The following is a 53,076-nucleotide window of genomic DNA, read 5'->3' on the forward strand; positions in this document are numbered from 1 at the left end:
TGGGCCCGTTTGTCGCGGGCAGCCCGGCCACCGAGTTGGTCTCGGAGGTGCCGGGTGTGGTCGGGGTGCCGCTGATCACCTGCGAGCACCCCGCGACCAGCGCGGTGCACGTGATCACGGCGGTGGTCATGCCGATGATGCCGCCGCGCCGCCGGTTTCCTGCCGATACCGCTACCACTGTTTCCCATCCGTCCGTCGCCGCTGTCGCGTTCCCCGAACGCGTGCCTGGGAGAGCCTATCGGGTGAGGGGAGGCGCAACTGCCGATCGTCGGATTTGCCGGAGCGCGACCGGGTGTCCGCCTGTGCGGTGACCGGGCTAGCCGGTCGCGCTCGGTGCGGCCAGGTTGAGAACGCCCGACGGAACGATCACGGAACTGGAGGCAGATCGATGCGACGTCTGTTCACCGCCGCCCTGCTTGGCGGCCTGGCCCTGCTCGGTGCGGCCAACGCGCACGCGCAGCAGGTCGTCACCGACCAGGAGTGCTACGACGGCGGAGGCGGGGTGGCGGTCGATCTCGCGACCCACATCGCCAAGTGCCACGGCGGCTTCTACGACGGGGCGGTGGTCGACCTCGACGGCTGAGGTCACCCGCAGGACTGCTCGCCGCCGAGCGCCCCGGCGCGGAACGCGGCGATCCGCTCGAACGCCGGTTGGGCGTCGAGCGGCGGATCACCAGCGGTGAGCAGGTACTCCACCGCTTCGTCGAGATCGCCCGGCGAAAGCGACGCGCTGCGGGTGTAGGCGCCGGTCAGGCAGGCCGCGCTGGTGGGCAGCCGCAGCGCGTCGCGGGCGGCTTCGGCGTGGCGCGCGGCGAGCAGGGTGACGACGGCCTGGTCGCCGATGTCGTGGTCGAGGGCGTCGAGCGCGTTCCGGTCGGTGGGCGGGGCCGGAGGCGTCCACCGGCCGCCGCGCCGGGTCACCAGATCGGCGAAGTACGCCTCGATGCTCCTGTCGCCCAACAGCTCGTACACCGGGCGGTTCGGCTCCTCCGGCGCAGCCGCCTCCAGGTCCGGCAGCTGCGTGCACCGGCCCGGCCCCTCGCGATAGCCGTCCTGGAAGGCCCCGACGCGGTCGAACGCGGTCCCGTGCGGGTCCGTCGGCTGGTCGGCGCTGATCGGATCGCGGAAGACGATGAGTGCCCGCATCGCTCCGTCGAGTGCTTCCGGTTCGAAGCGCAGGTGTTCGGACCGGCCGTCGGTGACCCACCGCAGGAACGCGCCCGCGTAGCAGTCGGCCCCAGCCTCCAGGCGGGACTGGTCGTCGGACTCGATGCGGGCCCGCTGCTGCACCGCGTGGCCGAGTTCGTGCGCCAGCACCACGGCGACCGCGGCGTCCCCGTACTTCTCGCGGAGCACCGGCAGCAGCGCGGCGCGGTCCCACGCCACCGCGTCGACGGTCGCGCAGTAATAGGCGTTGCCCTCGACGTCCTTGACATCACCGGAGCACGGCGGCGGCTTGGCCCGCTGGTCGTTGGTGTCGACGGAGAAGAAGCCGCCGTCCAGCGGGCGCCAGGGGCGGCCGAAGGTCTTGGGGAACGCCGACTCCCAGTAGGACTGAGCGTCGGTCACCACCGCGGCGGCGAGGCGGTCGGAGTCGCCCCGGTCGGTGCCGTGCACGAAGGCCGGATCCACGCCCGGCGGCGGCGCGCAGGCGGCCAGGACCGCGAGCGCCGCGGTCAGCATCATGAGCACCGCGGTCGGGGAAGCCAGGTGTCGCCGCACGTCCCCAGCCTCGCATCGCGGGGCGATGTGATCGCGACGGCATCGCCGCACGCCCCGCCGCCTCGCGAGATATGGTCCGCTCCCATGCGAGCCGTCCACCGCTTCACCGTCCGCGCCCACCTCCCGGAGGCGTTGTCCGCGCTGGGCACCCTGGCCACCAACCTCCGCTGGACGTGGCATCCGCCGACGCAGGACCTGTTCGCGTCGGTCGACCCGGAGGTGTGGGCGGCGGTCGGCGGCGACCCGCTGCGGCTGCTGGCCGAGGTCCCGGCCGGGCGGTTGAGCAGGCTCGCAAAGGACGAGGACTTCCTGGCCCGCACCCGCGCGGTCGACGACGACCTGCGCCGCTACCTGACGGTGCCGCGCTGGTACCAGCAGCGGCAGGACGAGGGCGGGCTGCTGCCCGCCTCGGTGGCGTACTTCTCGATGGAGTTCGGGGTCACCGAGGCGCTGCCGAACTACTCGGGCGGTCTGGGCGTGCTCGCGGGCGACCACCTGAAGTCGGCCTCCGACCTCGGGGTGCCGATGATCGGCGTCGGCCTGCTGTACCGGTCCGGCTACTTCCGGCAGGCGCTGTCGAGCGAGGGCTGGCAGGTGGAGCACTACCCGGTGCTCGACCCGCGCGGCCTGCCGCTGGAGATGCTGACCGAGCCGTCCGGCGAGCCGCTGCTGGTCCGGGTCGGGATGCCCGCGGGCCGCACGCTGCGCGCGCGGATCTGGAAAGCGCAGGTCGGCCGGGTACCGCTGCTGCTGCTCGACACGGACCTGCCGGACAACGACGACGACCTGCGCGGCACCACCGACCGCCTGTACGGAGGCGACGCCGACCACCGCATCCGCCAGGAGATCCTGGCCGGGGTCGGCGGCATGCGCGCGGTCCGCGCCTACTGCGCGCTGACCGGGCACCCGCAGCCGGAGGTGTTCCACACCAACGAAGGCCACGCCGGGTTCCTCGGGCTGGAGCGCATCCGCGAGCTGCACCAGGACCACGGGCTGCAGTTCGACGAGGCGGTGGTCGCGGTCCGCGCGGGCACGGTGTTCACCACCCACACCCCGGTGCCCGCCGGTATCGACCGGTTCCCGGTGGACCTGGTGCGCCACTACTTCGGGGAAGGAACGGCCCGCGACCTGGTGCCAGGGGTGCCGACCAACCGGGTCCTCGCGCTGGGGGCCGAGGACAACCCCGGCATGTTCAACATGGCGCACATGGGACTGCGGCTGGCGCAGCGCGCCAACGGCGTCTCGGAGCTGCACGGCGGGGTCAGCCGGAAGATGTTCCGCGGCCTGTGGCCGGGGTTCGGCACCGAGGAGATCCCGATCGGCTCGGTCACCAACGGCGTGCACGGCCCGACCTGGTCGGCCCGCGAACTGGGCAAGCTGCTCGGCGAGTCCGAAATGGACAGCGGTGCCGGGCTGCGCGGGATGGAGCCGGTCAGCGACTCGCTGCTGTGGGAGCTGCGCTGCTCGCTGCGGCAGCGGCTGGTCGACGAGGTCCGCCGCCGCCTGCGCCACGCCTGGCGGCAGCGCGGCGCCTCGGACCTGGAACTGGGCTGGTGCGACTCGGTCTTCGACCCCGACGTGCTCACGATCGGTTTCGCCCGCCGCGTCCCCACCTACAAGCGGGTGACGCTGATGCTGCGCGACACCGAGCGGCTGCGCGCCCTGCTGCTCGACGCGGAACGCCCGGTGCAGGTCGTGGTCGCGGGCAAGTCCCACCCGGCCGACGAGGGCGGGAAGGTGATGATCCAGAAGATCGTCCAGTTCGCCGACCAGGCCGACGTGCGCCACCGCATCGTCTTCCTGCCGGACTACGACATGTCGCTGGCCCGGTACCTGGTGTCGGGCTGCGACGTGTGGCTGAACAACCCGGTCCGCCCGCTGGAGGCGTGCGGCACGTCGGGCATGAAGGCAGCGCTCAACGGCGGCCTGAACCTGTCGGTCCGCGACGGCTGGTGGGACGAGATGTTCGACGGCCACAACGGCTGGGCGATCCCGAACGCGGACGGGGTCACCGACCCGAACCGGCGCGACGACCTGGAGGCCGCGGCGCTGTACGAGCTGATCTCCACGCAGGTCGCGCCGACGTTCTACGAGCGCAACACAGATGGTGTCCCGGGCAAGTGGATGTCGATGGTCCGCCACACCCTCGCGACGCTCGGCCCGCGCGTGCAGTCCTCGCGCATGGTCCGCGAGTACGTCGACCACCACTACGCGCCCGCGGCCCGCTCGGCCAAGGCGGTGGCGACCGCGGACTACCAGGGGGCGAAGGAGATCGCCGACTACCGGGCGCGGCTGTCCGCGGCCTGGACCTGGGTGAAGATCAGCGACACCGAGATGTCGGTCCAGGGCGGGGGGACTCCGCTGCTGGGCGGGCAGGTCGTGGTCCGCGCGCAGGTGGACCTGGCCGGGCTCGATCCGTCCGATGTGGACGTCGAGGTGGTGGTGGGCCGGGTCGACGACTCCGACGTGCTGCACGACTTCGTCCGCGAGTCGATGCACCCGACCGAGGCGGGCGGCTACGAGGCGACCGTGACGCTGCCGCACGCCGGACCGGCCGGGTACACCGTCCGCGTGCTGCCCAAGCACCCGCTGCTGTCCGGCCCGGCGGAGCTGGGCAAGGTCGTGCTCGCGACTTCCTGAGGCTTCGCGGGCGGGGCGGTCGTCGCGGCTGCGGGAGCGGTCGCGGGTGCGTCGGTCGCGGGTGTCTCAGCGGTCGCGGGTGCGTCAGTGGTCGCTGGTGTGGCGGTCCCGGGTGCCTCAGCGGTCGCGGGTGCGGCGGAAGTGGCCGTTTAGCAACTCGATCTTGGGTTGTTTCACGCGAAACTTTGTCACGCCCGGTGGGCGTGCGGACGCGGCTTCGGTGTCGTGCGGTGCGGCTTTGATCATCCACGTTTGCAGGCTGACCGATACGCCCCCGAAGGCCAGCCCTCACAACAGCAGCAGGGTGATCCCGCCGATGGCCGAGCCGCCGAGCAGCGGGAACAGCGCGAGCACGGCGCCGAGGCCGAGGCTGATGCCAAGCACCGTGCGGCGCACGTCGCGTCCGGCGCAGGTCCCGGCGGCGAAGTTGCCGACGATCCCGGCGAGCCCGTAGCCCAGCAGCAGAACACCGGTCAGTCCAGTGTGGACACTCGAAAGGTGCTGGAGCACAGGGCTGACGAAGGTGTAGGCGGCGAAGTGGCCCGTGACGAGGAGGAAGGTGGCGACCGCGCCGGCCACCACCGCGCCGTGGCGCAGCTGCCGGGCGAGTTGGCGGGGGCGGACGGGTTCGCCGGCGGGCAGTGCGGGCAACAGCACCACCAGGGCGACCAGGACCCGCGCCGCCAGCAGAACGGTGAAGTCCGGGGTCAGCACGGAGACCAGGCTGGCCAGCGTCATCAGCGCCATCAGGCTCACCAGGAGGACGCGCCGATCAAGCTTGCCGACGGCGACCGGGATCACCGGCGCGGCGATCGCGGCGACGATGCCCGGCACGGTCACCAGCAGTCCGGTCCTGCCCGCCGAGGTCCCCAGCTGTTCGCTGATCGGGGTCAGCAGGCCGACCGGCAGTTGTTCGGCGGTCACCATGGAGAAGATCCCGACCGCCACCGCGACAACGCCGAACCAGCCCTTCCGCGACGTACTTCCCGCGGCGGTGATTGGCGGGTACGACTACAACGCGGCGTTCTGCCCGCGCTACACACACGCGGCTGAGCGTCGTACGCACGGTCATCCCCGAGTCGCCGGTGCGGATCGAGTACCACCTCAGCGACAAGGGCCGTGACCTGGAGCGAGCGGTTCGTGCGCTCAACGACTGGGCCGACCACTGGCTCGCCGCCGACCCCAGCAAGACGTAGTTGCGAGCGCCCGGGATCGGCCGGGCACGCGAGGGCCCGGGGTTTGGCCACGCAAGGCGCCCGGGTTTGGCCACACGAGCGCCCGGTTTCGGTTCAGGCGATCTGGAGGCGCTCCCGGGTTTCGCGGACGCGCGGCCACCAGGCCGCGTTCTCCTCGGCCCGGGCGAGGGCTTCACGCGCCGCCGCGTTGTCGTGCAGCGCCATTCGCGCGCGGGCGAGCGTCGCGAAGCAGTCCGCGCGGGCCAGCGGCGAGGTGTTGTGGTCGGCACCGACCGCAGCCAGTCGCGCGGCTTCGTCCGCGTCGCCTTCGACCAGGGCGAGCAGCCCGCGCGTGCCACTGAGGTCGAAGGGCGGGAAGCCCAGCTTGATCGCGTCGTCGAGCGCCTTCTTCGCCAGCGGCATGAGGTCGTCGGACGGCAGCTGGCCGGCCTCGACCGCCGCGAACCCCAGTCCCGCCATGCCCGCAAGCGTGTAGGACATCTCGCGCTGCGGGATGTCGGCCGACGAGATGTGCTGGAGCAGCATCATCACCGCCTGCGCGTACTCGCCCCGGGCCTCGTGCATCGACACCTGGCAGGAGACGGCAGCGTTGAGCTCCGGGTGCTCGCCGACCAGCTCGTCGGTGTGCGCCTGCGCGCGGTCGAGATCGCCGTCGCGCAGCGCCTCGTACGCGCGAGCCGCCATCGGACCGGCGCAGAACTCGGTGCGCCGGGGCTCCGGCATCCGCGGCAGCCCGAACAGCAGCCAGCCTGTCGACGTCGCCAGCGGCACGCGCCTCGGCCACAGCTTGTAGAGCATGGTGGCGGTCGCCGCGAGCGCGAACCCGCGACCGAACGGGCCGCCGGCCAGCAGCCACGACGCGGTCACCACCGCGACCCCGGTGAGCGCGGACGTCAGACCGGCCAGCCAGCAGCGCAGGATGACCGGTTTGCGCCACGGCCCGATCTCCGAGCCGATCGTCACCGGCAGCGCGCGAAGCGTGAAGGTGACGCGGCCGATGGTCCACGAACCCAGCGCCCGCATCGCCCCGAGGACGATGTGCCGCACCCGCAGCCCGAAGACCGCGGAGCCGAGCAGCAGCCCGAGCTGGGTCGCCATCGGCAGCAGCACGACCCCGGCCAGAGCGCCCAGCGCCCCGAGTCCGATGCCACCGGCACCGGTGCCCAGGACGGCCTCCACGGCACCGACGACGAGCAACCCCGCGAGGGCGATCACCATCCACGGCCGGACGAACTGACGCAGCTTTCGCACGAGACGGAACCTAGAGGATCGTGCGGTGCGGCGACGGTCGTTCCGACCAGGTGTGACACAACCTTTCGCCGGGGCCGCGCGGTGCGCGCGGCGAGGTGAAGGGTGTGCGGGTGGTACGCGCGCTGGTTCAGCCGAGGGCATCCTCGGGCGGCCCGGGACGTGGCGAGGGCAGCCGGGGGCGCGGCGGCGGTCGGCCGTGGACGCCGCGGGGGTCGGCTGAGGACGCCCGTAACGGTCAGCCGAGATCGCCGCGAAGCCAGCCGAGAACGCCGCCGGGTCAGCCGAGGGCGCCGCGGCGGGCGGCGTCGAGGAAACGCCGCCACTGGGCAGTGCTGAACACCAGGACCGGACCTTCCGGCTGCTTGGAGTCGCGCACCGCCGTCATGGTCGCGGCGAAGCTCACCTCCACGCAGTTTCCGCTGCTGCCGGTGTTGCTCCGGCTGCTCTTGCGCCAGCGGGTTCGGGAGAGATCCACGGACACGGTCCACCCACCTTCTCTCGATCACATGGCATCCATCACCTGCCTGACAACAACCACCGGCTCCACATGGGAGAGCGCGGTGGAACGCAGGTGCGCGAATCTCACCGTACAGTCGCGCCCCTCCGTTTCCTTGGCGGAACGAATAGCTCCGAGGGCGTGTCCAGTCGGATCTCGCAGCCGTTCGTGGCGGCGTGAACGCATCGCGACCTGGTTGTCGATCCATCCGGGACTTCGGCCGGCGTGCGAATCCTCAAAAAGGCAACGGGCGTACGCTTCGGCCTGAAGCACGGAACCGCTTTCCTCGCTCATCGTTGACTCCCTCGTGCTGTTGATCGGTCGGGACTGTCCACGTGGGACTCCAAAACCACATGGGACTCCGGAAACCACGTGGGACTCCGAAAAGCCCCTTGATCACTGCATCGGCCGCAGCCCGAGCCAACTGAACAGCAGTTCGAGGGAATTATTCGATCGGGTGACATGCCGAAAGAACCCCGCTGCCGGCGAAAGCAGCGGGGTTCTCGTGCGGAGTCACGCCGCGACGGCCGTCTCCACCGGCAGTCCGGCGGCCTTCCAGGCCCGGAAACCGCCGATCAGGTCGGTCGCGCGGGTCAGGCCGAGCTCGCGGGCCTGGGCCGCGGCCAGGCTCGACGCGTAGCCCTCGTTGCAGACGATGACCACCGGCTGGTGCGGCCGGATCCCGGCCAGCCGGTGCTGCCCGGACGGGTCGAGCCGCCATTCCAGGACGATCCGCTCGACCGTCAGCGCGCCCGGGATGGCGCCCTCGGCGAGGCGGTTCGACTCCGGGCGGATGTCGATGATCAGGCCGCCTTCCCGTTGCAGCTCGGCGGCCTGCTCCGGGTCGACGCGCTCGAACTTCGCGCGGGACTCGGCCAGCAGGTGCTCGATGCCGAACGGGCCGGTCGTGGGTGAGCTCATCGGGCCTCCTCTGGGCCTTGCGAGGGGACGGGCGGCGCGGCCCGTCAGACCTCTTCGTCGTGGGCGGAGAACCGCTGCGGCGGGATCGGCGGCACGTCCGAGAGGTCCGTGTAGTGGCGCACCGGCAGCAGCGGCGGCGAGTACGCGTGCACGCTCGCCGCGTTCAGCGAACTGACGTTGCGGACCTGGTGGGCGCGCCCGCTGCCGAAACCGATCGCCGAACCCATCTCATGCTGCCGCGTGCGGACCGGTCCCGCCGGATACCGGTAGTCCTCGCGCAGTTCCCCGAACAGCACCGAGAACGAGCCCGACGCGCCGCCGTGGTCGTGCGGCTTGGTGCCCTGGCCCGGGGCCCAGGAAAGCAGCCACAGCTCGACCCCCGAGGTCAGGCCGAGGCGGGCCCACCAGCGCTCGTCGTCGTTGATCTCGACCACGTCGAGCAGCAGGCCGGTCAGCTCCGAGCTGACCAGGGAGGTCAGGTCGCGCAGCTGCTTCGGAGTCCACAGGGGACGGTCGGGGTGGATCAGGTCGCGCAGCAGCCGCACGTCGAGGCGGCTGTGCAGCTCGACCTCGCCCGGAGCCGGCAGCGGCTCGGTGGGCGTGTACTGCGAAATCGGCGCAGAAGTCATGGGCGTCTCCAGAGTTCGTGTCAGACCAGGGGAATCGACGCGACACGAACGACCCACCGGGACGCGGTGGGTGAGTGTGCGAGGGATTCGTTGTGCCGCGCGTGGAGGACCCGGGAACGGGTCAGCGAGAAGGGCGCGTCAACGACACGCGGTGGTGACGACCCTCAGCAGGTCGACCACGCGATCACGTGTGAGCAACGAATCGGACACGCGTCGATCCTGGCACGGGCCGCGGCCGGGTGGCCAGCGCCGATCCGCTCGTCCCGGCATCTGGGCGCGGCTGCGACCGAGATCACCCGGGCGGGCGAAACCCCGACGCCGGGCCCGGGCGTCGAGACGGAAGAATGGCCGCTGGAGGGGCCCGCCCGCGCAACCCGCGGCGGTCCGCATCGACGACAGCGCGAATCGACGGCAGTGCGAGCCGCACGGCTGGGAGGTAGACGTGGACGACCTGGTCATCCGGTTGGATGGCGTCGGTGTCAGGCGGGGGAGCACCACGCTGGTGTCCGACGTGAACTGGTCGGTCGAACTCGATGAGCGGTGGGTCGTGCTCGGCCCGAACGGGGCCGGGAAGACGACCCTGCTCCGGCTGGCGGGCGCCGAACTGCACCCGACCACGGGCGACGTCGACGTGCTCGGGGAGCGGATGGGCCGCACCAACGTGTTCGAGCTGCGTCCGCGGATCGGGCTGTGCTCGGCGGCCCTGGCCGCGCGGGTGCCGGGCGAGGAGCGGGTGCGCGACGTCGTGGTCAGCGCGGGCTGGTCGGTGATCGGCCGCTGGCGCGAGGAGTACGACGAGATGGACACCGACCGCGCCGACGAGCTGCTGGACCTGCTCGGGATGGCCGATCTCGCCGACCGCGAGTTCGGCACGCTGTCGGAGGGCGAGCGCAAGCGGACGCTCATCGCCCGCGCCCTGATGACCGACCCCGAGCTGCTGCTGCTCGACGAGCCCGCGGCGGGCCTGGACCTGGGCGGCCGGGAGGACCTGGTGGCCCGCCTCTCGGCGCTGGCGATGGACCCGGACGCTCCGGCGTCGGTGCTGGTCACGCACCACGTCGAGGAGATCCCGCCGGGCTTCACCCACGGGCTGCTGCTCCGCGACGGCGCGGTGGTCGCGCAGGGCCTGCTGGACGACGTGCTGACCGAGGACAACCTGTCGAAGACCTTCGACCAGGACCTCGAACTCACCCGCAACGGCGACCGCTTCTTCGCGCGCAGGCGCTGAACGCCAGCCGCCGCCGCTGAGATGCAGAACACGGGCGTTTCGGTTGGCGCGACCCTGACGGTTCGGCCGGCCTCGCGATAACCTGCCGCGCAAGCGGCATTTCGACGAGGAGGTTGCGGCGTGGGCGAGTTCGTCAGGCTTGAGGTGGAAGGCGCGATCGGCACGATCCGGCTGGACCGGCCGCCGATGAACGCGCTGAACCGGCAGATCGAGCGGGAACTGCACGACGTCGCGATCGAGGCCACCCAGCGCGCCGACGTCCGCGCCGTGATCGTCTACGGCGGCGAGAAGGTCTTCGCCGCCGGGGCCGACATCAAGGAGATGGCCGAGATGTCCTACGGGGACATGGCGGCCAAGGAGGAGCACGGGCTGTCCGCCGCGATGAGCGCGGTCGCGGCGATCCCGAAACCGACGGTCGCCGCGCTCACCGGCTACGCGCTCGGCGGCGGCTTCGAGCTGGCGCTGACCTGCGACCGCCGGATCGCGGGCGACAACGTCAAGGTCGGCCAGCCCGAGATCCTGCTCGGCGTGATCCCCGGCGCGGGCGGCACGCAGCGGCTGGCCCGCCTGATCGGCCCGAGCAAGGCCAAGGACGTCGTCTACTCCGGACGGTTCGTCGACGCCCAGGAGGCGCTGGCGCTGGGCATGGTCGACGAGGTCGTCGCGCCCGACGACGTCTACGCCGCGGCGCTGCGCTGGGCCGAGCAGTTCGCCAACGGTCCCGCCCGCGCGCTGGCCGCGGCCAAGGCCGCCATCGACGGCGGTCTGGACGTCGACCTGGACAGCGGCCTGAAGCTGGAGACCCACCTGTTCGCAGGCACCTTCGCCACCGAGGACCAGAAGATCGGGATGCGCTCGTTCATCGAGAACGGCCCCGGCAAGGCCGAGTTCACCGGCAAGTAGTCCACCCGAACCGACAGGAACCATCGTGACCCGTGACCCGGCCCCCAACCCGCACGCGACCGAAGAGCAGGTGCAGGCGGCGTACCAGGACCCCAAGCTCGCCAACGTCCTCTACCACGACTGGGAAGCCGACACCTACGACGAGAAGTGGTCCATCTCCTACGACCAGCGCTGCATCGACTACGCGGTGGACCGGTTCCGGGTCGCGACCGGTGGCACCGGCCCGTACCCGACCGCCCTGGAGCTGGGCTGCGGGACCGGGTTCTTCCTGCTGAACCTGATGCAGGGCGGGGTGATCGAGCGCGGTTCGGTCACCGACCTGTCGCCGGGCATGGTCGAGGTCGCCAAGCGCAACGCGAAGTCGCTGGGCCTGGACGTCGACGGCCGGGTCAGCGACGCCGAGCGGATCCCCTACGACGACAACAGCTTCGACATCGTGGTGGGGCACGCGGTGCTGCACCACATCCCGGACGTCCCGGCCGCGATGCGCGAGGTGCTGCGGGTGCTCAAGCCGGGCGGGCGGTTCGTCTTCGCCGGTGACCCGACCCGCGTCGGCGACCTCTACGCGCGCAAGCTCGGGCAGCTGACCTGGTGGCTGACCACCAACGTCACCAAGCTCAGCCCGCTGTCGGCGTGGCGGCGCCCGCAGGAGGAGCTCGACGAGTCCTCGCGGGCCGCGGCGCTGGAGGCGGTCGTCGACCTGCACACCTTCGACCCGGCGAAGCTGGAGGGCATGGCGCTTGGCGCGGGCGCGGTCGACGTGCGCGCGGTGACCGAGGAGTTCTCCGCCGCGCTGTTCGGCTGGCCGGTGCGGACTTTCGAGGCCGCGGTGCCCAGGGAAAAGCTCGGTTTCGGCTGGGGCATGTTCGCCTACCGCACCTGGCAGCGGCTGGCGAAGTTCGACCAGGACGTGCTGTCGAAGGTGCTGCCGCGTGACCTGTTCTACAACGTGCTGGTCACGGGCTCGAAGCCGGCGGACCCGGAGCGCCTGTAGTTGGGGTACGCCTTCGACCTCGACGACGTCGGCTTCCTGCGGTCGGCCGAGGGCGGTGCGGCGGTGGCCGAGCTCTCGCGGCTGCCGCTGACCGCGTCGTCGCGGCTGGCCGACGTCGCCGCCGCGCGCAGGCTCGTCGGCGAGCGCTTCGCCGCGGCGGCGCTGGAAACCGCCGTGCTGCGGCGCAAGGCGGAGTCCAAGCTGGACGATCCGTCGGGGTGGCTGTTCACCGCCGACGCGCTCCAGCAGGCGACCGCGAGCGCGGTGGGCCGCCACCGCGCGGGCAGGCTGGCCGGGCGGGACGTGCACGACGTGACCTGCTCGATCGGCGCGGACCTGCACGAGATCGCGCGGGTCGCCGGGCGTTGCGTCGGCTCGGACCTCGACCCGGTGCGGCTCGCGATGGCGCAGCACAACCTCGGTGGCCGCGTGGGCCTGGTGCGCGCGGACGCGCTGCGGCCGGTGACCAGGGACGCGGTGGTCGTGGCCGACCCGGCGCGCCGGGACGACAGCGGCAGGCGCCGCTGGAACCCGGCCGACCTGGTGCCGCGGCTGGATCTGCTGCTCGACGTCTACGCGGGCCGGGACCTGGTGGTCAAGTGCGCTCCCGGGCTGGACTTCGACCTGGTGCCCGAGGACGCCGAGGTCGAGGTCGTGTCGCTGGCCGGGCAGGTGCGGGAGGCGTCGCTGTGGCTCGGCGGGCTCGCCGGTGCGGTGCGGCGGCGGGCGACCGTGCTGAGCAGGCAGGAGACGATCACCGACGCCGACCCGGACGACTGCCCGGTCCGCGAGGTCGGGCGGTGGATCGTCGACCCGGACGGGGCGGTGGTGCGCGCCGGGCTGGTGCGGCACTACGCCGCGCGGCACGGCCTCGGGCAGCTCGACCACCGCATCGCGTACCTGACCGGAGACGAGCCGCCGTCCGGGATCCGCGCGTTCCAGGTGGTCGATCACGGCCACTACAGCGAGAAAGCCCTGCGTGCGCTGCTTCGCGAGCACGAGGTCGGGCGGCTGGAGATCCTGGTGCGCGGCATGGACGTCGATCCCGACGCGCTGCGCAAGCGGCTCAAGCCGAAGGGCGGGCAGGAGGCGACGGTCGTGCTGACCCGCATCGGGGACGCGCCGACGATGATCCTCACCCGGGCCGTGCGGACCTGACTTCCCAGTATTGTCCCGTCGTTGCCGGACCGCGGGAGGACGCCTCATGACTGCACCACGGATCAGCACGTTGATGTGGCCGATGGAATCCTGGCCCGGAGCGGGGAAGGCGTGGCAGCGGGCCGAGGAACTCGGATTCGACACCGCCTGGGTTTTCGACCACGTCTCGTGGCGCGGCATCACGCCCTGGCACGACGGGTACGCCACGCTCACCGCCGCGGCGGTCGTGACCTCCCGCATCCGGCTCGGGACCCTGGTCACGTCGCCCAATTTCCGGCATCCGGTGCCCACCGCGACCGCGGTCAGGACCATCGACGACATCAGCGGCGGGCGACTGACCCTGGGCATCGGGGCCGGCAGCCCGCGTTCGGACGCCGGGGTTCTCGGAGGCCCCGAGTGGTCGCCGCGCGAGCGCGCCGACCGGTTCGCGGAGTGGACCGACTTGCTGGACCGGTTGTTGCGCGGCCCCGAGACGACCTACGAGGGCACCTATTACTCGGCGCGGGAGATGGTCACCTCTCCCGGTTGCGTGCAGAAGCCGAGGGTTCCGTTCGGGATCGCGGCCACCGGGCGGCGCGGGACAAGGCTCGCCGCCAGGCACGGGGCCATGTGGATCACTGTCGGCGGCGACGAGCAGACCGTCCGGAAGCAGCTCGGGCTCCTCGACGAGGCATGCGCGGCGGAGGGCCGTGATCCGGCTGGCATCAGGCGCATGCTGTTTCCCAGGGTCGGCGACGAGCCGTGGCGCGAATCGGTGGAGTCCTTCCGGGACCTGGCAGGCCGCTACGCGGAAATGGGGATCACCGACGTGACGTTGCACTGGCCGCGTCCGGACAGCGAGTGGGACATGGACATGGCGGTGTTCGAGGCCATCGCGGCCGAGCAACCCTGACCGCCGAGGGCCGCGCGGCACTGCATAGGCTTCGGCGCCATGTGGACATGGCTGCGCGCGTGGATGCGTCCTGATCCGCGTCAGGCCAGGTTCCTGACCGCGGACACGCTGCGCTGGGTGCTGCGCAACCGCGCGTTCACGCCCTGGTACCTGCTCCGCTACTGGCGGTTGCTGAAGCTGCGGGTGACGCAGCCGCACATCGTGCTGCGCGGGATGGTGTTCCTGGGGCGCGACGTCGAGGTCACCTGCCGGCCCGGGTTCGGCCGGATGGAGATCGGCCGCTGGACCCACATCGGCGACGGCACCGCGCTGCGCTGCCACGAGGGTTCGGTGCGGATCGGGGACAAGGTCGTCTTCGGCCAGGACAACACCGTGAACTGCTGGCTCGACGTCGAGATCGGCGCGTCGACGCTGGTCGCCGACTGGATCTACCTCTGCGACTTCGACCACGTCACCACCGACGTCGGCACGCCGATCAAGGACCAGGGCATCGTCAAGACGCCGGTCCGGATCGGGCCGGACTGCTGGCTGGGGGCGAAGGTGACGGTGCTGCGCGGGACCCGCGTCGGGCGCGGTTCGGTGCTCGGGGCCAACGCGGTGGTGCGCGGGGAGATCCCGGACTACTCGATCGCCGTCGGGTCGCCCGCGCGCGTCGTCCGGCGCCGGGTGTGAGGACCGCGAAAACCGGAGGCGACCACCGCCGCGCGTTACCTATCCTGGACGGAGTATGGGCACGTCACCTGTGAGTTCACCCCTCGCCGACCTGCGCTCCCGGTTGCCGGAGCTGATGCTGCACGACCAGCGCAGGCTGCGCAGGCGCATCGAGGGCGCCCGCAAGATCCGGGACGCGGGCGCGCTGGAGTCGGTGGTCGCCGAGATCGGCTCCGAGGTCGCGGCAGCCGAGCAGCGGATCGAGCGGCGCAGGGCCGCCGTGCCGGAGATCGGCTACCCCGAGCAGCTGCCGGTCAGCCAGCGGCGGGACGACCTGCTGGCCGCGATCCGGGACAACCAGGTCGTGATCGTGGCTGGCGAGACCGGTTCGGGCAAGACGACCCAGATCCCCAAGATGTGCCTCGAACTCGGGCGCGGCGTGCAGGGCATGATCGGCCACACCCAGCCGCGCAGGCTCGCCGCCCGGACGGTGGCCGAGCGGGTCGCCGAGGAGCTGGGCACCGAGCTCGGCGAGGCCATCGGCTACCAGGTCCGGTTCACCGAGCGGGCCGGGCAGGACACGCTGGTCAAGCTGATGACCGACGGCATCCTGCTGGCCGAGATCCAGCAGGACCGGCTGCTGCGCCGCTACGACACGCTGATCATCGACGAGGCCCACGAGCGCAGCCTCAACATCGACTTCATCCTCGGCTACCTCAAGCAGCTGCTGCCGCGCCGCCCCGACCTGAAGGTGATCATCACCTCGGCCACGATCGACCCGGAGCGGTTCTCCCGGCACTTCGACGACGCCCCGGTGGTCGAGGTCTCCGGCCGCACCTACCCGGTCGAGGTCCGGTACCGGCCGCTGGTCGACGACTCCGGGGAGGAGGACGTCGAGCGCGACCAGGTCCAGGCGATCTGCGACGCGGTGGACGAGCTCTCCGCCGAAGGTCCCGGGGACATCCTGGTGTTCCTCAGCGGCGAGCGGGAGATCCGCGACACCGCCGAGGCGTTGCAGGCGCAGAACCTGCGCAACACCGAGATCCTCCCGCTGTACGCGCGGCTTTCCGCCGCCGAGCAGCACCGCGCGTTCCAACCGCACGCGGGCAGGCGGATCGTGCTCGCCACGAACGTCGCCGAGACGTCGCTGACGGTGCCGGGCATCAAGTACGTGATCGACCCGGGCACCGCGCGCATCTCCCGCTACAGCTTCCGCACCAAGGTGCAGCGGCTGCCGATCGAGCCGGTGTCGCAGGCGTCGGCGAACCAGCGCAAGGGCCGCTGCGGCCGGGTGTCGGAGGGCATCTGCGTCCGGCTGTACTCCGAGCAGGACTTCGAGGCGCGGCCGGAGTTCACCGATCCGGAGATCCTGCGCACCAACCTCGCGTCGGTCATCCTGCAGATGATCTCGCTGGGGCTGGGCGACATCGAGTCGTTCCCGTTCGTCGAACCGCCGGACCGCAGGCAGGTCACCGACGGCGTCAACCTGCTGCACGAGCTCGGCGCGATCGACCCGGCGCAGAAGGACGTGCACAAGCGGCTGACCCACACCGGCCGCCGGATCGCGCAGCTGCCGATCGATCCGCGGCTGGCGCGGATGGTGCTGGAGGCCGAGCGCAACGGCTGCGTGCGGGAGACGCTGGTGATCGCCTCCGCGCTGTCCATCCAGGACCCGCGCGAGCGGCCGAGCGACCAGCAGCAGGCGGCGGGGGACAAGCACGCGCGGTTCACCGACAAGGAATCGGACTTCCTGTCCTACCTGAACCTGTGGCGCTACCTGCGCGAGCAGCAGAAGGAGCTGTCCGGCAACCAGTTCCGCAAGCTGTGCAAGGCGGAGTTCCTCAACTACCTGCGGGTCCGCGAGTGGCAGGACCTCTACGCGCAGCTGCGGCAGCTGACCAGGCAGATGGACATCACGCTCAACAGCAACGACGCGGATCCGGTGCGGATCCACCAGTCGCTGCTTTCCGGCCTGCTCTCGCACATCGGCCTCAAGGACACCGAGAAGCAGAACCGCGGCGGCGAGTACCTGGGCGCGCGCAACGCGAAGTTCGCGGTGTTCCCCGGATCGGCGCTGTTCAAGAAGCCGCCGCGGTGGGTGATGGCCGCCGAGCTGGTGGAGACTTCGCGGCTGTGGGCCAGGATCGCGGCCAAGGTCGAGCCGGACTGGATCGAGAAGCTGGCCCAGCACCTGGTCAAGCGCAACTACAGCGAACCGCACTGGGAGAAGGACCGGGCCGCGGTGGTGGCCATGGAGCGGGTCACGCTCTACGGGGTTCCGCTGGTGGCGGGGCGCAAGGTCCAGTACGGGCGGATCGAGCCGGAGCTGTGCCGGGAGCTGTTCATCCGGCACGCGCTGGTCGAGGGCGACTGGGACACCCGGCACGAGTTCTTCCACGCCAACCGCGCGCTGCTGGACGAGGTCGAGGACCTCGAACAGCGGGCGCGGCGGCGCGACATCCTGGTCGACGACGAGACGCTGTTCGACTTCTACGACAAGCGGGTCGGCGCCGAGGTCGTGTCCGGGCGGCACTTCGACTCCTGGTGGAAGAAGGTGCGCCGGGAGCAGCCGGACCTGCTCAACTTCGAGAAGTCGATGCTGATCAACCAGGACTCGGCGGCGGTCAGCGACACCGACTACCCCGACACCTGGCAGCAGGGCGGCCACCGGCTGCCGCTGACCTACCAGTTCGAGCCGGGCGCCGACGCCGACGGCGTCACCGCGCACATCCCGCTGGCGGTGCTCAACCAGATCACCCCGGAGGGCTTCGACCGCCAGATCCCCGGTCTGCGCGAGGAACTGGTGACGGCCCTGATCAAGTCGCTGCCGAAGTCGTTGCGGCGCAACTTCGTCCCGGTGCCCGACCACGCGCGGGCGGCGCTGGCGCGGATGAGCGCGGACGGCGACCTGCTGGAGGCGCTGGGCGCGGAACTGCGCCGGATGACCGGGGTCACCGTGCCGCGCGAGTCGTGGGACCTCGACTCGGTTCCGGACCACCTGAAGATGACGTTCCGGGTGGTGGACGGCAAGGGCCGCAAGCTGGCCGAGTCCAAGGACCTGGAGTCGCTGAAGCAGCGCCTGAAACCCAAGCTGCGGGCGGAGATCTCCAGGGCCGCCGACGACGTCGAGAAGCGCGGCCTGCGCAGCTGGGACTTCGGGAAGCTGCCGCGGACCTTCGAGAAGCAGCGCTCCGGCCACGCGGTCAAGGCGTACCCGGCGCTGGTCGACGAGGGCGACAGCGTGGCCGTGCGCATGTTCGACACCGAGCGGGAGCAGCGCGAGGCGCTGTGGCGCGGCACCCGCCGGTTGCTGCTGCTGAACCTGCCGTCACCGCTGAAGTCCCTCCAGCGCGGCATGACCGGAACGACCCGGCTGGTCTTCGGCGCCAGCCCGCACGGCGACGTCGCCGGGGTGCTGGAGGACTGCCTGAGCTGCGCGGTGGACAAGCTGATCGCCGACCACGGCGGGCCGGTGTGGGAGGAGTCCGCCTTCGCCGCGCTGGAGGCGAAGGTGCGCTCGCAGCTGGGCAGCGCGACCGCCGACACGGTGGCCAAGGTCGAGCGGGTGCTCGCGGCGGCGCAGCAGGTCGACGCGCTGCTGGCGGACCGGGCGCGGACGATCCCGGCCGAGGCGATGGCCGACATCAAGGAACAGCTCTCCGGGCTGCTCTACCCGGGTTTCGTCACCGACACCGGCTGGTCGCGGCTGCCGGACCTCACCCGCTACCTGCGGGCGGTCGAGCAGCGGGTGGACAAGCTCCAGTTCCACCCGCAGCGCGACCGCGACTGGATGTACCAGGTCGACGAGGTGCAGGAGCGGTACCGCGACCTGGTGGACGCGGTGCCGGAGTCCCGCCCGGTGCCCGAGGATCTGCAACGGGTCGGCTGGATGATCGAGGAGCTGCGGGTGAGCCTGTTCGCGCAGACCCTCGGCACCCCGCACCCGGTTTCGGTCAAGCGCATCAACCGCGCCATGGACAAGCTCGGTCAGCCGTAGTCCAGGGCGGCGGAAAGCCGTTGCGGGGCAAGGGAAAGCGGGTCTGCGGGTGCCTACTCGCCCCGGCCGAGGACGTTGCCGGTGGCGATCTTCGGCCGCGCCAGCGGCGGGTGCTCGCCGCACTCCGCAGCGGCGTAGACGGCAGCGGTGTCGGAAGCGATGCGCTCCCAGTTGAAGTCACTGCCCAGGCGCGCCCGTGCGGCTTCGGCGCGCTGCGCCGCCGCCCGCGGGTCGCGCAGCACCGCGTCGACGGCGTCGGCGAGCCCTTCGACGTCCCCTGGCGCGAAGGCGAGACCGGTCCGTCCATCGTGGACGATCTCGCCGAGGCCGCCCGCGGTGGAGGCGACCAGCGGAGCGCCCGCCGCCGCGGCTTCCAGCGCGACGATGCCGAACGGCTCGTACCTGCTGGGCAGCACCACGGCGTCGGCGGTCGACAGCAACGATTGCAGCTCCGGGTCGGGCAGGTGGCCGACGAAGCGGGCCACGTCGGACACGCCGTGCTCGGCGGCCTGCTCGACCAGCCAGTCCTGGTGGGTGCCGCAGCCCGCGATGGCCACCGTCGTGCCGGGGTGGCGCTCGCGGATGCGCGGCAGCGCGGCCAGCAGGTCCTGGACGCCCTTCTCCCACTCCAGCCTGCCGAAGTACAGCAGCAGCGGTGCGCCGCCGCTGCCGCGAGCGGCGGCGCCGGTGGCCCGCGCCTGCCAGGTGTCCGCCTCGATCCCGTTGTGCAGCACGGTGATCGACTCCGGTTCGACCTCGAAGAGCTCGGCCGCTTCGGCGCGCATCGCGGCCGAGCAGGTGATCAGCGCGTCCGCCCGGTTGGCCAGCCACCATTCCACCGAGTGGATCTGCTGGCTGTGGGTGTGCGAGAGCCAGCCGCTGTGCCTGCCCGCCTCGGTCGCGTGGATGGTCGCCACCAGCGGCACCTCGGCGGCTTCGGCCAGCGCGATCGCGGGGTGGGTGACCAGCCAGTCGTGGGCGTGCACGACGTCGGGGCGCCAGTCGCGCAGCAGCCGGTGCCCGGCGCGGGCCATGGCGTGGCCCATCGCCAGCGTCCAGGCGACCAGGTCGCGCTCGAAGGTCAGGTGCGGCGGGTCCTCGGCGACGCGGACCAGCCGGACGCCGTCGACGACGGTGTCGCTGGCCGGGTGCGTCTCCGGATCGGTTCCGGCGGGCTGGCGGCACAGCACGACCACCTCGTGGCCCTGCCCGGCCAGCGTGCGGGCCAGCGCGTGGACGTGGCGGCCGAGCCCGCCGACCACCACCGGCGGGTATTCCCAGGACAGCATCAACACGCGCATAGGAGGCGAATCCTTCCAACGGCTCCGGTCGAGGTTACCGCCCGGTACGTTTTCGACGGGGGACGGGCTCGTGCTGGTCAGCGGTTCAGCAGGCGCGCGTCGAGGTGTCCGAAGGCGGCGTCGCGCTCCCGGAGCCCGGCCGCCAGCTCCTCGGCCTCGGCCGAACGGCCCGACTCCAGCAGGTCCAGCATGCGGTGCGCGCGCGAGCCGTGCTCGTGCGCGCGGTCCCGCGCGTACCCGGCGCCGGCGTCGTGGCTGATCATGAAAGCCCAGTCGCTGGCCAGCGCCAGCAGCGTCTCGCGCAGCAGTTGGTCGCGGGTCCGGTCCCGCCCCGGTCCCGCGGGCGGGCCCAGCCGCAGCACCCGCTCCTGGAGCCGTTCGTTGGCGGCGGCGATGTCGGCGACCGCCTCGCCCGACCACACCCGCCAGTCGCCGCCGACGCCCCAGGAGGTGACCGGCAGCTCGACCGGGTCGCCGAGGTGCCCGGCGTCGAGCGCGCCGCGCAGCGTCGTCACCCGGATCCCGGCCTCGGGCAGCGCGCGCAGCACCCGCTCCAGCCACACCGGACCCTCGAACCACCAGTGCCCGAACAGTTCGGTGTCGAAGGCCGCCACGACCAGGCCGGGACGGCCGTCGCGGCCGCGGTGCCCGTCGAGCCGCCGCCGCACGGCCGCGACGAAGTCCTCGACGTGCTCGTCGACAGCGGCCATCGCGGGCTCGGCCAGGTAGGGCTGCTTGTCCTCGGGCGCGACGTCCTTGCCGGTGATCCGGGACGGTTTCAGCCCCACCGCGTGGTCGAAGGTGTGGAAGTCCCGGTACGCGGGGTGCGAGGGGTAGCCGTGGTCGGACCAGACCCGGTCGCTGATCGTGACGTCGCGCCCGAAGCAGACGGCCTCGCCGACGGGGTGCGCCGTCGAGACGTCGTCGAGCGCGCTTCCGTCGACCAGGAACCGGCGCACGCCGGTCGCCGCGTAGGTGTCGGCCACGCCCGGCCCGTACGCGCACTCCGGCGCCCAGATGCCTTCGGGGCGGGTGCCGAACCGCAGCTTCGCGTCGGACAGCCCGACCTCCAGCGCGAAGGCGCGCAACCTCGGGTCGAGCAGCGGCTGGAACGGGTGGGTCGCGGGGCCGCCGATCAGCTCGACCACGCCGGAGTCGATCAGCGGGCGCAGGACCGGCGAACCGCCGTGCAGCCAGCGCTGCTCGAAGTCGTCGAGACCGCGTGCCGCGGCGCGGAACTCCGCGGTCGACAGGTCGCTTCCGCGCCAGCGCGCGGCGGCCTGCTCGGCGCGCAGCCGCCAGTTGCCGAGCCAGTGGTGGAACCCGCGCAGGCAGCGCGGATCGTCCAGCTGTGCGGCGAGAACCGGGGTGAGGCCGAGGGTGAGCACGTCGCGACGCCCCTCGTCGGCCAGTCGTTCCAGCACCCGCACCAGCGGCAGGTACGAGCCGGCCCACGCCTGGTACAGCCACTCCTCGCCGACCGGCCACCGGCCGTGCCCGGCCAGCCAGGGCAGGTGGCTGTGCAGCACCAGCGCGAAGCTGCCGACCGGCTCGTTCACGTGGCGGGGGAGACGGTCACGCCGAGCGCACCCGGCCCGGCGTGGGCGCCCAGGATCGCGCTGGTCTCCTCCAGCGTGACCCGCCGCGCCTGCGGGAGCTCGCCGCGCAGCTGCTCCAGGACCCGGCCCGCGCGGTCGGCGAACTGGAAGTGCTCGACGCCGACGTCGACCGGTCCGCCGCCCGCGCGCTTGACCGCGTAGCCGACCGCCTTCTTCAGCGCGCGGTCGGCGCCGATCGCCTTGCTGTTCTGGTCGATCACGCCGTCCCGCAGCTCCAGCACCGGTTTGATCGACAGCGTCTGCCCGAGCCACGCCTGCGCGCGCCCGATCCGGCCCCCGCGCTGGAGGTATTCGAGGGTGTCGACGTAGAGCAGCTGGGTCGTGGTGCGCAGGCGGCGGTCGAGCACGCCCATCACGCCCTGCACGGTCGCGCCCGCCCTGGCGGCCTCGGCGGCGGCCATCACCGGGTAGCCGAGGCCGAGCCCGACCAGGCGGGAATCGACCACGTAGACCGGGATTCCGATCTCCTCGGCGGCCTTGCGGGCCGAGGCGCAGGTCCGGGACAGGCCCTCGGAGATGTGGATGGAGATGATCGCCTCCGCGCCGGAGGCGGCGGCGTCCATGTAGTTCCAGAAGAAGGCGGGCGCCGGCGGTTCCGCGGTCGCGACCGGTACGCCGTCGCGCATCGCCTGCGCCACTTGGGGATGCGGTACCCGGCGCTCGTCGTTGTACTCCTCGCCGACCTTGAGCTCCAGCTGGACGATCGCGATGCCCAGCCGGTCGGCGACGTCGAGCGGGATCGAGGCGGTCGAGTCCGTCACGATGGCGACGCGTTGGCTCATGCGGTCAGGCTACTCACCCGTATTTCCCATGTGGACCGGTGCGTCGGTTCCGGTTCCGGGATCGGTGGCAGTGAGTACTGTCACGCGCATGCCCTGGTTGCACTTGGGCTACCGACCGGTAACATCGTGGGTGGTTGGAGTCACTGTGCTATCGGCACGACGACGTGGCAAGGTCAACCATCCGGTGCAATCGCCGGAACCGGAACATTTTGGGAACACACGAGCCGTCAGTCCGCAGGAGGTCGAAGAGGACCCATGAACATCGTCGTCCTGGTCAAGCAGGTGCCCGACACGTGGTCCGAGCGCAAGCTCACCGACTCGGACCACACTCTCGACCGCGAGTCGGCGGACGCTGTGCTGGATGAGATCAATGAGCGTGCCGTCGAGGAAGCCTTGCTGGTCAAGGAGGCCCAGGGCGGCGAGGTGACGGTCGTGGCCATGGGCCCGGACCGCGCCACGGATGCGATTCGCAAGGCGCTGTCGATGGGTGCGGACAAGGCGATCCACCTGTCCGACGAGGCGCTGCACGGTTCGGACGCCCCGGCCACGGCGCGGGCGCTGGCCAAGGTGATCGGCACGATCGACTCGGTCGACCTGGTGATCGCGGGCAACGAGGCGACGGACGGTCGCTCGGGTGCGGTGCCTGCGATGGTGGCCGAGGTGCTGGGCCTGCCGCAGCTGACGTATGCGCGCAAGGTGGAAACCGACGGCTCGACGATCAAGGTGGAGCGCGAGACCGACGCGGGGATCGTGCACGTCGAGGCGAACCTGCCCGCCGTGGTGTCGGTGACCGAGAAGATCAACGAGCCGCGGTACCCGTCGTTCAAGGGCATCATGGCCGCCAAGAAGAAGCCCGTGCAGGTGCTCACCCTGGCCGATGCCGGGATCGACGCCGCCGAGGTCGGTCTGGCCAACGCCGGTTCGCAGGTCACCGAGTCCGCGCCGAAGCCGCCGAAGCAGGCCGGTCAGCGGGTGACCGACGAAGGCGACGGCGGCACGAAGATCGTCGAGTTCCTGGCCGGTCAGAAGCTGGTCTGAGTCCACTGGTTTCGCGAGGAGATTCAAGTCATGTCTGAGGTGTTGGTCCTCGTCGATCACGTGGACGGCGAGGTCAAGAAGGTCACGTTCGAGCTGTTGACCGCGGCGCGCCGGCTGGGCGAGCCGTCGGCGGTGGTCGTCGGCGAGCCGGGCACGGCCGCCAAGCTCACCGACGCGCTGAAGTCCTACGGTGCGGCCAAGGTCTACGCCGCCGAGTCGGCCGAGGCCACCCAGGTTCTGGTCACCCCCGCCGTGGACGTGCTCGCGTCGCTGGTGGGTTCGACCTCGCCGGCGGCGGTGCTGGTACCGGCGTCGGTGGACGGCAAGGAGATCGCCGGGCGGCTCGCGGTGCGGACCGGCTCGGGTCTGCTGTCGGAGGTTGTGGATCTGGACGCCGAGGGTGTGGGCAGCCACTCGCTGTTCGGTGGCACCTACGACGCCAAGGCCAAGGTCGTGGCCGGTACGCCGGTGATCACGGTGCTGCCGGGTGCGGTCGAGGCCGAGCAGGCCGAGGGCGCTGCTGTCGAGCAGGCGGTGGAGGTTCCGGCTCAGGACGCGGCCAAGAGCGCGAAGATCACCGGCCGGGAGCCGGTCGTCGGTGGCGACCGTCCGGAGCTGACCGAGGCGTCCGTGGTCGTCTCCGGTGGCCGTGGTGTCGGCTCGGCGGAGTCGTTCGAGGTCGTCGAGAAGCTGGCCGACAGCCTGGGTGCTGCGGTGGGTGCCTCGCGTGCGGCGGTCGACTCGGGCTACTACCCGCACCAGTTCCAGGTCGGTCAGACCGGTAAGACCGTGTCGCCGCAGCTCTACATCGCCCTGGGCATCTCGGGTGCGATCCAGCACCGGGCGGGTATGCAGACCTCGAAGACGATCGTGGCGGTCAACAAGGACCCCGAGGCCCCGATCTTCGAGATCGCCGACTACGGCGTGGTGGGCGACCTCTTCCAGGTCGCACCCCAGCTGACCGAGGAGATCAGCAAGCGCAAGGGCTGACCGAACTCGACGAAGAAGCCGTGGGTCTCCGGAAGGAGGCTCACGGCTTCTTCGCTTCGTCCCTGCCCTTGCAGGCGAGCTTGTCGGCGCGCTCGTTCTCCGGGTGCCCGGCGTGGCCCTTGACCCACTCCCACTCGATCTGGCCGTGCCTGCGGCACTCCTCGTCGAGCCGCTGCCACAGCTCGGCGTTCTTCACCGGCTGCTTGGCCGAGGTCACCCAGCCGTTGCGCTTCCAGCCGTGCATCCACTTCGTGATGCCGTTGAGCACGTAGGTGCTGTCCGTGTGGATGCGCACCAGCGGGACCGGGCGGGTCAGCGCGGCAAGACCCTCGATGACCGCGGTCAGCTCCATCTTGTTGTTGGTCGTGGCCGGATCGCTGCCGTGCAGCTCCCGCTCGTGCGCTCCGTAGCGCAGCACCGCGCCCCAGCCGCCGGGGCCGGGGTTGCCGCTGCACGCGCCGTCGGTGAAGAGGTCGACCGGAGTCTGCTGCATGCCGGAAAATCTACTGCGTCGCTTCCGGCGGTTCTGCGAGGCTGGCGCGGTGCGAATCCTGTTCACCGCAGCCCCGGGTTACGGGCTGATGCTTCCGGTCGTGCCGCTGCTCTGGGCCGCGCGCGCCGCCGGTCACGAGATCCTGCTCGCCACCTCGTCGGAGATGAACGAGGCGGGCGCCCGCGCCGGGCTGCCGGTCTACGACGTGTTCCCGGACCGCGACGTCTGGCAGGACCTGATGCGCGGGGTCGTCGGCGGCGACGAGGAAGAGCTGTCCGAGGAGTACCGCAGGGCCGCCGGGGCGGGCAATCCGTTCGGGCTGTTCACCCTGACCATGACGGAGGGGACGATCCGCGCGGGCCGGGACTTCGGCGCGGACCTGGTCGTCCACACCTCGGACCACGCGGCGGGACGGCTTGCGGCCCGTGCGCTCGGGGTTCCCGCGCTGGAGGTCGGCAACCGCGTGTCCTGGTCGCTGCGGGACGCGGAGTTCCTGGAGAGCCACAACACCTTCGACGGCGGGATCGAGACCGCGCTGCAGGACAAGCTCGGCATCCCGGAGGGCAATCCCGAGATCGTCGCCCGCATCGACCCCCGCGCGCCGAGCATGGGCGGTCTCAAGGACGACGAGCCGGACTCCAGGGACGGGGTTCCGTGGTGGTCGATGCGGTACGTGCCGTTCAACGGCGGCTCGGTGGTGCCGGAATGGGCGCTGCGCAAGCCGGAGCGGCCGAGGGTCTGCGTGACGCTCGGGACGGTCGTGCCGATCGTCGCGGGCACCAGCAGCCTGTCGGTGGTGGTCGAGGCGCTGGGCGGGATGGACGTCGAGGTCGTGCTCGCGGCGGGGAAGACGGACCTGAGCGATCTGGGAGAGCTGCCGGAGAACGTGCGTTCGGCCGGGTTCCTGCCGCTGTCGTCGTTCCTGCCGAGCTGCTCGCTGATCGTGCACCACGGTGGTTCCGGCACGACCGCCGCGCCGTTGCACTACGGCGTTCCGCAGCTGGTGCTGCCCGCATTCGCGGACAACCCGATGTCGGCGCAGCGGGTGGTGGACCGGGGCGTGGGACTCTCGCACGATCCGTCCACTGTGGATGTAGCGATGGTCAGGGAGTCGGTGCGCAGGCTGCTCGACGAGCCGGCTTTCACTTCCGCGGCACGGGATGTCGCCGCGGAGATGGCGACCCAGCCGAGCCCTTCGGCCGTCGTCGCCCGGGTGGAGGCCGCGTTGTGACCGCGGCCCGGGTTGCCGAACAGGTGCTGTCCGGGCGCGGCCTGGACTTCGCCGCGGCGGCGCGGGCCGACGGGTGGACCAACGAGACCTGGTTCTGCGGTGACCTCGTCGTCCGGGTGGCGCGGCAGCCGGGGCAGGCGGACCTCGTCCGGGAGGCGGCGCTCGCGGCGCTGTTCCCGCCGGAGGTCGGCTACCCGGAGGTCGTCGACGCCGGGGTGCTCGACGGCCACGAGTGGGTCCTCAGCCGCCGGATTCCCGCGCGGAACCTCGAAGACGTCTGGCCGGAGCTGGACGACCGGCAGCGCGCGTCCGCCGTCGAGCAGGTGTGGGCGAGGGCGGAGCACGTCCACCGGCTCGACATCGCTGCCGTCGCGCCGCACGCGCGGGCGCGGTCGCCGTTCTTCTCCGAGTCCGCAGGCGAAGTGAAGGCCGCGTTGGTGCGGCTCGGCGCGGCCGGGCTGCTCACCGAGCGGCAGCAGCGCGAGCTGGGTGCGGTGATGGACCGGTTCTGGGCGGCGTTGCCCGGCGCGCCGCGGGTGCTCAACCACGGCGATCTGGGCATGTGCAACGTGCTTTGGGACGACGGGCGGGTGGTGTCGATCTTCGACTTCGAGTTCGGCGTTGTCGCGCCTGTCGAGGTCGACCTGAACGAGCTTCTCAAGTTCTGCACCGGGGAATCGCGTGCGCGGCGAGCGGCGTTGGACATCGCGCGGTCCGCGCTTTCCGGTGGGGTTGATGTGCTTCTGGGGTACTCGGTGATGTTGGAGCTTTGGCTTTGCGAGCGGGATCCTTCCGAGCCCGAGCCGCATCGGTTGTTGACCGCGCTCGCCGAGGGGCGCGGTGGGCACCTCGGGGCACTGCTGGAGGGCTAGTGCTCTTGGTATTTCGGTGGCCTGGAGTGTCCAAGGGCTGAAATCGTGGGCGGATGGTTCACAACGTTGCACTGGTCCTCGGTGGTGGTGGGGCTGCCGGACAGGCGTGGCAGATCGGTGTCATCGCCGGTCTGGCCGAACCTGGTCCCGATCTGACAGAGGCCGCCGATCTGGTGATCGGCACCTCGTCCGGTTCCACCACGGCGGCGTACGTGCGCAGCGGTGTACCAGCGGCCGGACTGCTGGCCTCGGTGCTGTCCGAGCCTGCTCAACCGGTCGGACGGCCCCCGGAACGGCCGCCGTCCCTGTCGATGGCCGAGGTGTTCGAGCGGATGCGGGCCATCGGCGCCGCCGCCACCTCGGCAGCCGATCTGCGACGTGCCATGGGCGCGTTCGGGTTGGAGAGCGACTCCGTGCTCGGACCTGAGGCGGCGCGACAGCGGCGCGCAGTGGTCGCTGCCAGGTTGCCCCGCGCTGAATGGCCGGACCGGCCGATGATCGTGGTGGCCGTCAACGCGCATACCGGCGAGTTGGCCGCGTTCGACCGCGATTCCGGCGTCGACCTGGTGGACGCGGTCACCGCGAGCACCGCGCTGCCCGGTGGGGCTCCCACACACAGCATCAACGGCACTCACTACATCAACGGCGGCGTGCGCTCCGCCGAGAACGCCGACCTCGCCTCCGGCTATGCGAACGTCGTGGTGCTCTCGCCGTTCGGCGGGCGGAGCGGCACGCTGCCGGAAGGTCAGTTCGAGGGTCTGCGCAGGGAACCGGAATGGGGCACGGACCTGGCAAGCCAGGTCGAGGCCCTGCGCGAGCGGGGAAGCCGCGTCGAGGTGATCACCCCGGACGCCGGTTCCCTGGCCGCGATGGGCACGAACCAGATGGATCCGGCAACCCGCATCCCCGCCGCCCGCGCCGGTTTCGCCCAAGGCAAGCAGGAAGCGCCCCGCGTGACGTTCCTCTGACGACTGCCCGCGCCGTCCGCTGCGAGGAGCCTGACCTTCCGGTCCGCGCCTACCGCGAAGCGGCGGGGTCGTCCACGGCCAGCCGCACCGCCAGTCCCGCGTACACCGCGGCCGAGAGGCGGTCCAGCCAGCGGCGCACGCGGCGGCGGCTGATCAGCGCGTCCGACAGGCGTCCCGAGGCGAAGCCCGCGACTCCGTCCACGGTGAGGCCGATGGCGATGAACACCGCGCCCAGCACCAGGAACTGCAGCGGGACCGGCAGGGCCGCGCCGTGGTCGACGAACTGCGGGAAGAACGCCAGGAAGAACAGGATGACCTTCGGGTTCGCCAGGTTGGTCAGCACCGCCATCCCGAAGACCCGGCGCAGCGAGCGGACCGGTGCCCGCCGGGCGGTCGCCGGGCTCGGTGCGCGGAGCGCGTCGATCGCCAGGTAGATCAGGAACAGGATTCCGAAGATCCGGACGACCTCCAGCGTGACCGGGGCGGCCTGGAGCAGGGCGCTCAGCCCGAGCGCCGCGGCCAGCGTGTGCACCGCGATGCCGGTCGACATCCCCACCGCCGCGACGAGCCCGGCTCGGGCACCCGACGCCATGCCGTTGGCCATGATGAACAGCATGTCCGGCCCCGGAACGATGCTGATGACCGTCACGGCCCCGGCGAACGCGACCAGCAGTGCGATGTCCATCCAACGCCTCCCCGTTGCGGCTGCTCCGCTCGGACAACCCCGCCGCGCGCACCGGAATTCCGCGAAACACCTGGCATTAACCGAAAGTTCCTGCTTCGTGTCACCCTCCGGCCTTCTGGACGTTCGCCGCACGGGGATACACAAGGCAGCATGTCCGAGTCGCAGCTGCTTGTCAGCACCGCGCCCACGGGGACGTCGGAGTCCAGCGATGTCGCCCACTACTCCCTGCTCGTGGCCAGGGACACCGACGAAGTGCGCGCCGCGCAGCGCCTGCGCTACCAGGTGTTCGCCGAGGAGATGGGCGCCACCGTCACCGGTGATCGTCCCGGCGTCGACAGCGACGCGTTCGACGACTACTGCGATCACCTCATCGTCCGCGACGACCGCACCGGCGAGATCGTCGGCACCTACCGGATGCTCCCGCCCGAGCGGGCCAAGGCCGCGGGCAAGCTCTACTCCGAGACCGAGTTCGACCTGTCCGCCCTGACCTCGCTGCGCCCGGCGCTGGTGGAGACCGGCCGCTCCTGCGTCCACCGGGACCACCGCAGCGGCGCCGTGGTCAGCCTGGTGTGGGCCGGCATCGCCCGGTACATGCTGCTGTACGGGCACTCCTGGCTGGCAGGCTGCGCGTCGGTGTCGCTGGAGGACGGCGGCCCGATGGCCGCGCGGGTGTGGGACACCGTGTCGACCAAGCACTACGCGCCCGAGGAGTACCGGGTGCGCCCCTACCAGCCGTGGAACCCCGAGCCGGTCAAGCGCACCGCGCGCGGACCGCTGCCGCCGCTGCTGAAGGGCTACCTCCGGCTGGGCGCCTGGGTGTGCGGCAGGCCCGCGCACGACCCCGACTTCGGGGTGGCCGACTTCTTCGTCCTGCTCGACCTCAACTGCGTCGACCAGCGCTACCTGCGCTTCTTCCTGGGCGCAGCGGCATGACCCACCCCTGGATGCCGTGGTCGCCGTGCGGTCCGGACTGCCTGCCGCCGCGGCCGGAGCGGGTCGCGCCCTCGCGCGTCGCGCTCCGGCTCGGTTCGGCGTCGTGCGTGCTGGTCGCCGGGATCGGGCTCGCGGCGGTGATCTCGGTGGTCCCCGGCCGGGCCGGGCAGCGGATGATCCGCAAGTGGTTCCGGGCGCTGCTGCGCGCCTTCGGCGTCCGGCTGGTCGTGCACGGCACCCCGCGGACCGGCGGCGGGCTCGTGGTCAGCAACCACGTGTCGTGGCTGGACGTGGTGGCCATGCAGGCGGTGTGCCCGATGCGGCTGCTCGCCAAGACCGAGGTGAAGTCCTGGCCGCTGATCGGCGCGCTGGCAGGCCGGGCGGGCACCCTCTACATCGACCGCGACCGGCTGGCCGGTCTGCCCGCCGCGGTCGGCACCATCGCCGCCGCGCTGCGGGAGGACGCCGTGGTCGGCGCGTTCCCGGAGGGCACCACCTGGTGCGGGTCGGAGTCCGGGCGCTACCGGCCCGCGGTGTTCCAGGCCGCGATCGACGCCGGTGCGCCGGTGCGGCCGATCGCGCTGCGGTTCCGCACCGAGGACGGCGAGGCGACCACCGCCGCGGCTTTCGTCGGCGAGGCAACGCTTTTCGAGTCCGTGCTGGCCGTGGCGCGGCTGCGCGGGCTGGTGGTCGAGCTGTCGCTGCTGCCGGAGCTGGACTCCGCGGCGATCGCCGACCGGCGGGTCCTCGCCCGGCGGGCGCAGGCGGCGGTCGCCTCCGCGACCGCGGGGGCCTCGCCGCAGCGGCACGCCCTGGCGGCCTGAGCTTCCGCCGTTCGGGGCGGGAGCGGAAAACCACTGGACTTCCACCTGGGTTCAGGTAGCAGGCTCGCGGGAGTGAGCACCGAGACGAGAGCCCCCAGCGCCCTTTGGGCGCCGCAGCGGCGGAACTTCACCGTCGGAATGATCCTGGTCGTCACCCTCGCCGCGTTCGAGGCGATGGGGCTCGGCACCGCGTTGCCGACGATCGTCGCCGAACTCCGGGGCGAGGACTACTACTCGTGGCCGTTCACGGTGTTCATGGCCGCGAGCGCGATCGCCACCGTGCTGGCCGGGCAGCTGGCCGACCGGCGCGGCCCGGGACTGCTGTTGCTGCTGGGCCTGCCGTCGTTCGCGCTGGGGCTGGTGATCGCCGGGGTCGCGCCGGACATGCCGACGCTGCTGGTCGCGCGGGTCTTCCAGGGGCTCGGCGGTGGCGCGCAGATCGTCGCCCTGTACGTGATGATCGCCCGCGTCTACCCGGAGCAGGACCGGCCGGCGGCCTTCGGCGCGCTGTCGTCGGCGTGGGTGGTCCCGTCGCTGATCGGGCCCGCGGTCGCCGGGTTCCTCACCGAATACCTGAGCTGGCGCTGGGTTTTCCTCGGCCTGGCCCCGCTGGTGGTGCTCGGGGCGGCACTGCTGGTGCCGACCGTCCGGCGGCACGGAGCCCGGCGGGAGGGAGCCGCGGCGCCAGGCCGGCCCGGCCTTCCACTGGCCGCGGTCGGCGCCTCCGCGGGCGTGGTGGCGCTGACCTGGTCCGCGCAGAACCCGTCGCTGTACTCGCTGTTCCTGGGAGCAGCAGCCCTCGTGGTGCTCGTGATCTCGGTCCGGTTGCTGGTGCCTCCGGGAACTCTGCTGGTCCGGCCGGGAATTCCGGCGATGGTGTTCGCGCGCGGGCTGGCCGCGGGCGCGTTCTTCACCGCGCAGGCGTTCGTCCCGCTGGTGCTGTCGGTCGTGCACCACTACACGCCGTCGATGGCCGGGGTGCCGCTGACCGTCGGCTCGCTGGGCTGGACGGTCGGCGCGCTGTGGCAGAGCAGGCAGCGGGAGCGGCGCAGGGAGCCGATCGTGGCCGCCGGGCTCGCGCTGGTCGGCACCGGCGTGTGCGGGCTGTCGCTGATCGCGCCGGCGTGGGGGCCGCACTGGCTGGTCTTCGTGCTGTGGTTCGTCGCGGGGACCGGCATGGGCATCGGGACCGCGAGCACGTCGGTGCGGGTGCTGGCGCTGTCGCCGGAGCAGGAGCGCGGGTTCAACTCCTCAGCGCTGCAGATCTCGGACATGCTGGGCCAGGCCACCATGGTCGGGCTCGGCGGTGTCGTGGTGACCGCGCTGGCCTCGACCAGCGCTCCCGCGGCGGGCGTGGTCCCGCTCGACCTGCTGCTGGCGGCCCTCGCCGGGCTCGGTGCGCTGCTGGTCCTGCGCTCCGGCCGGGAACAAACGGCCTGACCTGCGCGTTCCGCTTCCGGACCACAGGCTGATCACCGGTCTGCCTGCATTACCCTGGAACGGCGATGACTTACCTTGACCACGCCGCCACCACCCCGATGCGTCCGGGGGCGGTCGCGGTGATGAGCGAGGCGTTGGCCCGGCTGGGCAACGCCTCCTCCCTGCACACCTCGGGACGGCAGGCGCGGCGCGCGGTCGAGGAGTCCCGCGAGGACATCGCCGCCGCCCTCGGCGCCCGGCCGTCCGAAGTCCTGTTCACCGCGGGCGGCACCGAAAGCGACAACCTCGCGGTGAAGGGCATCTACTGGGCCCGCCGCGCGGCCGACCCGGCGCGGCGCCGCATCCTGGCCTCGACGGTCGAGCACCACGCGGTGCTCGACGCCGTCGAATGGCTGGTCGAGCACGACGGCGCGGACGTCACGTGGCTGGAGACCGACGCGGTCGGCCGGGTGCGGCCGGAGGTGCTGGAGGCCGCCCTGGCGGCCACGCCGGACGAGAACGCCCTGGTCACGGTGATGTGGGCGAACAACGAGGTCGGCACGGTCAACCCGATCGCCGAGCTCGCCGCGATCGCCGGGAGCCACGGGGTGCCGATGCACACCGACGCGGTGCAGGCGATCGAGACGCTGCCGGTGTCGTTCGCCGAGTCCGGGGTGTCGGCGCTGACGATGACCGGGCACAAGGTCGGCGGCCCCTACGGCGTCGGCGCGCTGGTGCTTTCCCGCGATGTCGGGTGCACGCCGCTGCTGCACGGCGGCGGGCAGGAGCGCGAGGTGCGCTCCGGAACGCTCGACGTGCCCGGCGTGCTGGGCTTCGCCCGCGCGGTGCGCGAAGCCGTCGACGCCCGCGCCACCCACGCGCCGCAGCTCGCGGCGCTGCGCGACGAGCTGGTCGCCGGGGTGCTCTCGGTGGTGCCGGACGCGGTGCTCAACGGCGACCCGGGCACCGGCGTCGTCGCGGGCGGGCCGTCGCGGCTGCCGGGCAACGCGCACTTCGCGTTCCCCGGCTGCGAGGGCGACAGCCTGCTGATGCTGCTGGACGCCAAGGGGATCGAGTGCTCGACCGGCTCCGCCTGCACCGCGGGCGTGGCCGAACCGAGCCACGTGCTGCTGGCGATGGGGGCGGAACCGGAGACCGCGCGCGGCTCGCTGCGGTTCTCCCTCGGGCACAACTCCACCGCGGCCGACGTCGCGGCGCTGACCGCCGCGATCGGCCCGGTGGTGGACCGGGCGCGCAACGCCGGGATGGCCGGGTTGCGCCGGACTTCGGTGCGGTCGGCCGCGCCGACGGAGGTGTGAGGCGTGCGAGTACTGGCAGCCATGAGCGGCGGGGTCGACTCGGCCGTGGCCGCCGCGCGAGCGGTCGCCGCCGGGCACGACGTGACCGGCGTGCACCTGGCGCTGTCGGCCAAACCCGGCACGCTGCGCACCGGCGCGCGCGGCTGCTGCACGATCGAGGACTCCCACGACGCCCGGCGCGCCGCCGACATCCTGGGAATCCCGTTCTACGTCTGGGACTTCGCCGAGCGGTTCACCGAGGAGGTCATCGAGACCTTCGTCGGCGAGTACGCCGCGGGCCGCACCCCGAACCCGTGCCTGACCTGCAACGAGAAGATCAAGTTCGAGGCGCTGCTGGAGAAGGCGATGGCGCTGGGCTTCGACGCGGTGTGCACCGGGCACTACGCCCGGCTGTCCACCGCGGACGGGGTTCCGGTGCTGCGGCGCAGCCGCGACGAGGGCAAGGACCAGTCCTACGTCCTCGCGTCGCTGACCGCCGAGCAGCTGCGGCACTCGATGTTCCCGCTCGGCGACTCGCTGAAGTCCGAGGTCCGCGACGAGGCGGCCGAACGCGGCCTGGCGGTCGCGCGCAAGCCCGACAGCCACGACATCTGCTTCATCCCGGACGGCGACACGAAGAAGTTCCTGGAGAACCGGCTCGGCCAGCGCCCGGGGCAGCTGGTGGACGCCGAGACCGGCGCGGTGCTCGGCGAGCACACCGGTGTGCACGGCTTCACCGTCGGCCAGCGCAAGGGCCTGGGCATCGACGCGCCCGCGCCCGACGGCAGGCCCCGCTACGTGCTGTCGCTGGAACCGGTGTCGGGCACGGTCAAGGTCGGCTCCGCCGACCACCTCGGCATCACCGAGATCGACGCGAAGCGCCCGATCTGGCCGTCGGAGCGGGAGCTCGACGGGCCCACGGAGTGCGTCGTGCAGGTCCGCGCCCACGGCGGCACCGCGGACGCGGTGGCCGAGCCGGCGGGCGAGGGCATGCGGATCCGCCTGCGGCAGCCGCTGCGCGGCGTTGCGCCGGGGCAGGCGGTGGTGCTGTACCGGCCGGAGGCCGGGGGTGACCTGGTGCTGGGTAGTGCCTTGATCTCTGGGACGCGGTAGATCGGGGCTCTGGTGGGCTAAGCGGCTTCGCCGCTTGAGGACGATGGCTGGTTAGTACACCGGCAGTTCTAGGGAGTTCGCGGCTTTCTGGATGCCTTCGGCCACCTTGGAGAAGCGTGGGGCCAGGGATGCCAGGCGCATGATCTGGTTGCGGAGCCAGATCTGGGCGCGGGAGCTGGGCATCAGCGTTTTGCCGCCCGTGCCCGCGATCTCCTGGTTCCGCGCGACGAAGTCGCGCAGCAGCTCCTCGTAGCGGGCGAACGCGATCCGGTGGTTCCCGCCCGCGGCCTTGAGCTCTCCGGCCAGCACGTACGCGCCGACCACCGCGAGGCTGGTGCCCTGCCCGGACATCGGCGACGGCCCGTAGCCCGCGTCGCCGACCAGCGCGACCCGGTCGCGCGACCAGCTGTCCAGGTGGATCTGGGCGACCGCGTCGAAGTAGAAGTCCGGGGCCTCGTCGGCGGCGTCGAGCAGGCGCGGGACCTCCCAGCCGATCCCGGCGAAGGCGCTGCGCAGCACCGCCCGCTGCTGGTCGGGGTCGCGATGGTCGAAGCGGAACTCCGGCGAGGCGAAGCCGAGGATCGCGTTGGCCCTGGTGCGGTCGCGGGCGGAGTAGATCCCGGCCAGCCTGCCCGGGGCGTTGTGCAGCAGGGTCCAGTGGTCGAGCCGCAGGTGGTTCTCGGTGGTGAAGATCGAGACGTAGTAGCCGAGGTGCCTGCGGAACCGCTCCTCCGGGCCGAACGCCAGCGACCGCACCCGGGAGTGCAGGCCGTCGGCGCCGATCACCAGGTCGAAGTCGCGGGGTTCACCGCGTTCGAAGGTGACCCGGACCCCGTCCGCCCGCTGGTCGATCCCGGTGATCGAGTCGCCGAAGACGTACTCGACGTCGTCCCGGGTGGCCGCGTGCAGGACCCGGGCGACGTCGCCGCGCGGGACCTCCACGTCGCGCCGGTTCCCCCTGCCGTCGAAGGTGTTCATGTCGGAACTGGTCAGCGGTCGGTTGGCGGCGTCGACGAAGGTCATGCCGCGCATCCCGGTGCGGCACTCGCGGATCTCGTTGTAGACCCCGGCCCGTTCGGCGACGTCGACGGCGACGCCCCGGAGGTCGACGGGGTAGCCGCCGGACCGGACCGCGGGAGCGCGCTCGACGACCGTCGGGCTGAAGCCGTGGCGGCGCAGCCAGTAGGCGAGCGCGGGACCGGCGACGCTCGCGCCGGAGATGAGGATGTTGGTGTTGTCCACGCCGCGACGGTACGGCCGCAACTAACCGTGCGGCAAGTAATTTACCGTGCGGCAAGCAGCTAGACTGCTCGGAACCGAGCGGAGGAGGCGGCGGGCATGCCCAGGGAACGCGTCGACACCAGGACCGAGATCCGGGTGGTCGCCGCCGAGTTGTTCGCGCGCCAGGGGTTCGAGAAGACCAGCCTGCGCGAGGTCGCCGAGCGGCTGGGCATCACGAAAGCCGCGCTGTACTACCACTTCCAGTCCAAGGCGGACCTCGCGCGCGGCATCGTCCAGCCGATGTTCGACGAGGTCGAGGAACTGCTGCGGGTCAGCGAGGCCGCGCCGGTCGCGCCGCGGGCGCTGCTCGAAGGCTATTTCGACGTGGTCGCCAAGCACCGCGAGGTGTTCTGGATGATCTTCCGCGACATCGGCGTCCTCGGGCACCTGAACCTGATGGAGGCCATGCTCGGCTGGCGGGCCCGGCTCAACGCGCTGCTCGTCGGCGAGCCGGCGACGCCCGCCGACTGGGCGCGCGCCACCGTCGCGGTCGGCGGGCTGCAGGACTGCGTGACCAACGAGGGCGAGGTCGCGGACTTCCGCGCCGCCGCGGTGGATGCGGCCCTGGCCGCTCTCGGTTCCGGATCGCGCTAGCTCAGGGCAGCAACGCCCGCAGCTCCACCCAGACGGCGACGAGCAGCAGCCGCCACGGGCTCAGCGCGGCCCGGCCGGAAATGCGAACACCGTGGGACTGCTGGGATTCGATCGGTCGGCCGTGCATCCTCGTGCCCCTCTCGTTCGAGCGTTCGGGGTCGTTCGAGGTTCGGGGGAGGCGGGCGGCGCCCCGGCAGCCGCCCGCCTCCCGTCCTGCCCCGGCCCCGACTCCGCGGCAGGCGCCCCCCGACGTGTTACCGGTTTTCCCACTCGACCTCGATGGATTATGAAGATTGCTGGTTACCCGCCGGTACCACAAGGGTTCCGGCGAAAAATTCGAAACGCACCGTTCCCTGTCGCCCCGATCTGGCGCCGGGGTGCGGCCACCCGATAGTGTCGGCGGTCACGGTGGCTGAGAGGGGTCGCGATGCCTGGTCCGCGGACGAGCACGGTGGGCGACCTGCTCCGCCGGAGCGCGGCGCGAGTCCCCGGGCGGACGGCATTGCGCTTCGTCGACGCGGCGGGCGCCGAGCGCTCGTGGACCTACGCGGAACTGGACGCCGCGGTGACCCGGGCCGCCGCCGCGCTGCTCGCCGCCGGCGCGGTCAAGGGGGACCGGATTGCCGCTTACGGCAAGAACTCCGACGCCTACTTGATCGGTTTCCTGGCCTGTGCCAGGGCGGGTCTGGTGCACGTGCCGATCAACTACAACCTCACCGGCGGGGAACTGGACTACCTGATCCGGCAGTCCGGCAGCACCATCGCGCTCGCCGACCCCGCGCTGGCGGACCGGGTGTCCGGTGTGGACCAGGTGATCCCGTTGCGGGACAACGAGAAGTCGTTGCTCGCGAGGTGCTCGGACGGCGAAGTCCCGGAGCTGCCGGTGGAGGTCTCCGACGGCGATCTGGTGCAGCTGCTCTACACCTCGGGCACCACGTCCCACCCCAAGGGCGCGATGATGACGCACCGCGCGCTGCTGCACGAGTACCTGTCGTGCGTGGTGGCGCTGGACTTCACCGAAGATGACGACCCGCTGCACGCGATGCCGCTCTACCACTCGGCGCAAATGCACGTCTTCCTGTTGCCGCACTTGATGATCGGCTCCACCAACCGGCTGGTCGAAGCACCCGATCCCGGGGACGTGCTGCGGCGCGTAGAGAACGAGCGCATCGGTGCCTTCTTCGCCGCTCCCACGGTGTGGGTCGCGCTGGCCAACCACGCCGATTTCGCCGCCCGCGACCTGAGTTCGCTGCGCAAGGCGTACTACGGCGCGTCCATCATGCCCGGTCCGGTGTTGCAGAGGCTGCGGGATTCCTTGCCGGAACTGGGTTTCTACAACTGCTTCGGGCAGTCCGAGATCGCTCCGCTCGCGACGGTGCTGCGGCCGGAGGAGCACCGGGACCGGCCGGACTCGGCAGGGCGGCCGGTGCTGTTCGTCGAGGCCAAGGTCGTCGACGAGACCGGAGCGGAAGTTCCTCCTGGCGAGCCGGGCGAGATCGTGTACCGCTCGCCGCAGCTGTGCGAGGGCTACTGGGACAAGCCCGAGGAGACCGCCGAAGCGTTCCGGGACGGCTGGTTCCACTCCGGTGACCTGGTCCGCAGGGACGAGGAGGGCTACTACTACGTCGTCGACCGGATCAAGGACGTGATCAACACCGGCGGCGTGCTGGTCGCGTCCAGGGAGGTCGAGGACGCGCTGTACGCGCACCCGGCCGTCGCCGAGGTCGCGGTCGTCGCGGTGCCCGATCCGAAGTGGGTGGAGGCCGTCGCCGCCGTCGTGGTCGCCAAGGCCGACGTGACCGAGGACGAGCTGGTCGCCCACGCCCGCCGCAGCCTCGCAGGGTTCAAGGTGCCCAAGCGGATCCGGTTCGTCGACGACCTGCCGCGCAACAGCTCCGGCAAGCTGCTCAAGCGGGTGCTTCGGGAACAGTTCGCCGCCGACTGAATAATGGCCCGGTGAGCGAAGCAGCGTGGGAACCCGGCACCGCCACCGCGATCGGCTCCATGCCCGGCGGCGACCCGGTCGAAGCCGCCCGCACGGTCGTCGGGGAACTGCCCGGGCTGACCCCGTTCCCGGAACTGCCCGCCCGCGGCGTCGGCGCGGACATCCTCGGCCGCACCGCGGGTTTGCTGGTCGACCTGGCCGTGCAGGTGGTGCCCTCCGGCTACCGGGTCACCGGCCGTCCCGGCCACGACCAGCGGCGCGCCGTCGACCTGCTCCGCTGGGACCTCGACGCGGTCGAGCAGGCGGCGGCCGAGGCGGGAGCGCCGCGCGCGATCAAGGTCCAGGCCGCCGGGCCGTGGACGCTGGGCGCCGGGATCGAGCTGGAACGCGGCCACCGGATCCTCACCGACCACGGGGCGCTGCGCGACTTCACCGAGTCGCTGACCGAGGGACTCGTCCGGCACGCCGCCCAGGTCGCCGAACGCACCGGCTCGCGGGTCGTGGTCCAGCTCGACGAACCGTCCCTCCCCGCGGTGCTGGCGGGCCGCATCCCGACGCCGTCCGGCTACGGCAACGTGCCCGCCGTCCCCGAGCCGGACGCCCAGCGCCTCCTCGGCGACGTGATCGAACGCCTCACCACCGCCACCGGCTCGCCGGTCGTGGTGCACTGCTGCGCCGCGCGCCCTCCGGTCGCGCTTCTCCGCCGCGCGGGCGCGGGCGCGATCTCCCTCGACGCGACCGGCCTCGGCGACGTCAGCGGCGCGCTCGCCGACGAACTCGGCGAGGCGTGGGAGGAAGGGACCACCCTGTTCCTCGGGCTCGTCCCGGCGCTGGAGCGCCGGACCGAGCTGCGCGAGCTCGCGCAGTCGGCCTTCGGCCTCGCGTCCCGGCTGGGCTTCGCCCGCCGGACGCTGTCCGAGCGGAGCGTGCCGACGCCCGTTTGTGGGCTGGCGGGGGCTTCGCCGCAGTGGGCGCGGCGCGCTCTCTCACTGACCCGGGATCTCGCGCGGCTGTTCGCGGACGAGTCCGAGGGCTGAAGCGATTGGGGCGCTGGAGTGCTTGGAGCGCCGGAGGAATCCCCGCCCGAATCGGGCGAATTCACAAGGCCCCCGATAGGTTGTGCGGGAGTTATCAAGATCAAGTTTCGCCGTTTCGGCCCGGGGTGGTGTGCCGCGGTGGTAAGAAAATCCCGTGCGCAGCAACGCCCGGTGCCAAGAGGTCGAGCGGTTCGGCTGGATTCGTGACAGCACCGTCCAGGAAGCCGCCTGCCTGACCTTCGTGCGGGCGACCGGCGTCGATCCGGTCGCCGCGGGTTTCGGCGCCGTGTCCGGTCACGCCCGCGCGCTGGACTTCGGCGAGTTCTGCGAGGAGGCGTACGCGCAGCCGTATCCGGTGATCGGACTGCGGATCGTCGGCGACTGGGTGCTGGTCGTGGAGGACAACGGACTCCAGGGCACCCGGCCCGAGGTGCTGACCCGGGTCAGCGCGCGCACCGAAGCCCTGTCGGTGTTCTGGAACACCAACCTCAGCACCAGGTTCTCCTACGCGGTGGGCGGTGAGGTGCGCACGACGTTCGAGGCGCTGCTGCCGGAGTTCCGCGAGGGCACCCGGCCGGACGCGCTGGAGGAGCTGCGCGAGGGACTGCCATGGTCCGCGCTGGACTCCGGCAACCAGGCCGAGGGCGTCGAGCTGATGCTGGCGCTGGCCGCGCGGATCACCGGGCAGCCGCTCACCCCGACGTGGGAGGAGGGGCAGTTCCTCACCTTCCCGGTCGCCGCGTGGCCGGAGGACCTGCGGGCGGACCCGGACGCGCTGGAGCGGCTGGCCGACCGGTGCCCGCCCGGCGTGATCGACGCGCTGCGCGCGGCAGACGACCGGGCCCGGCGCCGGGCCGCGGTGGCGGTGGCCCGCCGGGCGGCCGAGCTCGCCGAGTGCGCCGACCACCCGGTGATCAGCGCGGTGCTGGCCTCCGCCGACGACCCGGTCATGGACCGCGAGGCGATCAGCGAGGCCGTGCGGGAGTGGACCTGGCTGCTGCACCGGCACCGCGCGACCAGCAAGGTCCGCAACCAGGTGCGCGCGGCCGAGGTGCTGCGGCAGGCCACCCACGACGACCCGCTCGCGGCCGTCTGCGCGAGCCTCTCGGCGGCCATCGGCATCCGGGGGCTGGACGCGGCCGAGCTGTCCGGCGTGGTGGAGGACGCGCTCGGGCGGGCCTGAACGTCGACTGCGGATCCTCGGCGGGGGTGTGGAAAGGTGTCCCGGCCGCCGTCGGCGAGGGTGCGGACGGTGTCCGGGCTGTCTTCGATGCGGGTGCGGAAGGTTTCCTGGCTGTCCTCGGTGCGGATGCGGACGGTATCCGTGCCGTCTTTGGCGTGGGTACGGCCGGTGTCCCGGCTGTCTTCGGTGGCTGCGGACGGCATCCCGGCCGTCCTCGGGCGTGGGTGCGAACGGCGTCCCAGCCGTCTTTGGCGTGGGTGCGGGCGGTGTCCCGGCTGTCCTAGGTGTGGGTGCGGGCGGTGTCCGGCTCTTCGGTGTGGGTGCGGACGGTGTCCGGCTGTCTTCGGTGTGGGTGCGGGCGGTGTCCCGGCTGTCCTAGGTGTGGGTGCGGACGGTGTCCGGCTGTCTTTGGCGTGGGTGCGGGCGGTGTCCCGGCTGTCTTTGGCGTGGGTGCGGGCGGTGTCCCGGCCGTCCTCGGTGCGGCTGAACGGCGTCCCGGCCATCCTCGGCGCGAGTGCGGAAGGCATCCGGACCGTCCTCGGCGCGGGTGCCGAGGGCACCCCGGCCGCAGCCGGCTCGGCGGGCGCGTGAGTTCCGCGTTCCCGCCCACGACCATCTCGGCGGCCTGCACAATGGGGTGATGATGAAGTTCCTGCGCCGCCGTGGCCGTGCCGAGGAGACCTCCCCGAAGCCGGTCGACACCGAGCCGGTCAACACCGAGCCCGCCGACGTCGAGGCCGACGCCGCCGCCCGCGCCCGGGCGTTCTGGCAGCGCTGGGACGACATGCTTCCCGAGATCAGCGCCGCGCTGGGCGACAACGTGCCGCACCGCGTCGACCACCAGCTCGCCGCGGCCGCCGCCGCGGTCCACCCGAACCTGGCCATCTCCATCGAGCGCGGCGAGACCGCCGTCTACGCGCTGGTGCTCACCAGCCAGGCCGACCCCGAGCTGCGGGTCTACACCGACGCCTGGAAGGCCGCCGCGCCCGCCGCCGACTCGCTGTTCGAGTACCACGACGCCATCCCGCCGGTCCCGGACCCGACCCAGGTCACCGTCAACCTGCGCGGCGAGAAGTACGCGCTGTCCGACGTCCGGGTCGCCCCGCAGGTCGACGAGGCGGAGGGCCTGGTCGACGTCGCCGTCTACCACCCGGGGTTCGCCGGGCTGGAGGACGAGGCCAAGGCCGCGCTGACCTTCCTGCCGCTGGACGCCACCCTCGGTGAGCGGCTCGCCGCCGACCGCATCGGCCGGGTCGAGACCGCCGAGGCCGAACCGCAGGGCGCCATCGGCCTGCTGGAGTTCCGGGAGCTCGTCCGCGGCCTCGGCAGCGGCGAGGGAGCAGCGCCGGGCGGCGCCTGATGCGCGCTGATGTCGGGGCGGCTGGTTAGGCTCGGGGGGTGACCAGCAAGGACCCCTCCGACCGCAGCGACCCAGCCGTTGGCAGCGACCCAGCCGACCACGGCGACTCGGCCGACCGCGGCGACTCGGCTGTCGGCAGCGACCCAGCCGACCGCAGCGACTCGGCCGACCGCAGCGACTCGGCTGTCGGCAGCGACTCGGCAGACCGCGACGCCCCGCTCGGCGGCAACGACCGCGGCGACGCAGCCGAGCTCGACGACGCCACCGCCGCCGGGCTGGGCGGCGCGGGCCGCCAGGCCGAAGGCGTCGAGGACGTTCCCGCCGAGGTGCGCGACCGCTACGCCGACCTCGCCGACGAGGTTCGCGGCCACCAGTTCCGCTACTACGTGCTGGACTCGCCGACGATCTCCGACGGCGAGTTCGACGAGCTGTTCGCCGAGCTCCAGCGGATGGAGGAGGAGCACCCGGCGCTGCGCACCCCGGACTCGCCGACCCAGGTGGTCGGCGGTTCGTTCTCCACCGACTTCACCGCGGTGGACCACCTGGAGCGGATGCTCAGCCTGGACAACGCCTTCGACGCCGACGAGCTGAGCGCGTGGGTGGACCGGGTCGAGCGCGAGGTCGGCTCGGACGCGCACTACCTGTGCGAGCTCAAGATCGACGGGCTGGCGATCAACCTGCTCTACCGCGACGGCAAGCTGGAGCGCGCGCTGACCAGGGGCGACGGCCGCACGGGCGAGGACGTCACGCTCAACGTGCGCACCATGGAGGACGTCCCGGACGAGCTGACCGGCACCGACGAGTACCCGGTGCCCGCGCTGGTGGAGATCCGCGGCGAGGTGTTCTTCCGGGTCTCCGAGTTCGCCGAGCTCAACGCCGCGCTGGTGGAGGCGGGCAAGCCGCCGTTCGCCAACCCGCGCAACTCCGCTGCCGGGTCGCTGCGGCAGAAGGACCCGCGGGTGACCAAGACCCGCCCGCTGCGGCTGATCTGCCACGGGCTCGGCAAGCGCGACGGCTTCGAGCCGCGCATGCAGTCGGAGTCCTACGCCGCGCTCAAGGCGTGGGGGCTGCCGGTGTCCGAGCACACCAAGGTCCTGTCCACAGTGGATGAACTGCTGGCGCACATCGACTACTGGGGCAGGCACCGCAACTCCGCCGAGCACGAGATCGACGGCGTGGTCGTCAAGGTCGACGAGGTGTCGTTGCAGCGCAGGCTGGGCGCCACCTCGCGCGCGCCGCGCTGGTCGATCGCCTACAAGTACCCGCCGGAGCAGGCCACGACGAGGCTGCTGGACATCCAGGTCGCCGTCGGCCGCACCGGCCGGGTCACCCCGTACGCGGTGATGGAGCCGGTCAAGGTCGCCGGTTCCACGGTCGCGCGCGCGACCCTGCACAACGCGGACCAGGTGCGGCACAAGGGAATCCTGATCGGCGACCGGGTGGTCATCCGCAAGGCGGGCGACGTCATCCCCGAGGTGCTCGGCCCGGTGGTCGACGTCCGGGACGGCAGCGAGCGCGAGTTCGAGATGCCCACCGAGTGCCCCGACTGCGGGACCGAGCTGGCCCGCCAGAAGGAGGGCGACGTCGACCTGCGCTGCCCGAACTCCCGCTCCTGCATCGGGCAGCGCCGCGAGCGGCTGTTCCAGCTCGCCGGGCGCAAGGCGTTCGACATCGAGGTGCTCGGGTACGAGGGCGCGGTGGCGCTGCTGTCGGCCGGGGTGGTCTTCGACGAGGGCGACCTGTTCTCCCTCGACGAGGACAAGCTGCTCAAGACCACGCTGTTCCGCACCGACGACGGCAACCTGTCGGTCAACGGCGGCAAGCTGCTCGCGAACCTGGAGGCGGCCAAGCAGCAGCCGCTGTGGCGGGTGCTGGTGGCGCTGTCGATCCGGCACGTCGGGCCGATCGCGGCGCGGGTGCTGGCCAGGGAGTTCGGCTCGCTGGACCGGATCGAGCACGCCTCGGAGGAGGAGCTGGCCGCGGCCGAAGGGGTCGGGCCGACGATCGCCACCGCCGTGCGGGAGTGGTTCGACGTCGACTGGCACCGCGAGATCGTGCGCAAGTGGCGCGAGGCCGGGGTGCGGATGGCCGACGAGCGGGACGAGTCCGTCGAGCGCAACCTCACGGGTCTGTCCATCGTGGTCACCGGCTCGCTGGAGGGCTTCTCCCGGGACGAGGCCAAGGAGCTGATCATGAACCGCGGCGGCCGGGCCGCGGGTTCGGTGTCGAAGAAGACCGCGTTCGTCGTGGTCGGTGAGGCGCCGGGGTCGAAGTACGACAAGGCCGTGCAGCTGAAGGTGCCGGTGTTGGACGAGGACGGGTTCCGGGTGCTGCTGGAGCAGGGTCCGGACGCCGCGGCCGAGGCGGCGCTGTCGACCGAGGAGGAAGCGCCCACCGAGGGGGAAGCGTCCGCCGAGGGGGAGGCGTCCGCCGAGGGGGAGGCGTCCGCCGAGGGGGAGGCGCCCACCGAGGGGGAGGAAGGGTGATCCGCACGGCACGGCCGGAGGAGTTCGAGGCGGTCGGCGAGGTGACCGTCCGGGCCTTCCTCGACGGCGGCCACCTGAGTGCGGCCTCGGAGTACCGGCAGACGCTGCTCGACGTCGCGGCCCGAGCGGCCGAGGCCGAGGTGCTGGTGTCCGTGGAGGGCGACAAGGTGCTGGGCACCGTCACCGTCGCCGACGGGGGCACCGCCTACGCCGACATCGCCGCGCCCGGCGAGCTGGAGTTCCGGATGCTGGCGGTCGCGCCGGAGGCGGCAGGCAAGGGCGTCGGAACGGCCCTGGTCCGGGCGGTGATCGCCCGCGCCCGGACGCTGGGGCGCGAACGAGTCGTGCTGAGCAGCCAGCAGTCGATGACCATCGCGCACGGCCTGTACCGGAGGTTCGGCTTCGAACGGACGCCGAAACGGGACTGGGAGCCCGTACCGCACCTACGCCTGGTCACCTTCGGTTTGGAATTGATTGACAGGGCTCGTCCTGCGTAGCGGGTCGCTTGGCGGAACCTCAGGCGCCCGCTGGCTGCGGTAACTTTTTCCGACGTATGTCCAATACGACGGAAAAAGCTGTCCTCGCCAGCGAACGCCTGAGAACCCGCGGCGGTGCCGGTTGGCATGGTGGGCTAAGCGGCTGCGCCGCTTGAGGACGATGGCCGGGCAGAATCCCCTAGCCGTCGAGGACGACTGCGACTATGCCTGCTAGGTGTGCCAGCCGGGCTACTTCCGACGCTCGGAACATCGGGCCGCCGGGGCGGCCCGCCAGCAGCACCCGGTCCGGCTTGCCGATCGGCGTGGCCGCCAGCTCGGTGCCCAGCTCCTGCCAGGTCTCGGGCACCCACTCCTCGTCGCTGTCGAGTATGGTCGCCCGCGGCAGCGGCAGCCACGGCAGTTCGAGGTACCCCTCCTGCGGGGCCGACGTGCTCGCCGCCAGCTGCTCGGCGCCGCCGGAGCGGTGCGCGAACACCATCGCCCACCCGGAGCGGATGATCCGCGGCACGCCCTCGGCGAAGATCTGCAGCCCGCGGCCGGGCTCGGCGGCGATCTCCTCGACCAGCTCCAGCTCGCGGTGGGTGTCCAGCACCCCGGCGTAGGGCCGGACGGCGTCCACCTCGACCCCCGCGACCGACTCCGCCGCGGTGATCAGCACGTCCGGAAGCCGGCCGGAGGGCAGCTCCACCACCATGTCGTCGATGGCCACGTCGCTACCGCGCTCGACGACATCCACGCTGAGGATGTCGGCTCCGATCTCGCCCAGCGCGGTCGCCACCGCGCCGAGCGTCCCCGGGCGGTCCGGGATCTGAACCCGGATCAGGAAGGACACCGGACTCAACGCCTCCAGCTTCGTGCGCGGCACCTTGCCGTCCGCGCTCCTCGCGATACCCATCCGGGCCGCGTTCAAGTCGCACTCAAGCCGCCACCGTGCGAGGCGCAGGCGATGAAATTGTGTCAGACACGCGACGTGCGGCGTCGCGCGACGCTCAATGCCATCGGACCGCGGACCGGGTCGCGGCGCCCTGGTCCGGCAGGCGGAGCGGCGAGCTTATGCAGCGTTCAACAACTCCCGCAAGACCGTTGTCGTTCCGCGAAAGCCCCCTCCGGGGCCGCCTGCGACCGCGGCCATAGACTTGAGCTCTGATGACGGGGGACACCCGTGAACCGGACATGACCAGGGAGCCTTCGCAGTGCCCAAGATCTCCCGCGACGAGGTCGCGCACCTCGCCGGCCTGGCCAGGCTGGCGGTCACCGAGCAGGAACTCGACACCTTCGCCGGGCAGCTCGACCAGATTCTGGACGCCGTGGCCAAGGTGGGTCAGGTCGCCGCCGAGGACATCCCGCCGACCTCGCACGCCGTGCCGGTGACCAACGTGTTCCGCGCGGACGAGGTGCGGCCGGGGCTGTCGCGCGAGCAGGCGCTCTCCGGCGCGCCCGCGGCGGAGGAGAACCGCTTCCGCGTCCCGCGGATTCTCAGCGAGGAGGCGTGATGACCGGCACGGAGCTGACCGGGCTCACCGCGGCGGAGCTGGCCGCGAAGTTGCAGGCCGGCGAGGTCTCGTCGGTGGAGGCGACCCAGGCGCACCTGGACCGCATCGCCGCCGTCGACGGAACCGTGCACGCGTTCCTGCACGTCGACGCCGAGGGTGCGCTGGCCGCCGCCCGCAGGGCCGACGAGGACCGCGCCGCGGGCGGCGCCGCGTCGCCGCTGGCCGGGGTGCCGCTGGCGCTCAAGGACGTGCTCGCCACCAGCGACATGCCCACCACCTGCGGCTCGAAGATCTTGGAGAACTGGACGCCGCCGTACGACGCCACGGTCACCCGCAGACTGCGCGAGGCAGGCATCGTCATCCTCGGCAAGACCAACATGGACGAGTTCGCCATGGGGTCCTCGACCGAGAACTCCGCCTACGGTCCGACCCGCAACCCGTGGGATCCGGAGCGGATCCCCGGCGGTTCCGGTGGCGGTTCGTCGGCCGCGCTGGCCGCGTTCGAGGCGCCGCTGGCCATCGGCACCGACACCGGCGGCTCGATCCGCCAGCCCGGCGCGGTGACCGGCACGGTCGGCGTGAAGCCCACCTACGGCGGGGTTTCCCGCTACGGCCTGGTCGCGTTCTCGTCGTCGCTGGACCAGCCCGGCCCGTGCGCGCGGACGGTGCTCGACGCCGCGCTGCTGCACGAGGCCATCGCCGGGCACGACCCGATGGACTCCACCTCGATCGACCAGCCGGTGCCGCCGGTGGTGGCCGCCGCCCGCGAGGGAGCGAGCGGTGACCTCAGGGGCGTGCGCGTCGGCGTGGTCCGCGAGCTCGGCGGCGACGGGTACCAGCCCGGCGTGCAGCGCTCGTTCCAGGCCGCGGTCGACCAGCTCGCGGCGCTGGGCGCGGAGGTCGTCGAGGTCTCCTGCCCGCACTTCGACTACGCGCTGCCCGCCTACTACCTGATCGCGCCGAGCGAGTGCTCGTCGAACCTGGCCCGGTTCGACGCGATGCGCTACGGCCTGCGCGTCGGCGACGACGGCAGCCGCAGCGCCGAGGAGGTCATGTCGCTGACCCGCGAGGCCGGGTTCGGTCCGGAGGTCAAGCGGCGGATCATGCTCGGCACCTATGCGCTGTCGTCGGGCTACTACGACGCCTACTACGGCCAGGCGCAGAAGGTCCGCACGCTGATCACCCGCGACTTCGACGCCGCGTTCGGGCAGGTCGACGTGCTGGTCTCGCCGACCACGCCGACGACCGCGTTCAAGATCGGCGAGCGGGTGGACGACCCGATGGCGATGTACCTCGCCGACCTGTGCACCATCCCGTCCAACCTGGCGGGCAACGCCGCCATGAGCGTCCCCAGCGGACTGTCCGATGAGGACGGTCTGCCGGTCGGTCTGCAGATCATGGCCCCGGCCCTGGCCGACGACCGGCTCTACCGGGTCGGCGCCGCCTACGAGACCGCCCGCGACGCCGCGCAGGGCGGCGCGCTGATCAACCGTGTTCCCGTCCCGGAAGGGGTCGCGTGATGTTGAACCCGAAGCTGAAGGCCGCGCTGCAGCTCGTCTCCACGCTCTCGGCCGTGTTCGGCCTGCGGGCGAGCTTCCGCGACGCCCGGGCGAACAAGGACAAGCTGGCGCTGGCCGACCTGATCATCACCACCCTCGGTCTGGTCACCGGCACCGCGCTCGCCGTGCGCACGCTGCGCCGTGGGGAGGAGCAGAAGTGACCGCGGTGGCCGAGATCATGGACTACGACGAGGTCGTGGCCCGGTTCGATCCGGTGCTGGGCCTCGAGGTGCACGTGGAGCTGTCCACGGCGACGAAGATGTTCTGCGGCTGCGCCAACGCCTTCGGCGCCGAGCCCAACACCCAGGTCTGCCCGGTGTGCCTGGGCCTGCCGGGTGCGCTGCCGGTGGTCAACGCCAAGGCCGTGGAGGCGGCCATCCGGATCGGCCTGGCGCTGAACTGCCAGGTCGCGGAGTGGTGCCGGTTCGCCCGGAAGAACTACTTCTACCCGGACATGCCGAAGAACTTCCAGACCTCGCAGTACGACGAGCCGATCGTCTTCGACGGCCACCTCGACGTGGTGCTCGATGACGGCGACACCTTCCGCGTCGACATCGAGCGCGCGCACATGGAGGAGGACACCGGCAAGTCGCTGCACGTCGGCGGCGCGACCGGCCGGATCCACGGCGCCGAGCACTCGCTGCTGGACTACAACCGCGCTGGCGTTCCGCTGATCGAGATCGTCACCAAGCCGATCGTCGGCGCGGGCGAGCGCGCGCCCGAGGTGGCCCGCGCCTACGTCACCGCCCTGCGCGACCTGCTGCGCTCGCTGGGCGTCTCGGACGTGCGGATGGACCAGGGCTCGCTGCGCTGCGACGCGAACGTCTCGCTGATGCCCAAGGGCAGCACCGAGTTCGGCACCCGCACCGAGACCAAGAACGTCAACTCGCTGCGCAGCGTCGAGCGCGCCGTGCGCTACGAGATGCGGCGGCACGCCGCGGTGCTCACCGCCGGGGGTTCGATCCTGCAGGAGACCCGGCACTTCGACGAGTCCACCGCGAGCACCTCGGCCGGGCGCAAGAAGGAGACCTCGGAGGACTACCGGTACTTCCCGGAGCCCGACCTGGTGCCGATCGCGCCGTCGCGGGCGTGGGTCGAGGAGCTGTCCAAGACCCTGCCGGAGCTGCCGTGGGAGCGCCGCAAGCGGGCGCAGGAGGAGTGGCAGCTCTCCGACGAGGAGCTGCGCGACCTGGTCAACGCCGGGGCGCTGGAGCTGGTCGCGGAGACCGTCGACGCGGGCGCGCCGCCCGCCGAGGCCCGGTCCTGGTGGGTCGCCTACCTGACGCAGCAGGCCAACACCCGCGGCGTGGAGCTGCCGGAGCTGACGATCGCGCCGAAGCAGGTCGCCAGGGTGATCGCGCTGATCGCCGAGGGCAAGCTGACCAACAAGCTGGCCCGGCAGGTCGTCGACGGCGTGCTCGACGGCGAGGGCGAGCCGGACGAGGTCGTCGCGGCCAAGGGCCTGGCGGTCGTCTCCGACGACTCGGCGCTGCAGGCGGCGATCGACGAGGCGCTGGCGGCGCAGCCGGACGTCGCGGACAAGATCCGCGGCGGCAAGGTGCAGGCCGCGGGCGCGATCGTCGGCGCGGTCATGAAGGCGACCAAGGGGCAGGCCGACGCGAGGCGTGTACGGGAGCTGGTCCTGGCCGCCTGCGGCCTTTGATTTTTGGTTTGCACTCGCTCGCCTTGCGTGGCGGTGCGGGTGGCGGAACCTCAGGCGCCGCCTCGCTGCGGGATCTTTTTCCGACGTATGTCCAATACGACGGAAAAAGCTGTCCTCGCGAGGCGACGCCTGAGAACCCGCGGCGGTGCCGGTTGCGTGCTTGGGCTAAGCGGCTGCGCCGCTTGAGGACGATGGTCGGGTTTCCGGGGTTGGTGGTTGGGTTTCTAGTCTGGTTCGCCGTGTTCGCCGAACCAGCGGGCCAGCTTGCCGCGGCGGCTCACGGCTCTTAGGCGGCGTTCGGTTTCCTCGCGGCGGGCGCTGGTGGTGACGATGATCAGCTCGTCGCCGGTGCGCAGGAGGGTGTCCGGTTGCGGGACGAACGCCGAGCCCTCCCGGATGATCAGGGTGATCACGCCCGGATCCGGCAGTTGCAGCTCCAGCACCGCGACGTAGTGCAGTCCGGAGCCGCGCGGGATCGCGACGGTCAGCATCTCCGCGTCGAGCACGTCCAGCGGGGCGGACTCGACGTGGACCTCCCTGGTCGCGTCCGCGCGGACCAGCCCGAGCCTGCGGGCCAGCGCGGGCAGGCTCGGCCCCTGGACCAGGGTGAAGGTCACCACCAGCACGAACACGATGTCCAGCAAGCGGTCGCTGCCCGCGACGCCCTGCACCACCGGGACGGTCGCCAGCACGATCGGGACCGCGCCGCGCAGCCCCGCCCACGACAGGAACAGCTGCTCCCGCCAGGGAATCCGGAACCACGCGACCGACACCAGCACCGACAGCGGTCGGCTGAGCAGCAGCAGGACCAGGCCGACGACGAGCGCGGGCAGCAGCGCGCGGGGCAGTTCGCTGGGAGTCACGAGCAGGCCGAGCAGCACGAACAGCCCGATCTGCGCCAGCCAGCCGAGCCCTTCGGCGAACGACTTGGTGGCGGCCCGGTGCTGGAGCCCGGAGTTGGCCAGCACCACGCCTGAGAGGTAGGCGGCGAGGAACCCGCTGGCGTGCACGGCGCCGCCCGCCGCGAACGCGACGAAGCCCAGCCCGAAGGTCGCCAGCGGGTACAGCCCGGAGGCGGGCAGGGCGATGCGGTGCAGGGCGATCGCGCCCAGCCTGCCGACCACGAGTCCGATCGCGGCGCCCGCCGCCAGCTGGTAGCCGACATCGCTCGCGGTGTGCTGGACGTCCGGTTCGAACGGGATGGCGCTGAACAGCAGCACCAGGATCACCGTCGGCGCGTCGTTGAAGCCGGACTCGGCTTCGAGCAGCCCGCGCAGCCGCCGCGGCAGCGGCAGGGTCCGCAGCACCGAGAACACCGCCGCCGCGTCGGTGGGCGACACGATCGCCCCGAGCAGCAGCGCCAGCTGCCATTCGAGGCCGAGCAGCAGGTGCGCCCCGCTCGCGGTCACCAGCACGCTGACCACCACGCCGACCGTGGCCAGCACCGACGCCGGGGCGAGCAGCCTGCGCACGTCGCTCCACCTGGTGGCCAGCCCGCCTTCGACGAGGATCACCGCCAGCGCCGCGATGCCGAGGTTCTGCGCGAGCTGGGCGTCGTCGAACTCGATGCCCAGCCCGTCCTCGCCGAGCACGACGCCCAGCGCCAGGAACACCAGCAGGCTGGGCAGCCCGGCGCGCGAGGCCATCCGGGTCGCGATGATGCTCGCCAGCAGCACGAGGCCGCCGGCGAGCAGCGCGAGGTAGAGCTGGTGCAGGCTCATGGCACATCGAGTTCACCACGTGCGGCGGCGATGCGGCCGGTACGCCGCACTGTGGACCGTCACCGGAACCAGTTCCGGCCGGTCGCACACGGGGGATCGGCGCCGAGGGCGCGGTGGAACCGCCGTCGGCGAGAGCCGGGTCCGTGCGCGAGATCTTCGGAAAACACCGCCCGGATCAGCGCGCCAGAGGCCGGCATCACCGGACCCGCGAGCCCTCCGGCCCTGAGTCAGTCCTTGCCCGCGGTCCCGCCGGTCGGTGGCTCGATGCGCAGCACGCGGTCGTCGGTGGGGCCGGGCTGACCGCCCGCCTTGTTCGTGGTCCCGGCCCACAGCAGCCCGTCCGGCCCGAGTGCGGCGGCCGACAGCCTGCCGTAGCGGTTCTCCAGCACCTTCGCGGGCTGACCGGTGAACGCACCCTCCGGGGTCGGGCTGAGCGTGAACATCGCCCGCGCGTCGGCGAGCGCGACCACGACCAGTTCGGGGGAGGCCACGCAGCCGGCGACGCCGGGGCGGTCCGGCCAGGTCCAGGCCGGGGCGCCGAGCGGCTGGCCGGGCCGGACCTGGAACAGCGCGTCCTGCGGCCCGCCCCGGTCGGTCACCCAGTAGGTCCCGGTCGCCGCGACCGCGCACAGTCCGCCCGGAGCCGCCAGGCCGGAGGCCAGCACCGGGGACGCGGGGTCCGGGTTCCCCGGCGCGGGCTTGCCGAAGGTGTCGATGCGCAGGATCTTGCCCGCCAGGGAGGCCGGGTTCGCGGCGTTGCCCGGGTTGCCCGCGTTGCCGGTCGCCACCAGCAGCGCGCCCTTGCCGTCGTCGATCAGCGCGCCCCCGTTGCCGCTGCCGCCCTTCGGGATGCCGGTGAGCACCGGCTTGGGCCGGTCACCGGGCGCGACGCGCACGACCTGGTTGTCACCGCCGGTCGTGACGTAGGCGTAGAACAGCTCGTCCTCGTGGTAGCTCGGCGACAGCGCGAGCCCGGTGAGCCCGCCACCGCCCGCGGTGTTGACCGGGATCCGGGCCAGCTCCACCGGTGCCGAACCGCGCTGCACGCGCAGCACCCGGCCGGTCGCGCGCTCGCCGACCAGCGCGCCCTGCCCGTCCGGCAGCACCGCGATCGCCCCGACCGGATCAAGGCAGGTCGCCACCACGGCCGGGTCCGGGTCGTGGCAGGGGGTGCGTTCTGGGGGCTGCTGCGGCCCGCCGGTCTCCGGCGGCGGCTGCTCGCCCTCGATCGACGGCTGCGGCCCGGCCTGCGGCTCCAGCGACGGCTGCTCGCTCCACGCGCTGGGATGCTCGTCCGGGAACTGCGCGCACCCGGTCAGCAGCGCGCCGACCGCCATGATCGCGCCCACCACGAGTCGAGTCCTGCGCACCGAAGCTGCCACGCCGCCCGAGGGTAATCGGCCGTCCGTGAACGCCGGGTGAGTGTGCCGCCTCAAGACCGGTAAGGCACAGGTCGCCGGGGAAACCCGACCTCGGGGACGCGCCAGCGGATCCGGGGCATCCGAGGTGGCGGCGGCTCCAGGCCCAGCCGAGCGCACTCGACGGTCTGCACCCGGTGCAGCAGCAACAGCAGCTCGTCGCGCAGGTCCGCTGGCGCTTCGAACGGGATGAAGTGCGAGGTCGGCAGGATCCGCAGCCGGGCCTGCGGCAGCGACGCGACCGCGCGGTTGACCGCGGGCAGGTCCGCCAGCAGGTCGTGGCGTCCGGTGAGGACGGTCACCGGGCAGTCCAGGCCGCCGAGCTCCCAGCGCGTCGTCCGCCCCGCCAGCCCCAGGTACCAGCGCCACTCCTGCTCCAGGAACCGCCGGACCGCGGCGGTCACCGCCTCCGGGTCGCCGCCGGGCCGCATGAGCCCGCTGTGCTGGAGCAGCCGGGCGGGCACCGGGAGCCACGGCAGCAGCGGCGCGAGCAGCGACGCCCCGAGCCGCAGCGACTCCGCCGCGCCCGCGGCGGCCAGCCGCCGCGACACCGCGGCGCCGATGCCGCTGCCCGCGCCGGTGACGACCGCGCGCT

Annotated in this window: 50 protein-coding genes; 32 read left to right on the forward strand and 18 right to left on the reverse strand. The window is 72.1% G+C overall.

Translation table 11 applies throughout. From position 1 onward, the window contains the following. Nucleotides 1–388: 388 nt before the first annotated feature. Nucleotides 389–583 carry a hypothetical protein gene (locus ABD691_RS05155; RefSeq protein WP_344678238.1) on the forward strand — a complete coding sequence of 65 codons (195 nt, stop codon included), beginning with the start codon at nt 389–391 and terminating at the stop codon, nt 581–583. 2 nt (nt 584–585) lie between these two features. Here the strand turns inward: ABD691_RS05155 and ABD691_RS05160 are convergent, their stop codons facing one another. Further along, nucleotides 586–1,722 (reverse strand): neutral zinc metallopeptidase, encoded by a 1,137-nt coding sequence (locus ABD691_RS05160; RefSeq protein WP_344678239.1) that lies wholly within the window; start codon nt 1,720–1,722, stop codon nt 586–588. Nucleotides 1,723–1,806: 84 nt separating this feature from the next. Here ABD691_RS05160 and glgP point away from each other — a divergent pair, with 84 nt between their 5' ends. Continuing rightward, the gene (gene glgP, locus ABD691_RS05165; protein WP_344678240.1) at nt 1,807–4,362 is read left to right on the forward strand and encodes an alpha-glucan family phosphorylase; all 2,556 of its coding nucleotides are present in this window, start codon (nt 1,807–1,809) and stop codon (nt 4,360–4,362) included. Nucleotides 4,363–4,650: 288 nt separating this feature from the next. Here glgP and ABD691_RS05170 read toward each other — a convergent pair whose 3' ends face one another. Beyond that, nucleotides 4,651–5,310, reverse strand: a complete 660-nt coding sequence (locus ABD691_RS05170; protein WP_344678241.1) for an MFS transporter — start codon at nt 5,308–5,310, stop codon at nt 4,651–4,653. A gap of 137 nt (nt 5,311–5,447) precedes the next feature. Between ABD691_RS05170 and ABD691_RS05175 the strand changes: the two genes are divergently transcribed. Further along, nucleotides 5,448–5,558 carry a winged helix-turn-helix transcriptional regulator gene (locus ABD691_RS05175; protein WP_344678242.1) on the forward strand — a complete coding sequence of 37 codons (111 nt, stop codon included), beginning with the start codon at nt 5,448–5,450 and terminating at the stop codon, nt 5,556–5,558. A gap of 93 nt (nt 5,559–5,651) precedes the next feature. Here the strand turns inward: ABD691_RS05175 and ABD691_RS05180 are convergent, their stop codons facing one another. The 5 genes from ABD691_RS05180 to ABD691_RS05200 form a co-directional block, all read right to left on the reverse strand. Then, nucleotides 5,652–6,809 (reverse strand): hypothetical protein, encoded by a 1,158-nt coding sequence (locus tag ABD691_RS05180; protein ID WP_344678243.1) that lies wholly within the window; start codon nt 6,807–6,809, stop codon nt 5,652–5,654. 277 nt (nt 6,810–7,086) lie between these two features. Further along, the gene (locus ABD691_RS05185) at nt 7,087–7,290 is read right to left on the reverse strand and encodes a DUF397 domain-containing protein (RefSeq protein WP_425564976.1); all 204 of its coding nucleotides are present in this window, start codon (nt 7,288–7,290) and stop codon (nt 7,087–7,089) included. Nucleotides 7,291–7,311: 21 nt separating this feature from the next. Next, nucleotides 7,312–7,599, reverse strand: a complete 288-nt coding sequence (locus tag ABD691_RS05190; protein ID WP_344678244.1) for a Scr1 family TA system antitoxin-like transcriptional regulator — start codon at nt 7,597–7,599, stop codon at nt 7,312–7,314. Nucleotides 7,600–7,818: 219 nt separating this feature from the next. Continuing rightward, complete coding sequence (locus ABD691_RS05195) at nt 7,819–8,226, reverse strand: rhodanese-like domain-containing protein (protein WP_344678245.1); 408 nt, start codon at nt 8,224–8,226, stop codon at nt 7,819–7,821. A 44-nt stretch (nt 8,227–8,270) separates the two neighbouring features. Then, a complete protein-coding gene (locus ABD691_RS05200; protein WP_344678246.1) occupies nt 8,271–8,855 on the reverse strand; it encodes a cysteine dioxygenase in 585 nt (194 codons plus the stop codon). Between ABD691_RS05200 and ABD691_RS33675 the strand changes: the two genes are divergently transcribed. The 7 genes from ABD691_RS33675 to hrpA all read left to right on the forward strand — a co-directional run bounded on the left by ABD691_RS33675 (nt 8,854) and on the right by hrpA (nt 18,678). Beyond that, a complete protein-coding gene (locus ABD691_RS33675; RefSeq protein ID WP_425564977.1) occupies nt 8,854–10,083 on the forward strand; it encodes an ABC transporter ATP-binding protein in 1,230 nt (409 codons plus the stop codon). The genes ABD691_RS05200 and ABD691_RS33675 overlap by 2 nt on opposite strands. A 120-nt stretch (nt 10,084–10,203) precedes the next feature. Next, nucleotides 10,204–10,986: an enoyl-CoA hydratase/isomerase family protein gene (locus ABD691_RS05210; protein ID WP_344678248.1), complete on the forward strand. Its 783-nt coding sequence runs from the start codon at nt 10,204–10,206 to the stop codon at nt 10,984–10,986. 25 nt (nt 10,987–11,011) lie between these two features. Next, on the forward strand, nt 11,012–11,980 hold the full coding sequence (locus ABD691_RS05215; protein ID WP_344678249.1) for a class I SAM-dependent methyltransferase: 969 nt from the start codon (nt 11,012–11,014) through the stop codon (nt 11,978–11,980). Beyond that, nucleotides 11,981–13,138 (forward strand): THUMP-like domain-containing protein, encoded by a 1,158-nt coding sequence (locus tag ABD691_RS05220; protein ID WP_344678250.1) that lies wholly within the window; start codon nt 11,981–11,983, stop codon nt 13,136–13,138. A 46-nt stretch (nt 13,139–13,184) separates the two neighbouring features. After that, entirely contained in the window at nt 13,185–14,030 is an 846-nt protein-coding gene (locus ABD691_RS05225; protein ID WP_344678251.1) for an LLM class flavin-dependent oxidoreductase, read from the forward strand. A gap of 39 nt (nt 14,031–14,069) precedes the next feature. Then, the gene (locus ABD691_RS05230; protein WP_344678252.1) at nt 14,070–14,702 is read left to right on the forward strand and encodes an acyltransferase; all 633 of its coding nucleotides are present in this window, start codon (nt 14,070–14,072) and stop codon (nt 14,700–14,702) included. Between the two features lie 55 nt (nt 14,703–14,757). Then, nucleotides 14,758–18,678 (forward strand): ATP-dependent RNA helicase HrpA, encoded by a 3,921-nt coding sequence (gene hrpA, locus ABD691_RS05235; protein ID WP_344678254.1) that lies wholly within the window; start codon nt 14,758–14,760, stop codon nt 18,676–18,678. Nucleotides 18,679–18,731: 53 nt separating this feature from the next. Here hrpA and ABD691_RS05240 read toward each other — a convergent pair whose 3' ends face one another. The 3 genes from ABD691_RS05240 to ABD691_RS05250 form a co-directional block, all read right to left on the reverse strand. Further along, complete coding sequence (locus tag ABD691_RS05240) at nt 18,732–19,979, reverse strand: glycosyltransferase family 4 protein (RefSeq protein WP_344678255.1); 1,248 nt, start codon at nt 19,977–19,979, stop codon at nt 18,732–18,734. A gap of 77 nt (nt 19,980–20,056) precedes the next feature. After that, entirely contained in the window at nt 20,057–21,538 is a 1,482-nt protein-coding gene (locus ABD691_RS05245) for a 1,4-alpha-glucan branching protein domain-containing protein (RefSeq protein WP_344678256.1), read from the reverse strand. Beyond that, nucleotides 21,535–22,380, reverse strand: a complete 846-nt coding sequence (locus ABD691_RS05250; RefSeq protein ID WP_344678257.1) for a DegV family protein — start codon at nt 22,378–22,380, stop codon at nt 21,535–21,537. The genes ABD691_RS05245 and ABD691_RS05250 overlap by 4 nt, the downstream gene beginning before the upstream one ends. Nucleotides 22,381–22,635: 255 nt before the next feature. Here ABD691_RS05250 and ABD691_RS05255 point away from each other — a divergent pair, with 255 nt between their 5' ends. Both ABD691_RS05255 and ABD691_RS05260 read left to right on the forward strand, forming a co-directional pair. Continuing rightward, complete coding sequence (locus ABD691_RS05255) at nt 22,636–23,418, forward strand: electron transfer flavoprotein subunit beta/FixA family protein (RefSeq protein ID WP_344678258.1); 783 nt, start codon at nt 22,636–22,638, stop codon at nt 23,416–23,418. Nucleotides 23,419–23,448: 30 nt separating this feature from the next. Further along, the gene (locus ABD691_RS05260) at nt 23,449–24,408 is read left to right on the forward strand and encodes an electron transfer flavoprotein subunit alpha/FixB family protein (RefSeq protein WP_344678259.1); all 960 of its coding nucleotides are present in this window, start codon (nt 23,449–23,451) and stop codon (nt 24,406–24,408) included. A 40-nt stretch (nt 24,409–24,448) separates the two neighbouring features. Here ABD691_RS05260 and rnhA read toward each other — a convergent pair whose 3' ends face one another. After that, a complete protein-coding gene (gene rnhA / locus ABD691_RS05265; RefSeq protein WP_344678260.1) occupies nt 24,449–24,901 on the reverse strand; it encodes a ribonuclease HI in 453 nt (150 codons plus the stop codon). A gap of 49 nt (nt 24,902–24,950) precedes the next feature. Here rnhA and ABD691_RS05270 point away from each other — a divergent pair, with 49 nt between their 5' ends. Genes ABD691_RS05270 through ABD691_RS05280 form a run of 3 tightly spaced genes read left to right on the forward strand, consistent with a single transcriptional unit; the run spans nt 24,951 to nt 27,972 of the window. After that, nucleotides 24,951–26,132: a nucleotide disphospho-sugar-binding domain-containing protein gene (locus ABD691_RS05270; RefSeq protein WP_344678261.1), complete on the forward strand. Its 1,182-nt coding sequence runs from the start codon at nt 24,951–24,953 to the stop codon at nt 26,130–26,132. Further along, entirely contained in the window at nt 26,129–27,004 is an 876-nt protein-coding gene (locus ABD691_RS05275; RefSeq protein WP_344678262.1) for a phosphotransferase family protein, read from the forward strand. The genes ABD691_RS05270 and ABD691_RS05275 overlap by 4 nt, the downstream gene beginning before the upstream one ends. Nucleotides 27,005–27,057: 53 nt before the next feature. Next, complete coding sequence (locus ABD691_RS05280) at nt 27,058–27,972, forward strand: patatin-like phospholipase family protein (protein ID WP_344678263.1); 915 nt, start codon at nt 27,058–27,060, stop codon at nt 27,970–27,972. A 49-nt stretch (nt 27,973–28,021) separates the two neighbouring features. Here ABD691_RS05280 and ABD691_RS05285 read toward each other — a convergent pair whose 3' ends face one another. Continuing rightward, entirely contained in the window at nt 28,022–28,657 is a 636-nt protein-coding gene (locus ABD691_RS05285; RefSeq protein ID WP_344678264.1) for a LysE family translocator, read from the reverse strand. 150 nt (nt 28,658–28,807) lie between these two features. Here ABD691_RS05285 and ABD691_RS05290 point away from each other — a divergent pair, with 150 nt between their 5' ends. The 5 genes from ABD691_RS05290 to mnmA all read left to right on the forward strand — a co-directional run bounded on the left by ABD691_RS05290 (nt 28,808) and on the right by mnmA (nt 34,244). Then, nucleotides 28,808–29,590 carry a GNAT family N-acetyltransferase gene (locus ABD691_RS05290; protein ID WP_344678265.1) on the forward strand — a complete coding sequence of 261 codons (783 nt, stop codon included), beginning with the start codon at nt 28,808–28,810 and terminating at the stop codon, nt 29,588–29,590. Next, nucleotides 29,587–30,414 carry a lysophospholipid acyltransferase family protein gene (locus ABD691_RS05295; protein ID WP_344678266.1) on the forward strand — a complete coding sequence of 276 codons (828 nt, stop codon included), beginning with the start codon at nt 29,587–29,589 and terminating at the stop codon, nt 30,412–30,414. The genes ABD691_RS05290 and ABD691_RS05295 overlap by 4 nt, the downstream gene beginning before the upstream one ends. Nucleotides 30,415–30,486: 72 nt before the next feature. Then, nucleotides 30,487–31,854: an MFS transporter gene (locus tag ABD691_RS05300; RefSeq protein ID WP_344678267.1), complete on the forward strand. Its 1,368-nt coding sequence runs from the start codon at nt 30,487–30,489 to the stop codon at nt 31,852–31,854. Nucleotides 31,855–31,919: 65 nt separating this feature from the next. After that, the gene (locus tag ABD691_RS05305; RefSeq protein WP_344678268.1) at nt 31,920–33,152 is read left to right on the forward strand and encodes a cysteine desulfurase family protein; all 1,233 of its coding nucleotides are present in this window, start codon (nt 31,920–31,922) and stop codon (nt 33,150–33,152) included. A 3-nt stretch (nt 33,153–33,155) separates the two neighbouring features. Next, nucleotides 33,156–34,244 carry a tRNA 2-thiouridine(34) synthase MnmA gene (gene mnmA, locus ABD691_RS05310; protein WP_344678269.1) on the forward strand — a complete coding sequence of 363 codons (1,089 nt, stop codon included), beginning with the start codon at nt 33,156–33,158 and terminating at the stop codon, nt 34,242–34,244. Nucleotides 34,245–34,295: 51 nt separating this feature from the next. Here the strand turns inward: mnmA and ABD691_RS05315 are convergent, their stop codons facing one another. Beyond that, complete coding sequence (locus ABD691_RS05315) at nt 34,296–35,486, reverse strand: FAD-dependent monooxygenase (RefSeq protein WP_344678270.1); 1,191 nt, start codon at nt 35,484–35,486, stop codon at nt 34,296–34,298. A gap of 96 nt (nt 35,487–35,582) precedes the next feature. Here ABD691_RS05315 and ABD691_RS05320 point away from each other — a divergent pair, with 96 nt between their 5' ends. Further along, the gene (locus tag ABD691_RS05320) at nt 35,583–36,119 is read left to right on the forward strand and encodes a TetR/AcrR family transcriptional regulator (RefSeq protein WP_344678271.1); all 537 of its coding nucleotides are present in this window, start codon (nt 35,583–35,585) and stop codon (nt 36,117–36,119) included. A gap of 1 nt (nt 36,120) precedes the next feature. Here the strand turns inward: ABD691_RS05320 and ABD691_RS05325 are convergent, their stop codons facing one another. Next, nucleotides 36,121–36,246: a hypothetical protein gene (locus ABD691_RS05325; RefSeq protein ID WP_344678272.1), complete on the reverse strand. Its 126-nt coding sequence runs from the start codon at nt 36,244–36,246 to the stop codon at nt 36,121–36,123. Nucleotides 36,247–36,546: 300 nt separating this feature from the next. Between ABD691_RS05325 and ABD691_RS05330 the strand changes: the two genes are divergently transcribed. From ABD691_RS05330 to ABD691_RS05360, 7 genes are all read left to right on the forward strand, one after another. Then, nucleotides 36,547–38,064 (forward strand): fatty acyl-CoA synthetase, encoded by a 1,518-nt coding sequence (locus ABD691_RS05330; protein ID WP_344678273.1) that lies wholly within the window; start codon nt 36,547–36,549, stop codon nt 38,062–38,064. An 11-nt stretch (nt 38,065–38,075) separates the two neighbouring features. Beyond that, entirely contained in the window at nt 38,076–39,101 is a 1,026-nt protein-coding gene (locus ABD691_RS05335; RefSeq protein ID WP_344678274.1) for a methionine synthase, read from the forward strand. A 154-nt stretch (nt 39,102–39,255) separates the two neighbouring features. Further along, complete coding sequence (locus ABD691_RS05340) at nt 39,256–40,284, forward strand: DUF6461 domain-containing protein (protein WP_344678275.1); 1,029 nt, start codon at nt 39,256–39,258, stop codon at nt 40,282–40,284. A gap of 426 nt (nt 40,285–40,710) precedes the next feature. Further along, entirely contained in the window at nt 40,711–40,875 is a 165-nt protein-coding gene (locus ABD691_RS05345) for a hypothetical protein (protein WP_344678276.1), read from the forward strand. A 49-nt stretch (nt 40,876–40,924) separates the two neighbouring features. After that, nucleotides 40,925–41,644, forward strand: coding sequence for a hypothetical protein (locus ABD691_RS05350; protein WP_344678277.1), 720 nt, complete (start codon nt 40,925–40,927; stop codon nt 41,642–41,644). 275 nt (nt 41,645–41,919) lie between these two features. Next, the gene (gene ligA, locus ABD691_RS05355; protein ID WP_344678455.1) at nt 41,920–44,130 is read left to right on the forward strand and encodes an NAD-dependent DNA ligase LigA; all 2,211 of its coding nucleotides are present in this window, start codon (nt 41,920–41,922) and stop codon (nt 44,128–44,130) included. Beyond that, nucleotides 44,127–44,627, forward strand: coding sequence for a GNAT family N-acetyltransferase (locus ABD691_RS05360; RefSeq protein ID WP_344678278.1), 501 nt, complete (start codon nt 44,127–44,129; stop codon nt 44,625–44,627). The genes ligA and ABD691_RS05360 overlap by 4 nt, the downstream gene beginning before the upstream one ends. A 178-nt stretch (nt 44,628–44,805) precedes the next feature. Here ABD691_RS05360 and ABD691_RS05365 read toward each other — a convergent pair whose 3' ends face one another. After that, nucleotides 44,806–45,459: an ACT domain-containing protein gene (locus ABD691_RS05365; RefSeq protein WP_344678456.1), complete on the reverse strand. Its 654-nt coding sequence runs from the start codon at nt 45,457–45,459 to the stop codon at nt 44,806–44,808. Nucleotides 45,460–45,820: 361 nt separating this feature from the next. Between ABD691_RS05365 and gatC the strand changes: the two genes are divergently transcribed. From gatC to gatB, 4 genes are read left to right on the forward strand one after another with little or no spacing between them, the layout of a single operon-like run. Continuing rightward, nucleotides 45,821–46,120: an Asp-tRNA(Asn)/Glu-tRNA(Gln) amidotransferase subunit GatC gene (gatC, locus tag ABD691_RS05370; RefSeq protein WP_344678279.1), complete on the forward strand. Its 300-nt coding sequence runs from the start codon at nt 45,821–45,823 to the stop codon at nt 46,118–46,120. Beyond that, entirely contained in the window at nt 46,120–47,640 is a 1,521-nt protein-coding gene (gene gatA, locus ABD691_RS05375) for an Asp-tRNA(Asn)/Glu-tRNA(Gln) amidotransferase subunit GatA (RefSeq protein ID WP_344678280.1), read from the forward strand. Before gatC ends, gatA begins: the two co-directional genes overlap by 1 nt. Then, the gene (locus ABD691_RS05380) at nt 47,640–47,840 is read left to right on the forward strand and encodes a hypothetical protein (protein ID WP_344678281.1); all 201 of its coding nucleotides are present in this window, start codon (nt 47,640–47,642) and stop codon (nt 47,838–47,840) included. Before gatA ends, ABD691_RS05380 begins: the two co-directional genes overlap by 1 nt. Further along, nucleotides 47,837–49,342 (forward strand): Asp-tRNA(Asn)/Glu-tRNA(Gln) amidotransferase subunit GatB, encoded by a 1,506-nt coding sequence (gene gatB / locus ABD691_RS05385; protein ID WP_344678282.1) that lies wholly within the window; start codon nt 47,837–47,839, stop codon nt 49,340–49,342. The genes ABD691_RS05380 and gatB overlap by 4 nt, the downstream gene beginning before the upstream one ends. A 224-nt stretch (nt 49,343–49,566) precedes the next feature. Here the strand turns inward: gatB and ABD691_RS05390 are convergent, their stop codons facing one another. From ABD691_RS05390 to ABD691_RS05400, 3 genes are all read right to left on the reverse strand, one after another. Beyond that, nucleotides 49,567–51,063: a potassium/proton antiporter gene (locus ABD691_RS05390; RefSeq protein WP_344678283.1), complete on the reverse strand. Its 1,497-nt coding sequence runs from the start codon at nt 51,061–51,063 to the stop codon at nt 49,567–49,569. A gap of 227 nt (nt 51,064–51,290) precedes the next feature. Next, entirely contained in the window at nt 51,291–52,412 is a 1,122-nt protein-coding gene (locus ABD691_RS05395; protein WP_344678457.1) for a PQQ-dependent sugar dehydrogenase, read from the reverse strand. Nucleotides 52,413–52,495: 83 nt separating this feature from the next. Then, nucleotides 52,496–53,076: alpha/beta fold hydrolase (locus ABD691_RS05400; protein ID WP_486374888.1), on the reverse strand; the 581-nt coding region annotated here is incomplete at its 5' end.

This window comes from Saccharopolyspora taberi (assembly GCF_039534165.1).
Lineage (GTDB): Bacteria > Actinomycetota > Actinomycetes > Mycobacteriales > Pseudonocardiaceae > Saccharopolyspora_D > Saccharopolyspora_D taberi.

Excerpts from the sequence above, each read along its gene's own strand:
- ABD691_RS05195 (WP_344678245.1), bottom strand. The coding sequence starts at position 8,226 with ATGAGCTCACCCACGACCGGCCCGTTCGGCATCGAGCACCTGCTGGCC.
- ABD691_RS05280 (WP_344678263.1), top strand. The coding sequence starts at position 27,058 with ATGGTTCACAACGTTGCACTGGTCCTCGGTGGTGGTGGGGCTGCCGGA.
- ABD691_RS05225 (WP_344678251.1), top strand. The coding sequence starts at position 13,185 with ATGACTGCACCACGGATCAGCACGTTGATGTGGCCGATGGAATCCTGG.
- ABD691_RS05350 (WP_344678277.1), top strand. The coding sequence starts at position 40,925 with ATGATGAAGTTCCTGCGCCGCCGTGGCCGTGCCGAGGAGACCTCCCCG.
- ABD691_RS05320 (WP_344678271.1), top strand. The coding sequence starts at position 35,583 with ATGCCCAGGGAACGCGTCGACACCAGGACCGAGATCCGGGTGGTCGCC.
- ABD691_RS33675 (WP_425564977.1), top strand. The coding sequence starts at position 8,854 with ATGGGCGTCTCCAGAGTTCGTGTCAGACCAGGGGAATCGACGCGACAC.
- glgP (WP_344678240.1), top strand. The coding sequence starts at position 1,807 with ATGCGAGCCGTCCACCGCTTCACCGTCCGCGCCCACCTCCCGGAGGCG.
- ABD691_RS05255 (WP_344678258.1), top strand. The coding sequence starts at position 22,636 with ATGAACATCGTCGTCCTGGTCAAGCAGGTGCCCGACACGTGGTCCGAG.
- ABD691_RS05260 (WP_344678259.1), top strand. The coding sequence starts at position 23,449 with ATGTCTGAGGTGTTGGTCCTCGTCGATCACGTGGACGGCGAGGTCAAG.
- ABD691_RS05190 (WP_344678244.1), bottom strand. The coding sequence starts at position 7,599 with ATGAGCGAGGAAAGCGGTTCCGTGCTTCAGGCCGAAGCGTACGCCCGT.
- gatA (WP_344678280.1), top strand. The coding sequence starts at position 46,120 with ATGACCGGCACGGAGCTGACCGGGCTCACCGCGGCGGAGCTGGCCGCG.
- ABD691_RS05250 (WP_344678257.1), bottom strand. The coding sequence starts at position 22,380 with ATGAGCCAACGCGTCGCCATCGTGACGGACTCGACCGCCTCGATCCCG.
- ABD691_RS05200 (WP_344678246.1), bottom strand. The coding sequence starts at position 8,855 with ATGACTTCTGCGCCGATTTCGCAGTACACGCCCACCGAGCCGCTGCCG.
- ABD691_RS05155 (WP_344678238.1), top strand. The coding sequence starts at position 389 with ATGCGACGTCTGTTCACCGCCGCCCTGCTTGGCGGCCTGGCCCTGCTC.
- hrpA (WP_344678254.1), top strand. The coding sequence starts at position 14,758 with ATGGGCACGTCACCTGTGAGTTCACCCCTCGCCGACCTGCGCTCCCGG.
- ABD691_RS05390 (WP_344678283.1), bottom strand. The coding sequence starts at position 51,063 with ATGAGCCTGCACCAGCTCTACCTCGCGCTGCTCGCCGGCGGCCTCGTG.
- ABD691_RS05330 (WP_344678273.1), top strand. The coding sequence starts at position 36,547 with ATGCCTGGTCCGCGGACGAGCACGGTGGGCGACCTGCTCCGCCGGAGC.
- ABD691_RS05380 (WP_344678281.1), top strand. The coding sequence starts at position 47,640 with ATGTTGAACCCGAAGCTGAAGGCCGCGCTGCAGCTCGTCTCCACGCTC.
- ABD691_RS05230 (WP_344678252.1), top strand. The coding sequence starts at position 14,070 with ATGTGGACATGGCTGCGCGCGTGGATGCGTCCTGATCCGCGTCAGGCC.
- ABD691_RS05290 (WP_344678265.1), top strand. The coding sequence starts at position 28,808 with ATGTCCGAGTCGCAGCTGCTTGTCAGCACCGCGCCCACGGGGACGTCG.
- ABD691_RS05305 (WP_344678268.1), top strand. The coding sequence starts at position 31,920 with ATGACTTACCTTGACCACGCCGCCACCACCCCGATGCGTCCGGGGGCG.
- ABD691_RS05295 (WP_344678266.1), top strand. The coding sequence starts at position 29,587 with ATGACCCACCCCTGGATGCCGTGGTCGCCGTGCGGTCCGGACTGCCTG.
- ABD691_RS05285 (WP_344678264.1), bottom strand. The coding sequence starts at position 28,657 with ATGGACATCGCACTGCTGGTCGCGTTCGCCGGGGCCGTGACGGTCATC.
- ABD691_RS05325 (WP_344678272.1), bottom strand. The coding sequence starts at position 36,246 with ATGCACGGCCGACCGATCGAATCCCAGCAGTCCCACGGTGTTCGCATT.
- ABD691_RS05240 (WP_344678255.1), bottom strand. The coding sequence starts at position 19,979 with ATGCGCGTGTTGATGCTGTCCTGGGAATACCCGCCGGTGGTGGTCGGC.
- rnhA (WP_344678260.1), bottom strand. The coding sequence starts at position 24,901 with ATGCAGCAGACTCCGGTCGACCTCTTCACCGACGGCGCGTGCAGCGGC.